Genomic DNA, 56,741 nt, shown 5'->3' on the forward strand with positions numbered 1-56,741 from the left:
CCCGGCGTCCGAGCAGGACGACCGGCACGAGGCCGACGAGGAGGACGAGGACGGAGCGTCCGGTGAGGTGCACGGCTCAGACCGGGACGCGGACCTGCTGCAGAATGCCGCCGAGGACGGCCTCCGTGCGCACGCCCTCGAGCTCCGCCTCGGGCTGGAGCTGCATCCGGTGCCGCAGCACGGGCAGGACCATCGCCTGGACGTGGTCCGGGGTGATCGAGCCGTAGCCGTTCAGCCAGGCCCAGGCGCGGCTCGCCGCGAGCAGCGCCGTCGATCCGCGGGGGCTGACGCCGAGCTTCACACTCGGGCTCTCGCGGGTCGCGCGGGCGAGGTCGACGATGTAGCCGAGCACGTCCGGGCCGGCGCCGACGCGGCGGACGGAGGCCTGGGCCGCCCGCAGCCGCCCCGCGTCCAGCACCGGGTGGACCCCCGCGGCGGCGAGGTCGCGCGGGTCGAAGCCGGCCGCATGCCGCGAGAGCACCTCGACCTCGACGTCCCGTGGCGGCACGTCGAGCACCAGCTTGAGCAGGAAGCGGTCGAGCTGCGCCTCGGGGAGCAGGTACGTCCCCTCGTACTCGACCGGGTTCTGCGTCGCCGCGACGAGGAACGGGTCGGGGAGGCGGAGCGTGCGGCCGTCGACGCTGACCTGGCGCTCCTCCATCGCCTCGAGCAGGGCGGCCTGCGTCTTCGGCGGCGTGCGGTTGATCTCGTCCGCGAGCAGCAGGTTCGTGAAGACCGGGCCCTCGCGGAAGGCGAAGCCCGAGGTGGAGGCGTCGTAGACGAGCGAGCCGGTGATGTCACCGGGCATCAGATCGGGGGTGAACTGCACGCGCCGGGTGTCCAGGCCCAGCGAGACCGAGAGCGCGCGCACGAGCAGCGTCTTCGCGACGCCCGGCACGCCCTCGAGCAGTACGTGCCCGCCGGCGAGCAGGGCGATCAGCAGCCCGGAGACGGCGCCGTCCTGGCCGACGACGGCGCGGCCAACCTCGGAGCGGACGCGGTCGAGCTCGCGGCGGAGCTCGTCGTCCGCGATCGGGGGGAGGGAGGAGTCGCTCATCGGAGGGGGCCTTCCGGTCGTTCGTGGTCGGGCTGATCGTGGTCGAGGCGGTCGCGCGCGGGGCGCCCGGTGCCGGCTCCTGCGGTGCCCGGTCCTGCGGTGCCGGCCGCGGCGGTGCCCGTGCGGGGTGCGCGGGCGGCGCGGAGCGCGCTCTCGAAGCGCAGGAGCTCGTCGGAGGCGGCCACGAGTGCGGTGTCGTCGGCCGGCTCGTCGTCGACGAGGAGCCGGCGCACGGCGCGCGGATCGTGCTCGAGCAGGGCCGCGGCCGCCGCGACGACCTCGTCCACTCCGCTCGACGGGGGCAGGCCGAGCAGGGCGGCGGAGCGGTGCAGCGTGCCGATCCGCAGGGCGTCCAGCGCGCGCACCCGGGTGGCGCCGTGGGCGTAGAGGCGGGCCCGGCCGCGGGCGGTCTCGCTCGCGTGCACGACGACGGGCAGCGGCTCGACGGCGAGCGGGCCGAAGCGCCGCCCGCGCCAGACGGCGGAGGCGACGAACACCCCGACGAGCAGCAGCAGCGCCGGCGTGACCCAGCCCGGCGCGAGATCGGCCGGGTCGACGGCGGCGGAGGTCGCGTCGGCCGCGCCGGCGCGGTACCAGACCAGGCGGTCCTCGCCGCCGAGGAGGCCCAGCGCGAGGGCGGCGCGTCCCTCCTCGGCGACGGTGCCGTTGCGCAGGAGGTCGGCGTCGCCGACGGCGATCACGTCGGGGCCGCCGGCCGGGGAGTCGGCGACGAGCGCGAAGGCGTCGTCACCGGACGGGAAGCAGCCCGCGGCGCCGCCCTCGAGGACGCGGAAGGTGCTGCCGCCCGCGGGGATCCCCGCGGCGCGCTCCGCGGCGGGCAGCGCGCAGGAGGCGGCGAGGACGCCGTCCTCCTGCGGCGCGCCGGCGAAGGCGACGCCGGGCAGCAGCGCGTCGAGGGCCGCACCGGACGGCTCGACGAGGACGACCGCGGCGGGGTCCTCGGCGAGCCGGGCGTACTGCTCCTCGTCCAGGGCCGAGCCCGGATCGTCGATCAGCAGCGTGCTGCCCGGGCCGACCGCGCGCAGGGCCTCGTCGAGCGAGTCGGCGCGGACGACGTCGACGCCCTGCTCGCGCAGGACCTGGGCGACCGCGCGGGCGCCGTCCGGTGCCGCGCTGTCGACGTCGAGGTCGGCGGCGGGCACCGGGGAGCCGGTCGCCACGGTCAGCAGGACCGTGCCGACGACGACGATCGCCGCCAGGAGCGCCCAGATGCGTCCCCGGCGCAGCAGCGCGCCGAGCGTGGGGGAGGAGACGGTGTCGACGGGAGCGTCCGACGCCGGCGGAGCAGCGGGCGCGGTCATCGCAGCGCCTCGAGCGGGACCGGCGCGGCCGCGAGCGCGCGGTCGAGCTCGGCGACCCGCTCGCAGTCCTCGCGCCCGCAGGGCAGGCCGAGGTAGCGGACCCGGTCGAAGGCGTCCGCCGAGCGCCGGAGCGCGTCGGCCGAGGCGGGGAAGACGGCGGCGGCCCGGCGGGAGAAGCCGTGAGCGGTGGTGCCGGGCGAGACGGTGAGGATCGTGCGCTCGTCCAGGGCGCGCACCAGGGCGCGGAACCGCTCCACCAGCGCCTCGTCCCAGTCGCCCCGGGCGGCCGCCGCCTCGGCGAGGGCGCGCAGCTCCGCGGCCGAGCGGCCGTCGTCGTCGGCGAGGACCGCCCCGGTCACGCGACTGCGCTGCCGCAGTCGCGGCCGTCCCGCGAGGACGAGGGCGACCACGACGAGCACCACCAGCACGAGCACGCCGATCAGCGCCGCGAGCGGCACGCCGACGCCGTCGCCCGGCAGGGTGAGCGAGGTGAACCAGTCGCGCACGGCCTGCACCAGGCGGTCGAACCAGTTCGGCTCGGCGGCGCGGTAGCGCGGGTCGGCGAGCTCCTCGAGGAGCAGGCGGCGGGCCTCCTGCGCATCGGGGTCGAGCGGCGCCGTGGCGAGCGCGAGGCGGATCACGGCGCGGTCCGCTCCGGAGCGGGGAAGGGATCGAGGGACTCGCGCCCGGCCGCGCGCTCCTCGACGTGCCGCATCAGCACGAGGTCGAAGCCCTCGCGCCGGATCCGGCGATCGAGGTAGACGAGCCCGGTGACCGCCGACTGCAGCACCGTGCCCACCGCGCCGACGACGAGGCCGACGGCGACCGAGAGCAGCGCGACGACGATCGACGCGACCACCTGCGCGTTCGGATCGGTCGGCGCGACCAGCGCCCCGCCGATCGGGATCAGCAGGCTGAACGGCGTCGAGACGACCTGCCCGGCCGCCTGGATGATCACCGCCATCAGCGCGAGCGCGCCGAACGTCCGCCAGAACCCGCCGGTGACGAGCCGCCAGGAGCGCGCGACCGCCCGGCGCAGCGGGAGCCGCTCGAGCACCAGAAGGCTCGGCACCAGCGCGAGCTTCGTCGCGAGCCAGACGCCCACCGCGGTCGCGGCGAGGCCGGCCAGCACGAGCACCAGGATCCCGCCGACGACCGCACTGGCCCCCGCGTCCTGGGCGCCGAGGAGGAAGAGCGGCACCGAGAGCGCCGCCGCGGCGAGGACCAGCACCAGGACGCCGACGCCCTGCAGCACGGTCCAGCCCACCAGCGCCCAGAAGCGGCCGCGGAGCCGCCGGAGCAGCGCGCGCAGCGTCGGCCGCTCGCCGAGGACGGCGCGCGACACCTCGAGCACGACGACGCCCTGCACGAGCGCGCCGGTGGCCAGGGTGACGGCGAGCGGGATCAGCGCCGCGAGCACGACGATCGCCAGCGACCCCGACGCGACGGCGTCCCGATCGGCGACCTCGGCCTGGGTGATCCGGCCGACCGCGAGAAGGGCGACGGCGCCGTAGAGCACGAGGGCGAGCAGCGAGCCGAGGCCCTGCACGAGCAGCGCGACGCCGAGGGTGGTGCGCGGGCTGCGGCGGAGGACCGCGAAGGGCGCGCCGAGCAGGGTGCCGAAGCCGAGCGGCCGCAGCGGGATCAGTCCGGGCTTGGGCGGGGGAGTCCAGCCCTGCGGCGGGAACGGGCCGGCGGGACCCGCGGTCGGAGACCAGGACACGGGCGCGACCGGTGCGACAGGGGCGACGCGCGGCCGCGCGTGGTCGCCCTCCGGAGCCCCGGCGGGCGGTGGCCACTGAGCTGCGTCGGTCATCCCTCCCATGCTGTCACAGCCGCGCTCGGCCCTCGCGGTCGGGCGCGGCCGTGCTCCCACTCGCGTCGGTTAGCCTGACCCCATGAGCGCGCGAATCCTGGTGGTCGACGACGATGCGGCCCTGGCCGAGATGATCGGCATCGTCCTGCGCGCGGAGGACTGGGACGTCTCCTTCTGCGCCGACGGCACGGGCGCCCTCGAGGCCTTCCGGCGGGCCCGGCCGGACCTCGTCCTGCTCGACCTGATGCTGCCCGGGATCGACGGCATCGAGGTCTGCCGCCGGATCCGCGCCGAGTCCGGCGTCCCGATCATCATGCTGACCGCCAAGTCCGACACCTCCGACGTCGTGCAGGGCCTCGAGTCCGGCGCGGACGACTACATGGTCAAGCCGTTCGACCCGAAGGAGCTGGTCGCGCGGATCAAGACGCGCCTGCGCCCCTCCCAGGTCGCCGCCAACGCCGTCCTGCAGGTCGGCGACCTCAGCCTCGACGTCGCCGGGCACGAGGTCCGCCGCGGTGAGACCCGCATCGGCCTGACACCGCTCGAGTTCGACCTCCTCCTCGCCCTCGCCTCGAAGCCGCAGCAGGTGTTCACCCGCGAGATGCTGCTGGAGCAGGTCTGGGGCTACCACTACAAGGCCGACACCCGGCTCGTGAACGTCCACGTGCAGCGCCTGCGCGCGAAGGTCGAGAAGGACCCGGACGATCCGCGCATCGTGATGACCGTGCGCGGCGTCGGCTACCGCGCCGGCTCCGTGCTGCCGAGCTGACGTGAGCCTCGCGCGCCGCTTCCGGGCGCCGGCGCTGCGGCGCTGGCCGCGGAGGGTGCTCCGGGCCTGGCGGAGCTCGCTGCAGTTCCGCGCCGTCGCCATCACCGTGCTGCTCAGCGGCATCGCGATCGGCTCGACGGGCGCCTACCTCTCCTACAGCATCAGCGACAACCTGTTCCAGTCGCGGCTCGACCAGGTCACCGGCGACACCTCGCGCGCCACCCGCGCCGCGCAGGGCTACCTCGACGCGGCGACGGTCTCGACCCGGCAGGACATGGAGGAGGTCATGAACTCGGTGCGCACCGCGGTGCGCGACGCCTCCTCCTCCGCCCTGATCGCGGTCGTGCGCGCGCCCGATCAGGAGGCGTCCTCGCTCGCCCCGCAGGACAGCTACAACCGCGAGCTGCAGAACGGCGTCATCAGCGACGACCTGCGCGCGCGGGTGCAGGCCGGCGCCGACGGCCAGTACTGGCAGTCGGTGAGCCTCGGCGCCTCGGGCCAGCAGCTCCCGGGCATCGTCGTCGGCTCGACGATCGAGCTGCCGAGCTCCGCGGGGCGCTACGAGCTCTACATCGGCTACTCGCTCGCGGACGCGGAGCGCACGCTGCAGTTCGTGCAGCAGGTCCTCAACATCGCCGGCATCCTGCTGATCCTCCTGATCGGCGCGGTCAGCTGGGTCGTCGTCCGGATCGTGGTCGCGCCCGTGCGGGTGGCGGCGGAGACCAGCCAGCGCCTCGCCGCGGGCGACTTCGACGTGCGCATCCCGGAGAGGGGACAGGACGTGATCGCCACCCTCGCCCGCTCGTTCAACGGGATGGCCGACAGCCTCCAGGAGCAGATCAGCGAGCTCGCCACGCTCAGCCGGGTGCAGCAGCGCTTCGTCTCCGACGTCTCGCACGAGCTGCGCACCCCGCTGACCACGATGAAGCTCGCCGGCGACGTGCTCTACGACCAGCGCGAGGGCTTCCCGCCGGTCGCCGAGCGCACCGTCGAGCTGCTGCACGGCCAGATCGGCCGCTTCGAGAGCCTCCTCGCCGATCTGCTGGAGATCTCCCGCCACGACGCCGGCTCGGCCGAGCTGGAGCTGGAGCCGGTGAACCTGGTGCGGCTGGCCGGCGAGGAGATCGAGGGGATGCGCGGGATCGCCGAGGCGAACGGCTCGCGGCTCACGCTCTCCGCCCCCGGCGGCTACTTCGACGCCGAGATGGACGCCCGCCGCATCCGCCGCATCGTGCGCAACCTGCTCGGCAACGCCGTCGAGCACGGCGACGGCCGCGAGATCGTGGTCACGGTCGACAGCAACGCCACCGCGGTGGCGCTCGCCGTCCGCGACTACGGTCACGGCATGAGCTCCGAGGAGGTGGTCCGCGTCTTCGACCGCTTCTGGCGCGCCGATCCGTCCCGCCGCCGCACCCTCGGCGGCACCGGCCTCGGCCTCTCCATCGCGCAGGAGGACACCGCGCTGCACCACGGCTGGCTGCAGGTCTGGTCGATGCCCGGCCGCGGCGCGTGCTTCCGGCTCACGGTCCCGCGTCGGCGCGGCGAGCGGATCGACGCCTCCCCGCTGCCGCTGCCGCCCGTGGACGCGGGCGAGCAGGCCTACTCCGGCCCCATCGTCCTGCCGCCGCTGCCGCTCGGCGGCGTGCCCGAGCACGGGGTCGTCCAGTGAGGCGCGTGCGCTCCGCGGTCGCCGCGGTGCTGCTGCTGGCCGCCCTCGCCGGCTGCGCGGGCATCCCGCGCGGCGGCGATGTCGGCGTCGGCCGCCCGGACACGGCGCCGCAGGACCTGCAGTACGACTTCCTCCCCTCCGGCCCCGCCGAGGGCGCCGACCAGTTCGAGATCCTCACCGGCTTCATCGACGCGGCGTCGAGCCCGCAGAACAACTACAAGATCGCCCGCGAGTTCCTCTCCACCGGAGCCGACTGGACGCCGGGCGAGCACGTCACCGTCGACGAGGGCCAGCGCTCCTCGACCCAGCCCGGCGCGTCGACGCTCTCGCTCACCATCACCCCCGTGGCCGAGGTCGACGCCACCGGCGTCTACTCCGAGGTCGCGACGACCACCGCGCTGGAGCTGGACTACGGCTTCGTCCAGGAGAACGGCGAATGGCGGATCAGCTCTCCGCCCAGCGGCGTCGTCATCGACCGGACCACCTTCGAGCAGGTCTTCTCCACCTACGCGCTCTACTTCTTCGACCCGAGCTACTCCTACCTGGTGCCGGATCTGCGCTGGTTCGCCTCGCGCGCGGACAGCTCGACCAGCACCACGATCGTCACCGAGCTGCTGCGCGGGCCGACGCCGTGGCTCCGCGACTCGTCCGCCGTCGTCTCGGCCTTCCCGACCGGGACGGCGCTCGCCGCCGAGACGGTGCCGGTCGAGGCGCAGCGGGCCGTCGTCGACCTGAACTCGGCGGCGCTCGAGGCCGACGAGCGGCAGTGGCGCCGGATGGCGCTGCAGCTCGGCAGGAGCCTGGCCAACGTCTCGAACGTCACCGGGGTCTCGCTCTCGGTGCAGCAGAACCCGATCGAGATCCCGACCGAGGTGACCGGGCTGCCGACCTCGCCGCGGGTGGACACCCGGCCGCTGGTGCTGACCGACGGCGACTTCGGCTTCCTCGGCTCCTCGGGACTCGCCGAGACGGCCGTCTCGGACCGGATCGCGGCGCTCTCGCCGCGGGCCGCGGTGCTGGGCGAGCAGCGGGGCGCCGACTCGAGCGCCTCGGCGGCCGTCCTCACCTCGGCCGGCGTCTCGCTGCTCACCCCCGGCGTCGACGACGTGCTGCTCGACGCCCGGAGCGGCCTCGCGGCCCCCGGCATGGACCCCTTCGGCTACGTCTGGTCGGTGCCCACGGCGGCGCCGGGCCAGCTGGTCGCCTACTCCTCCGACGGCTCCCGGTCGCTGCAGGTCGCGACCGCCTGGCCGGAGATCGAGTCGATCGCCTCGTTCGCGCTGTCTCGGGACGGCACGCGGATGCTCGCCTTCGCGCAGGACGGGCAGCAGGCGACCGTGCTCGTCGCCGGGGTCACCCGCTCGGTCAACGGCGATCCGATCGCGATCGGCGAGCCGGTCGTGCTGCGCTCGACCCTCGGCACGGCGGTCGCCGCCGCCTGGACGGACGAGCTCGACGTCGTCTCGGTCGTCCGCGGCTCCACCGGCGAGGACACGGTGACGATGAACCAGCTCGGCGGAGGGGACACCCCGCTGGGGACGACCACCGGGACCGTGCAGATCGCGGCCGGCAACGCCTCGACGCAGATCCGCATCCTCGCCGAGGGCGGCGAGCTGCGCCAGCAGCGCGGCTCGGCGTGGCAGACGGTCGCGACAGGCATCGAGCTCCTCGCGACGCAGACCGGCATGGGGTCCTGAACCCGGGCACACTCGCCCGATGCTGCGCGATCATCTCCTCGACGCCCTCGCCGTTCTGCTGCCGGTCGACTGCCCGGCCTGCGGGCGGCCGGCGACCCGGGTGCCCTGCCCGGACTGCGCAGCGGAGCTCGCCGCGCAGGCGCGACCGGACGTCCGCCGCCTGGGGTCCGACGACGACCCGCTCGAGGTGCGCGTCGGCGCGGAGTACGCCGGGACGGTGCGGCGGCTCGTCCTCGCGCTGAAGGCGGAGGGGCGGGTGGCCGCAGCGCGACCGCTCGGCGCGCTGCTGCGACCCGTGCTGCTCCAGGCGCTCGACGGCGCTCCGGCGCTGCTGGTCGCACCGCCCGGCTCGCGCCTGCGGCACCTGCGGCGCGGCTTCGACCCCGTCGACCTGCTGGTGCGCGCGGCGGGCGGGCGCCTCGCCCGGCCGCTCACGAGGACCCGGCTCGCGCTCGACCAGGTCGGCCTCGCCCGGGCGGAGCGGCGTGCGAACCTCGACGGCGCGTTCCGCGCCAGGCGTCCGCTCGACGGCGAACGGATCCTGCTGGTGGACGACGTGGTCACCTCGGGGGCGACCCTGCTCGAGCTGCGCCGGGCCGTCCGCGCGGGCGGGGGAGACGTGGCGGGGGCGGCCGCGCTCGCCGGGACCCCCGGCGGCCGCAGCGCGACTTCCTGATGAACTCCCGAGGACGATCCGGTGACCGCGGGTCTACGCTCGGGGGACGGCGTGAACGGTCCGCCCGGAGAAAGGCGGCACGCCGTACTCGACTGGGAGGTTGTCATGGACATCGACATCACAGGCCGCAACATGGGCATCACCGATCGCTTCCGCGCCTACGCGACGGAGAAGTCGGAGAAGATCGCCCATCTCGCCGACCGGGCGCTCGCGCTCGAGATCAAGGCGAGCCGTCACAGCGAGGGCAAGGGCGCCGCCGGCGGCGACCGGGTCGAGCTCACGCTCATCGGCAAGGGGCCCGTGGTGCGGGCCGAGGCGAGCGGAGCCGACAAGTACGCGGCCTTCGACGTCGCCCTCGGGCGCCTGCTCGAACGGGTGCGTCGAGCCAAGGACCGCAAGAAGGTGCATCGCGGTCAGCATCGGCCGACCTCGCTGCGCGACGCGGCGGCCGACGACTTCAGCGTCGTCGCGATCCAGCCGGCGGACGCCGAGGTGCTCGAGCGCCTGAGCACGGGCGTGATCCCCGTTCAGGAGGAGCCGGCCCCGGAGCCGGTCGCCGCGGACGAGGACGACGCGGAGGAGCCGTACTGCCCCGTCGTCATCCGCAAGAAGGTCTTCCCCTCCGTCTCGATGAGCGTCGACGACGCCGTCGACTACATGGAGCTGGTCGGCCACGACTTCTACCTCTTCATCGACGCGGACACCGACCGCCCGAGCGTCGTCTACCGACGCAAGGGCTGGGACTACGGCGTGATCGGCCTCGGCGACGAGGCGGACGCGCAGCCCGAGGCCGCCGCGGTCTGACCCGGGAGCCCCCCGGAGGTCCGCCTCCGGGGGGTTCTTCGCGCCCTGTCGGACCGCGCACAGCCCGCCCCGGCTAGTGTGGTTCCGTCCGCGCCGTGCCGTCGGGCACCTGTCTTCTACGTTTTGGAGTACCCCGTGGCCTCAGTTCTCGAAAAGGTCCTTCGCGTCGGGGAGGGCCGGGTCCTCCGCCGCCTCGAGAACTACGCGAAAGCCGTCAACGCCCTCGAAGAGGACTTCACGCACCTCAGCGACGAGGAGCTGAAGAACGAGACCGTCGAGCTGCGCGAGCGCTACTCGAACGGCGAATCGCTCGACGACCTGCTGCCGGAGGCCTTCGCGGCCGTCCGCGAGGCCTCGCGCCGCACGCTCGGCCTGCGCCACTTCGACGTCCAGCTGATGGGCGGCGCCGCACTGCACCTCGGCAACATCGCCGAGATGAAGACCGGAGAGGGCAAGACCCTCGTCGCGACCCTGCCGGCGTACCTCAACGCCATCGCGAGCCGCGGCGTGCACATCGTCACGGTGAACGACTTCCTCGCGAACTATCAGTCCGAGCTGATGGGGCGCGTGTTCCGCGCCCTCGGCATGACGACCGGCGTGATCCTCTCCGGCCAGACGCCCGAGCAGCGCCGCGAGCAGTACGCGGCCGACATCACCTACGGCACGAACAACGAGTTCGGCTTCGACTACCTCCGCGACAACATGGCCTGGCAGGCGCAGGACATGGTCCAGCGCGGCCACTTCTTCGCAGTGGTCGACGAGGTCGACTCGATCCTCATCGACGAGGCGCGCACCCCGCTGATCATCTCCGGCCCCGCCTCGGGCGAGGCGAACCGCTGGTTCGCCGAGTTCGCCGGCCTCGCCACGCGCCTGATCGAGGGCGAGGACTACGAGGTCGACGAGAAGAAGCGCACCGTCGGCGTGCTCGAGCCCGGCATCGAGAAGGTCGAGGACTACCTCGGCATCGACAACCTCTACGAGTCCGCGAACACCCCGCTGATCTCGTTCCTCAACAACTCGATCAAGGCCCGCGCCCTGTTCAAGAAGGACAAGGACTACGTCGTCCTCAACGGCGAGGTGATGATCGTCGACGAGCACACCGGCCGCATCCTGGCCGGCCGCCGCTACAACGAGGGCATCCACCAGGCGATCGAGGCGAAGGAGGGCGTGCAGGTCAAGGCCGAGAACCAGACCCTCGCCACCGTCACGCTGCAGAACTACTTCCGCCTCTACGGCAAGCTCTCCGGCATGACCGGAACGGCCGAGACCGAGGCCGCCGAGTTCATGTCGACCTACAAGCTCGGCGTGGTCTCCATCCCGACCAACCGCAAGATGCAGCGCATCGACAACGCCGACCTCGTCTACAAGAACGAGCAGGTCAAGTTCGAGCAGGTCGTCGAGGACATCGTCGAGCGCCACGCGGCGGGCCAGCCCGTGCTGGTCGGCACGACGAGCGTCGAGAAGAGCGAGTACCTCTCCCGCCTGCTCGCCAAGAAGGGCGTGCGGCACGAGGTGCTGAACGCCAAGAACCACGCGCGCGAGGCCGCGATCGTCGCCCAGGCCGGCCGCCTCGGCGCCGTCACCGTCGCGACCAACATGGCCGGCCGCGGCACCGACATCATGCTCGGCGGCAACGCCGAGTTCCTCGCGGTCACCGAGATGTCGACCAAGGGCCTCAGCCCCGTCGACACCCCAGAGGAGTACGAGTCCGCGTGGGACGACGTCTTCGCGGGCGTCAAGGCCAAGGTCGCCGAGGAGGCCGAGAAGGTCCAGGCCGCCGGCGGTCTCTACGTGCTCGGCACCGAGCGCCACGAGTCGCGCCGCATCGACAACCAGCTCCGCGGCCGCTCCGGCCGCCAGGGCGACCCGGGCGAGAGCCGCTTCTACCTCTCGCTCACCGACGACCTGATGCGCCTGTTCAACTCCGGCGCGGCCGAGGCCCTGATGGGCCGCGGCAACGTGCCGGACGACATGGCGATCGAGTCGAAGGTCGTCTCGCGCGCCATCCGCAGCGCGCAGTCGCAGGTCGAGGCGCGCAACGCCGAGATCCGCAAGAACGTCCTCAAGTACGACGACGTCCTCAACCGCCAGCGCGAGGCGATCTACTCCGACCGCCGCCACATCCTCGAGGGCGACGACCTGCACGAGCGCACCCAGAAGTTCCTCGTCGACGTGATCGACGAGATCCTCGAGGTGCACACCGGCGAGGGCAACGGCGACGACTGGGACTTCGACGCGCTCTGGACCGAGCTGAAGACCCTCTACCCGGTCAGCCTGTCGATCGACGAGGTCGTCCAGGAGGCCGGCAGCCGCGGCCGGATCAACAAGGAGTTCATGCGCCGCGAGATCCTCTCGGACGCGAAGCTCGCCTACCAGGGCCGCGAGGAGCAGCTCGGCGCCCCCGCCATGCGCGAGCTCGAGCGCCGCGTCGTGCTCTCGGTGATCGACCGCCGCTGGCGCGACCACCTCTACGAGATGGACTACCTCAAGGACGGCATCGGCCTGCGCGCGATGGCCCAGCGCGACCCGCTGGTCGAGTACCAGCGCGAGGGCTTCACCCTGTTCCAGCAGATGATGGGCCAGATCCGCGAGGAGACCGTCGGCTTCCTCTTCAACCTCGAGGTCGAGGTCACCCAGAAGCAGGGCGAGGTCGCCGGCGTCGCCGCGAAGGGCCTCTCCGAGCCGGTCGCCCCGGTCGAGAAGCTCAGCTACTCCGCGCCGAGCGACTCGGGCGGTGTCGAGGTCCGCGATCAGCGCGGCCGGGTGCAGCAGGCGGCGACGGCGAAGGCCAGCGCCGCGGCGGCTCGCGAGGCGCGCCCGGACGACGCGGAGGACGCCGCGACCACCGGCGCCTTCGGCCAGCAGACCGGCGGCTCCGACGAGACGCCGAACAACCGCCAGGAGCGCCGCGCGCAGACCAAGCGCCGCTGATCCCGGCTCTGCCGACCGGCACGACGAAGGTCCCGGTCCCGACTCCGCTCGAGCGGAGCGCGGGATGCGGGGCCTTCGTCGTCGACAGCGCGGGCGCGTGATCGGCGGCGTCAGACGCGGTGCCGCACCAGCGCCGAGACGAAGCCGCCGGCGAAGGTGTCGCCGAGGCCGATCGTGGTGGGGCGGTCGGTCTCGAGCACGAGGCCGGGCGTGCAGACGGCCTGCAGCCGAGCCGTGACCGCGGTGCAGACCGCGACTCCGCCGGGCTGCGCCGGCAGCTGTGCGACGCGGTCGTAGTCCGCGGCGGTGATGCCGTCGCCGAGCAGGTAGCGGGTGCTCGCCATCGTCACTCCGCCGAGGAGCGCCGCGCGGTAGCGCTCGGCCTCCGCTCCGACGGCCGCCGACCAGTGCCGGGTGTGCACGACGAGCACCGGGCCGGGGAGGAGCGCCGCGGCCGCGCCCAGCGCCTCGACCACTGCATCCGGGTCGAGCAGGTCGAGCCGGTGCCCGAGCAGCGCCTGCAGCTCGTCCTCGTTCATGCTGACGACGTCGACGCAGCCGAGCAGGGCGGAGCGGGCCCGGTCCTGCAGAGCGGGCAGGTGGAAGCCCGCGTCCTCGTAGATCACATCCGCGGAGGCGGGCAGCGCCGCGAGGTGGCGCTGCAGCGTCTCCAGCCGGTCCGTCAGCACCGCCCCGTCCTGGATGCTGTTGAAGCCGGAGACCAGGAAGACGCCCGCGTCGGCCAGCATGCCGCCGAGTCCCTCCGCCAGCAGCAGCTCGCGGTTGGGCGGGTCGTTCGCGAAGATCACCCGGTTCGGATGCGGCGCCACCAGCACGCGGTCGCCGAGGAGCACCCGGGCGCCGCGCGGGAACTGCACGATCAGGTGCGGGTCGGTGCTGTCGGCGGTCGCGCTCGAGACGTACTCGGTGCCGACGGGCAGGAGGCGGCGGACGTGGTCGTCGATGCTCACCAGGTGCTGCACCGCGGCGAGGCCGTGCACGGCGAGCGCGTAGCCCGCCCGCACGCCCGTGCCGCCGAGGGTGATGCGCCGGGGGAAGCGCTGCGCGAACTCCTCGACGATGCGGGAGGAGGAGGCGAATCTCTCCCCTCCCGCACCGTCGGCGAGGAACGCGAGGAGCGCCACGACGAGGTCGCGCTCGGTGGTGACCGGCGCCGTCCTCGTCAGCTCGTCCGCGCGGATCCCGTACTCGTCCGCGAGCGTCTGGACGACGTGGTCGTCCCAGTCGATCTCGTAGTCGACGGTCCCGCCCAGTCCGAGCACGATCCTCTCGTTCACCGCGCTGCTCTCCTGCGTCTCGCCGGGCCTAGTAGAGCTCGGCCTTGCCGGCGGAGCCGAACAGGTCGATCTTCTCGGCGGCCGTCTCCTTCATCGCGGCGATGGAGGGCGGCTGGATCGTGTTGGGCTCGCGGACGGAGGGGTCGGCCAGCACCTCGCGCATCTTCTTGTGGTACGCGGCCTTGATGTCGCTGGAGATGTTGATCTTGTTGACCCCGCGCTTCACCGACTCCGCGATCTCCGCGTCGGGGTTGTTCGAGCCGCCGTGCAGGACGAGCGGCACGGCGACGCGCTTCTTGATCTCGGCGAGCAGGTCGAGCTTGAGGGCGGGCTTCATCGACGCCGGGTAGAGGCCGTGGCTGGTGCCGATGGCGATCGCCAGGCTGTCGACCCCGGTGGAGGCGACGAAGTCGACCGCCTCGTCGGGCTCGGTGTAGATGATGTTCGCGGCGCCGTCCTCGGCCTCGTTGTCGGTCTTGCCGATCGTGCCCAGCTCGCCCTCGACCGAGACGCCGACGGCGTGCGCCGCGTCGACGACGCGCTTGGTGATCGCGACGTTCTCGTCGTAGGGGAGCATCGAGCCGTCGATCATCACCGAGGTGAAGCCGGACTTGATCGCGAGCAGGACCTGCTCGTAGGTGGCGCCGTGGTCGAGGTGGATGGTCACCGGGACGCTGGAGCGGTGGGCGCGGGCGATGATCGCGTGCAGGATGTCCACTCCGGTGTGGCTCAGCTCGTCGGGGTGGATCGCGATGAGCAGCGGGGAGTCCTTCTCCTCGCTGATCTCGAAGAGGCCGTTCATCATGGCGTAGTCGCTGACGTTGAACGCCGGGACGGCGAAGCCGTTCGCGTTGGCGACGTCCAGCAGGTCTTTTCCGGAAACAAGCATTCTCTGACTGTCCTTCTCGTGGTGGTGGTGGTGTTCCGGACGCGCGGACGCGCGCCTCAGCTCTTGACGGCCCCGGCGGTCATGCCGCCGATGAAGTACCGCTGGAAGAAGAGGAAGAGGAGGAGGACGGGAACGCATCCGAGGATGCTCATCGCCATCATCTCGTTCCACTCGTAGGAGTTCTGGCCCATGAGCAGCTGGATGCCGATCGGCACCGTGCGCATGTCGTCGGTGCGGGTCAGGGTGAGCGCGAAGAGGTACTCGTTCCACGCGATCATGAAGGTGTAGACGCCGACCGAGACGATCCCGGGGATCGCGATCGGCACCAGGATCCGCCAGAGCACCGTCATCGGGCCGGCCCCGTCCATCCGCGCCGCCTCGTCGAGATCGCGGGGGAGGGTGTTGAAGTAGCCGGTCAGCATGATGATCGCGTAGGGCAGCGTGAAGACCAGATAGGTGAGGATCAGGCCCTGATAGGTGTTGTAGAGCCGCAGCGTCACCATCAGCCCGAAGAACGGGATCAGCAGGGTGATCGGCGGCACCGCCTGCACGCTGACGATGATGATGTTGATCGGCCGCTTGAAGCGGAATTCGTAGCGGCTGAACGCATAGGACGCGAGGATCGCGACGACCAGCGTCAGCGCGACGACCGCGAGCGCGACGACGTAGCTGTTGATGAAGAAGCGGACCTTCGTCGGGTCGCCCAGGATGCCGGCGTAGGCCGAGAACGAGAACGTGTCGGTGATCAGCCGGGGCGGGTACTCGAAGATCTCGGTGTTCGACTTGAACGAGCTGGCGGCCATCCAGACGATCGGCAGGCCTGCGAAGGCGGCGCCGATCAGGAGGAGGACCCAGACCCCGGCCTTCGCGGCGAGGAGCCGCGGCGTGCGGACGGCCGGGCGGGTGGCGGTGGCGGTCACGTCAGTCCCTGGCTTTCTGGTTCCGCACGTAGAAGAACGCGAGGACCATGGTGAGGAGGAGGACCAGGACGGCGCTCGCCGAGGCCACCGAGAACTCGTAGCGGCTGAACGCGAGCTTGTAGGTGTAGGTGCTGAGCATCTCGGTCGCGTCGATCGGGCCGCCGCCGGTCGTCATCCAGATCAGCGCGAACTGCTGCGAGGTCCAGATGATGTCGAGCACCGACATGCTGATGATGATCGGCTTGAGCTGCGGGATCGTGACGTTCCAGAACCGCTGCCAGGCGCTCGCCCCGTCGACCTTCGCCGCCTCGTAGAGGTCGTGCGGGATGCCCTGCAGACCCGCCAGCAGCGTGATCATGTAGAACGAGTAGCCCGCCCAGATGTTGATGAAGGTCACCGAGAGCAGCGCGGTCGCGGGGGAGGCGAGCCACTCGATGCCCTTGTCGGTCAGCCCGAGCGAGATCAGCGCGTAGTTGATCACGCCGTTCGGGTTCAGCAGCAGCCGCCAGAGCACCGCGATGATCGCGACGGTGAACAGCCACGGCAGGACGTAGACCACGCGGAAGAGCGACTTGGCGACGGTCGGCACGAGCGGCGAGTTCAACAGCATCGCGAAGCCGAGGCCGAGCACCAGGTGCGCCGCGACGCTGACGCCGACGAAGACGATCGTGTTGCCGGTGGCCGTGCGGAACTTCGGGTGGCCGAGGACCTCGAGGTAGTTGGCGAGTCCGACGAAGGCGGGCTTCGGGTTCGTGATGACGTTGTCGAAGAACGAGTACCCGATCACCAGCAGCACCGGCACGAGCATCAGGACGAGCATCACGATCGCCGTGGGGGAGAGGTAGAGGTAGGGCGCGAGGTCGCGGCGCCTCCGGCGGCCCGCGGGGGCGGGGGCGGGCGTCCCGGAGGCGGGACGCTGGGGGGCGCTCAGCAGGGAGACCACGGCGCTCCTCCTTCGATCGGGGACGGGGTGAGGGGGGACCGCGCCGCGGGAGAGGACTCCCGCGGCGCGATCGGGGACGGACGGGTCACGGCTCAGAACTCGCCGAGCCAGGCTTCCTGGGACTTCTCCAGCGCCTCGTCGACGCTCTGGTCGCCGTTGAGGGCGGCCTGCAGCTGCTCGTCGAAGTCGCGCATCAGCTGCTCCGCGACGGGCAGGCCGACGAACTCGTTCGCCGGGTAGCCGGCCGAGTAGATGTCGAAGGCCTCCTGGTACAGCGGGTCGCTGTCCGAGAAGTCCGGCGTGGAGGCGGTGTTGCCGGGGAAGGCGTTCGCCAGCGTGGACAGCGTCGAGTTCGTGTCGGCGCTCATCAGGAACGACACGAGCTTCGCGGCCTCGGCCGGGTGCTCGCTGCTGGCCGAGACCCCGATGCCCCAGGAGGCGAAGGGGATGCCGCGCTCGCCGCTGAAGCCGTCCTCGGCCGGGATGGCCGAGATGCTGAACTTCAGGTCGGGGTTGGACTCGCGGATGGTGGCGATGTGCGAGAGGGAGTCGATCATCATGCCGACGCGGCCGTTGGTGAACTCCTCGACCTTGTCCTGCTCCTTCATCGTCGCGGCGCCGGGGGCGATCACGCCGTCGGCGTCGAGCTGCGCGATGTAGTCGACCGCGCTGGTGACGGCGTCGTTGGTGAGGTCGGGCTTGCCGTCGTCGAGCATGCTGCCGCCGGAGGCCCAGACCCAGGACATGACGTCGTTCTGGATCCCGTTGGGCGCGTCGCTCGAGAGCGGGAGCACCCAGCCGCTGGTGTTGTCGCCGAGCGCCGTGATCGCCTTGGCCGCGGACTCGAACTCGCTGCGGGTCGAGGGCGGAGCGCTGACGCCCGCCTCGGAGAGCAGGGCGTCGTTGGTGAAGAGCGGGTAGACGAAGTTGACGACGGGGACCATCGCGGTCTTGCCGTCGACGACGACGGTCGAGGAGAGCTGGCTCTCGTCGAAGCCCGCGTCCGAGAGCAGGGGACCGAGGTCGGCCAGCGCGCCCTGCTTGGCGAAGTCGCTGATCCAGGCGCCGTCGAGTCCGACGACGTCGGACATCGTGCCGGCCGCGGCGCCGGCGAAGAGCTGCTCCTTGGTCGAGGCGTACGGACCGCTGAGGAGGTCGACCGTGATGCCGGGGTTGGCGGCCTCGAAGTCGTCCATCAGGCCGCGGAGGGCGCCGTCCGAGAGCTCGGGCTCCCACCACTGCGCGAATTCGAGGGTGACGTCTCCGCCTGCCGCGGAGTCGCCGCCACCCTGGCTGCAGCCGGTCAGCATCGTCGCGGCGAACGCCGCGCTGACGGTGAAGACGACGGCTCTCTTGATGCGAGCACCTTTGCTCATGTCACTCCCTGCAACTCTGCAGTTATCTGCTGTTGTGTGCGCATTCTTGCGCTTGTGTTCTGCGAATGTACCTGGCGATGCGTGGTCATGCAAGAACCGGCAGGAAATTGCCGAGATGTGCGACAAACGAGGACCAGACCGCAGGATTCGCCGCGATCCGAGTGCGACAACTTGCAGGATCCGACACGGCGGTGTTAGACAACGCACATGCCCGACACCGACGACGCCCCCGCCGCGAACGACGTCCCGCTCCGTCTGCCGGCCGGCCGGAAGGCCGATCTGGCCGCCTACGTCGCCGAGGCGGGCGAGGTCACGGTCACCACGCTCGCCCGCCGCTTCGCCGTCTCGGCCGACACCGTGCGCCGCGATCTCGACCAGCTCGACGCGGACGGCTACCTCGTCCGCACGCACGGCGGCGCGGTGAGCCTCTCGGTGATGCCCGCGACGGAGAAGCGCCTGGACGTGCGCCTCGGCATCCAGCGCGGCGCGAAGGAGAAGATCGGCGCGCTCGCCGCCGGCCTCGTCGAGAACGGGGCGGTGGTGATGCTGAACGCGGGCACCACCTCGCTGGCGGTCGTCCGGCACCTCAACGACCACCGCGAGCTGACCATCGCGACGAACAACCTGCGCGTCCCTGCCGAGATCGGCTCGAAGACCTGCCGCGACCTCTTCGTCTTCGGCGGCGCCGTCCGCCTCGGCGGCCAGTCGACGGTCGGGCCGGTGGGCTTCGCCGCCGCGGAGCCGGGCGGCGCCGTCGACCTGCACTGCGACATCGGCCTGATCTCCGTCGGCGCCGTGTCCGCCGAGAACGGCTACTCGACCAGCAATCTGGCGGAGGGCGTGATGATGAGCGAGATGATCGCCCGCTGCGAGCGCGTGGCGATCCTGGCCGACCAGACCAAGTTCGGCCGCACCCTCTTCGCCCAGGTGGCGGAGCTCGGCCGGGCCGACTACCTCGTCACCGACGCGCCGCCGCCGCCGGAGCTCGAGGAGGCGCTGCGCGAGAAGGGCGTCCAGGTGGTGCTGCCGCCGGTGGCTCCCGTCCGCGAGCGCTGACCCGGGCGTGCCGGCGTGCGAGCGCCGAGCCGCGGGCGCTGACCGGTCTCAGAGCACGTTGATCGCGGTCGCGCGCCAGCGGGCGTCCGTGCCCTCCAGCCGGATGGCGACCGCTCGGGTGCGGACCCGGTTGTGCACGAGGACGACCGCCTCGACGATCCCGTCCCGCGGCTCCGTGACGACGACCCGGCCGACCGTGGACGGGAGGCGCTGCGTCGACCGGCCCTTGAGGCTGCGGGCACGGGCGGCCATCACCACCCGCTTCTGCAGATGCCGGTAGACGTCGTCGCTCAGCCAGCGGGCCAGCTGGTCGATCTCGCGGGAGCCGGCCAGGACCTCGACCACCTGCAGCGTCAGGCAGGCGAGGATCGGCTCGGGATCGGGCAGCTCCGCCCGCGTCGCCGGCTGCGGGGCGAAGAACGCGGCGGCCGACGTCGCGGAGGCCGCCGCGTCCGCGTCGAGCGGCAGGGTGCGGTAGTCGAACGCGTTGGTGGGGTGGATCATGCGGCGTGCTCCAAAGGCAGGACGAGCGACTCACGGTTCGGATCTCCTCTCGGCTCGGGCGGTGCGTGCCGCAGCAGGACGAGCGCGACGGGGTGACCTCATCGAAGCAGCCGAGCGATGCTCACGTCGGGCTCAGCGCCGGACTGTGGATAACCGGGCGCGGGGCACCGCAGGTGCGGTGCGCGCGATGACGGGACCTAGGCTTGTCGGGTGTCGACCCTCAGTGATCTCGTCCTCTCCCACGGCCGCTCCACGGACGCGGACGTCGAATGGCTGCACCTCCTCGTCGGCGACCTCCAGCTCCTCGCCGACCTCGCCTTCGCGGACATCGTGCTCTGGGTGCCGACCGCCGAGGGCGGCTTCGTCGCGGTCGCGCACGCCCGGCCCTCGAGTGCGGCGACGCTCTTCTACCGCGACTTCGTCGGGCAGAAGATCAAGGCGGAGTGGCGCGCCCAGGTCGCCGAGGCCTTCGAGAGCGCTCGCATCGTCGACACCTCGGCCCCGGACTGGTTCGAGGAGACGCCCACCCGGGTTCGCGCCGTGCCGGTCATCCGGCGCCTCGGCGGCTCCGACAGCGCGACCACCGATCAGCCGATCGCGGTCGTCACCCGCCACACCAACCTCAGCGAGACGCGCACGCCCAGCCGCCAGGAGCTGACCTTCAACGACTGCGCGAACGACCTCTTCTCGATGATCGCCTCGGGCGACTTCCCCGACCTCGGCGCGCCGACCGGGCCGCGTCGCGGCGCCCCGCGCGCCTCCGACGGCCTGATCCGCCTCGACGTGGACGGGATCACGACCTTCGCCAGCCCGAACGCGCTGTCGGCGTTCAACCGCATCGGCTTCGCGGACGAGCTCGAGGGCGAGTCGCTCGCCGAGGTCACCACGGGCCTGGTCGCCGGCAAGGTCGTCATCGACGAGTCGCTGCCGCTGGTCGTGACCGGCCGCGCGCCCTGGCGCACCGACATCGAGGCGCGCGGGGTCACCGTCTCGCTGCGCGCCATCCCGATCCGCGACCGCGGGGAGCGCGTCGGCGCCGTCGTGCTCTGCCGCGACGTGACCGAGCTGCGCCACCAGGAGCGGGAGCTGATCACCAAGGACGCGACGATCCGCGAGATCCACCACCGGGTGAAGAACAACCTGCAGACCGTCGCGTCGCTGCTGCGGATCCAGGCCCGGCGCACCCACTCCGATCTCGCCCGCGAGGCGCTGACGCAGGCCATGCGCCGCGTCGCGGCGATCGCGGTCGTGCACGACACCCTCTCCGAGGGGCTCGCGCAGAACGTCGACTTCGACGCGGTGTTCGACCGGGTTCTGCTGCTGATCGCCGAGGTCGCCTCGACGCACAACACCACCGTGCACCCCACCTTCACCGGCAGCTTCGGCGACCTGCCGAGCGAGTACGCCACTCCGCTCGCCCTCGCGCTGACCGAGCTGGTCACCAACGCGGTCGAGCACGGGCTCGCCGGCCGGGAGGGCGACGTCGAGATCGTCGCGACCCGCGGCGACGACGAGCTCACCGTCAAGGTGCGCGACACCGGAGTCGGACTGCCGGAGGGCAAGGTCGGCTCGGGTCTGGGCACGCAGATCGTGCGCACCCTGATCCAGGGCGAGCTCGGCGGGACGATCGACTGGCACACGCTGGTCGGCCGCGGCACCGAGGTGACCATCGAGGTGCCGCTGCGCTGGCTGAAGGGCCCGCGGGTCTGAGCCGCACCGGTCCGCGCCGCGCGGGCTCGGTCCCCGCCCGGAGTCCCCGGGAACGACGCGACCCCCGCTGCCGGAGGGCGAGCGGGGGTCGGGGTCGTGCGGTGCCGGGTGGTCCCGGTGCCGGCGCTACGAGGCGCGGCGGGCGCGGGCGGCGCGGCGCTTGAGGGCGCGGCGCTCGTCCTCGCTGAGGCCGCCCCAGACGCCCGAGTCCTGACCGGTCTCGAGGGCGTACTGCAGGCAGACCTCGGTGACGGTGCAGCGACCGCAGACGGTCTTCGCCTTCTCGATCTGGTCGACCGCGGGTCCGGTGTTGCCGACCGGGAAGAAAAGCTCGGGGTCAGCGGTGAGGCAAGCGGCCTTGTCGCGCCAGTCCATGCGGGTGCTCCTTGTGTGACAGCGTGCGTGGAGGAACCACGCAGTGTTCGGGTGGGATGATCGAGTCACACCGACGGCCTGGACCATCGGTATGCACCGGGCGCCCGAACCGGCGCACGCCACGAGACCCTGCGCAGCTGCGCAAGGCGGTTCGGGTGCGGGACCGGACGGTGCTCGGTTCTTCCCGATAGATCGCCCCGCTCGCACGCATGCCTCTCGGCACGGCAGGATCGGGGTGTTCACATCGGCGGTAACCCACGACCCTGTGAGCGGTGAAACGAACTGCACTAGCCTGTCACGGAGGCAGGCTCGAATCAAGAGTGCTGGATGGGATGCAGCTGTGATCATGGACGGGAACCGGCCTCCGACCAGGCCGGGAAGCGGCCGGCGGCCCCTCGGCCTGCTCCTCCTGGTCGCCGTTCTGGCGCTGGAGACCGCTGCCGTGGCGTGCATCACGGGGTGGCTCGTGATCGAGCTCCTCACCACCCGGGCCGGCTCGATCGGCGGCGGGATCGCGATCGTCGTGCTCTCCGTCATCGCCCTGGCCTGGGTCGCCGCGACGACAGTCGGAACCGCCCGGTGCCGCAGCTGGATCCGCGCCTCCGCCCTGACGATCCAGCTGGTGATGATGGCCGTCGCCCTCGGCGCGTTCCAGGGGCAGTACGCCGTGCCGGACATCGGCTGGGCGCTGCTGGCGCCGGCCCTGCTGGCCGTGGTGCTGCTCTTCCTGCCGAGCACGGTCGCCGCCACCCGCCGCGACCCCGGGCTGGGCTAGCGTCACCGAGCCGGCCGCCCCGCGCCGGCGCCACTGGGCTAGCGTCGGAGGATGGACTCCACCCGACTCGGCCTCAGCGGCCTCCAGGTCTCCCCGATCATCCTCGGCTGCATGAGCTTCGGCGCGCCCGACCGCGGTGCGCACGGCTGGAGCATGGGGGAGGAGGAGTCGCGGCCCTTCCTCCGCCGGGCGCTCGAGCTCGGCATCACCACGTTCGACACCGCCGACGTCTACTCCGACGGCACGAGCGAGGAGTTCGTCGGCCGCGCTCTCGCGGACTTCGCCGTGCGTGAGGAGGTCGTCATCGCGACCAAGGTGCACGGCACGATGCGCCCGGGCGCGAACGGTGGCGGGCTCTCGCGCCGGCACATCCTCAGCGCGATCGACGACAGCCTCCGCCGCCTCGGCACCGACTACGTCGACCTCTACCAGATCCACCGCTGGGACCCGCAGGTCCCGATCGAGGAGACGATGGAGACCCTGCACGACGTCGTCCGCTCCGGCAAGGCGCGCTACATCGGCGCGTCGAGCATGTGGGCGTGGCAGTTCGCGAAGGCGCAGTACACGGCCGACCTCGGCGGCTGGACCCGCTTCGTCTCGATGCAGGACCAGTACAACCTGATCCAGCGCGAGGACGAGCGCGAGCTGCACCCGTTCTGCCTCGACCAGGGCGTCGGCGTGATCCCGTGGTCGCCGCTGGCCCGCGGGCGCCTCACCCGCGACTGGGACGCGACCACGTCGCGCACCGAGACCGATCTCTACGGCAAGACGCTCTACCACCAGCAGGAGGAGGCCGACCGCCGCACGGCGGGCACCGTCGAGCGCATCGCTGCCGAGCGCGGCGTCCCGCGCGCGCAGGTCGCCCTCGCCTGGGTGCGCCAGCAGGAGGCGGTCACCGCGCCGATCGTCGGCGCGACGAAGATGCAGCACCTCGAGGACGCGGTCGCCTCCGTCGACGTCGAGCTGACGGCCGACGAGCTCGACGCCCTCGGCGCCGACTACGCCCCTCGCTTCAACGAGGGCTTCTAGCCCTCGGCGGATCTCGAGACGCCCGCTGCGCGGGCTCCTCGATCAGCATGGGCGATCCGCGGCCCCGGCCGATTGGTCGAAGCGCGGCGTAGAGAGGCGCGGCGGGTCAGGCCAGCTTGAGCTTCTTGCGCAGCGCCTGCACGTGGCCGGTGGCGCGCACGTTGTACTGGGCGAACTCGAGGGCGCCCTCGGGGCCGACGACGAAGGTCGACCGGAGCACGCCGACGACCGTCTTGCCGTAGCTGTTCTTCTCGCCCCAGACGCCGTAGGCGCGGTGCACGCTCATGTCCGGGTCGCTCAGCAGCGGGTACGCGAGGCCGTGCTCGTCGGCCCAGCGGCGCAGCGCCTCAGGGGTGTCGCGCGAGACGCCGAGCACCTCGTAGCCGGCCGCCTGCAGGGCCGCGGTGCTGTCGCGGAAGTCGCACGCCTCGGTGGTGCAGCCGGGGGTGTCGGCCTGCGGGTAGAAGAAGAGGATGACGCGGCGGCCGCGCAGGCCCTCGAGGGCGACCGGGGAGCCGTCCTGGTCCGGCAGCGTGAAGTCGGGGGCGGTGTCGCCCGCGGCGAGGCGCTCGTCGGCGGGGATCGGGGGGAGAGCGGTGTCGGTCATCGTCTGCTTCCGTCGGTGGTGGCGAAGGTGGTCAGGAGGCGCTGGAGCGAGTCGAGGCGCTCCGGCCCGCTCGCGCCGAGCAGCCCGCCCTCGACGGCCTCGATGATCGCGCAGTCGGGGGAGTCGGGGAGGTGCGTGCAGCCGCGCGGGCAGTCCTCGGCGAGCACGGCGAGCGTCGTGAAGGCGCCGAGGATGTTGTCGGTGTTCACGTGGCCGAGGCCGAAGGAGCGCACGCCCGGGGTGTCGATCACCCAGCCGTGCCGGTCGCCGCGCTCGACGCGCAGCGAGACGGTGGAGGAGGAGGTGTGCCGGCCGCGCCCGGTCACCGTGTTCACCCGGCCGATCGCCCGGTGCGCGTCGGGGACGAGCTTGTTCACGAGCGTCGACTTGCCGACTCCGGAGTGGCCCACCACGACGGTCTCGTGGCCGAGCAGCGCCTCGGCGATCTCGTCGACGGGCGGCTCGTCCTGGCTGGAGAGGAAGACGCGGAGGTCGAGGCCCTCGAAGTTGCGCAGGAACGGCGCCGGGTCCGCCAGGTCGGTCTTGGTGATGCAGAGCATCGGGGTGATCCCGGCGTCGAAGGCGGCGACCAGGTAGCGGTCGACCAGCCGGGTTCGCGGCTCCGGATCGGCGGCGGCCACCACGCACACCATCTGGTCGGCGTTGGCGACGATCACCCGCTCGATCGCGTCGGTGTCGTCGGCGCTGCGGCGCAGCAGCGTCGATCGCTCGCGGATCCGGACGATGCGGGCGAGGGTGCCCTCGTCGCCGCTGGAGTCGCCGACCACGTCGACGCGGTCACCGGGGACGATCGCCTGCTTGCGCAGCTCGCGGGCCCGCGCCGCCGTGAACTCGTGCTCCTCCGGGGTGCCGTCGCCGATCATCACGGTGTAGCGGCCGCGGTCGACACCGAGGACCATCGCGATCTCGGCGTCCTCGTAGGCCGGCCGGTTCTTCGTCCGCGGCTTGGTGCCCTTGGGGTTCGGCCGCACTCGCGCGTCCGACTCGTCGTAGCCGTCGAAGTCGTCGAGCACTCCGTCGGCGTCGAGGCCGCTGTCCGTCCACCACGACACGGGTCAGACCCCGCCCGCGAGTGTGGTCCAGAGCTCGGGGAACTGCGGCAGGGTCTTCGAGGTCGTCGCGATGTCCTCGATCGCGACGCCGGGGACGACCAGGCCGATCAGCGCACCGGCGTGGGCCATGCGGTGATCGGAGTAGGTGCGCCAGCGGCCGCCGTGCAGCGGCGCGGGCTCGATCCGCAGTCCGTCCTCCAGCTCGGTGACGGAGCCGCCGAGGCCGTTGATCTCGGCGGCGAGGGCGGCGAGGCGGTCGGTCTCGTGGTGGCGGATGTGACCGATGCCGGTCAGCGTGCTCGGGCCGCTCGCAAGCGCGGCGAGGGCCGCGAGCGCGGGGGCGAGCTCGCCGCCCTCCGAGAGGTCGAGCTCGACGCCGAGGATCTCGTTCCCGCCGCGGACGACGAGGTCCTCGCCGTCGCGCTCGACGCTCGCGCCGAACATCGGCAGGATCCGCTCGAGGTGCGCGCCGACCTGGGTGGTCTCGGCCGGCCAGTGCCGGAGGCGGACGGTGCCGCCGGTGACGAGTGCGGCGGCCAGGAACGGCGCGGCGTTGGAGAGGTCGGGCTCGATCAGGACCTCGGCACCGGCGATCCGCTGCGGCGCGATCGTCCAGGTGCCGGGTGTCGAGGCGTCGACGCTCACGCCGCGGGCCGCGAGGGCGGCGATCGTCATGTCGATGTGCGGCTGGCTCGGCAGCGCGCCGCCCTCGTGCGTCAGGCGCAGGCCCTCGTCGAACCGGGCCCCGGCGAGGAGCAGGGCCGAGACGAACTGGCTCGAGCGGGTTGCGTCGACCACGGCGTCGCCGCCGCGGATCGAGCCGGAGCCGTGCACGGTGAAGGGGAGCGAGCCGCGCCCGTCGTCCGCCACGTCGACGCCGAGCGAGCGGAGGGAGGCGATGGTCGCGCCCATCGGCCGCTTGTAGGCGTAGGCGTCGCCGTCGAAGGTGGTGGGCCCGAGCGCCAGCCCGGCCAGGGGCGGCAGGAAGCGCATCACGGTGCCGGCCAGGCCGCAGTCGATCGTCGTGGAGCCGAAGAGCTCCTCGGCCGGCCCGACGACGAGATCGGCGCCGAAGGAGCCGGTTCCCCCCTCCTCGCGGATCGTCGTGCCGAGCGAGCGCAGGCCCTCGATCATCAGGGCGCTGTCACGCGAGTGCAGCGGCGCCCGCAGCACGGACGGAGCGTCGGCCAGAGCGGCGAGGACGAGCTCGCGGTTCGTCAGCGACTTGGAGCCGGGCAGCTCGACCACGGCGTCGAGGGCGCCGACGGCGGACGGCGCGGACCAGTCCTCCTCGCCGGGGAGCGCGCGGGCGTCGCCGTACGGATCGAACTCGGGAGCGGAATAACGCGAGAAGACCATCGGTTGTCAGAGTAGTCGGCGAACGGACCGACGGCAGGATCAGGCGGGAGGCGAGGCATGACGGCGACGATCGACCTCGTGCGACCCCGGCCGGCCCGGCAGGCCGCCTCCCGGCGCCGCGGCCTAGAATCGCGTGTGATGACTCGCGACGACAGCACACGCCCCAGCACCGCCGACGAGGCGCAGGCGACCGAGGAGACCGAGACGATCGAGGAGACCGTCGAGGAGGCTCTCGACGACGCCGCTCCCGACGCTCCGGTCGACCTCCGCGCGCTGTTCGAGCAGCAGGCGCTGCCCTTCATCGACCAGCTCTACGCGGCCGGCCTGCGGATGACCAAGAACCCCTCCGACGCCCAGGACCTCGTCCAGGAGACGTTCGCGAAGGCGTTCGGCGCGTTCAAGCAGTTCGAGCAGGGCACGAACCTCAAAGCGTGGCTCTACCGCATCCTCACCAACACGTTCATCAACTCGTACCGCAAGAAGCAGCGCGAGCCGTACCAGAGCGCGATCGACGAGCTCGAGGACTGGCAGCTGGGCGGCGCCGAGTCGACCACCGCCACCTCGAGCCGCTCGGCCGAGGCCGAGGCGATCGACCACCTCCCCGACACCGCCGTCAAGGAGGCCCTGCAGGCGATCCCGGAGGACTTCCGGCTCGCCGTCTACTTCGCCGATGTCGAAGGGTTCTCGTACCAGGAGATCGCCGACATCATGAAGACCCCCGTCGGGACCGTGATGAGCCGGCTGCACCGCGGCCGGCGCATGCTGCGCGAACGACTCACCGACTACGCACGCGAGCGCGGGATCCGCGCCGCTTTCACCACCGGGAGCACGAAATGACCGACTGCGGCTGCACGAAGGCGAAGGCCGAGCTCGAGGAGTACCTCCACAACGAGCTGTGCAAGGAGGACGCCGCCGACATCCGCGAGCACATGGCGAACTGCCCCGACTGCTCCGGTGAGGCGAAGGTCGGCGTCGTGCTGACCGTCGCCGTGCAGCGCGCGTGCAAGGAGACGGCGCCGGAGGACCTCCGCGCCCAGGTGCTCGGCATGCTGCGCGATGCGCAGGCGAGCCACGCGGCGGCTCCGGCGCGGGTCTAGCGCTCCGCACTCCCTGCTCGACGACCTCCGGCTCGTCGGAACGCGCGCGGCTCGCAGGAGCCATCCGTTCCGGCGAGCCGGAGGTCTTTCCGCGAGCCGGACTCTCGTCAGGCGAGAGGTCGCCGAAATCCGGCTCGCAGAACGACGTCCGGCGCGCCGGATCCGAGGATTCCGACGAGCCGGACTCGATGCGGCGAGCCGGAGCCGCCGCCGAGGGGGCGGCTCCGGTCGGGCGGTCAGCGCTGCAGCGCCCGGCCCAGCAGGTCGGCCTGCTCGGAGGCGTGCCGCTTCGCCGAGCCCGCGGCGGGGGAGGCCGCGGCCGGGCGCGAGACGACGCGGATCGGCCGGTCCAGCTGCGGAGCGACGTTCAGCGCGATGAACGGCCAGGCGCCCTGGTTCTCGGGCTCGTCCTGCACCCAGACGAACTCCGCGTCCGGGTAGCGCGCGGCGATCGCGCGCAGCTCCTCGATCGGCGCCGGGTAGTACTGCTCGACGCGCACCAGCGCGATGCCGTCGTCCGGCTTCTTCTCCAGCTCGGCCTTGAGGTCGTAGTGCACCTTGCCGGCGTGCAGGAGCACCCGGGTCACGGCCGACGCGTCCTGGACGCGAGCGTCGTCGATCACGGGCTCGAAGCGGCCCGAGGTGAAGTCCTCGACCGGGCTCGACGCCCCGCGCAGGCGCAGCATGGCCTTCGGCGTGAAGACCACCAGCGGGCGGCGCGGCCGCGAGTACGCCTGGCGGCGCAGCAGGTGGAAGTACGACGCCGGGGTCGACGGACGCGCGACGGTCATGTTCCGCTCCGCGCACATCTGCAGGTAGCGCTCGATGCGGGCGGAGGAGTGGTCCGGGCCCTGGCCCTCGTAGCCGTGCGGGAGCAGGAGCACGAGCGACGAGCGCTGGCCCCACTTCTGCTCGGCGGAGGAGATGAACTCGTCGATGACGATCTGGGCGCCGTTCGCGAAGTCGCCGAACTGCGCCTCCCAGAGCACGAGCGAGTCGGGGCGCTCGACCGAGTAGCCGTACTCGAACGCCATCGCGGCGTACTCCGAGAGCAGCGAGTCGTAGATCCACAGACGGGCCTGCGAGTCCGACAGGTTCATCAGCGGCAGCCACTCCTGGCCGTTCTCGCGGTCGTGCAGCACCGCGTGGCGCTGGACGAACGTCCCGCGGCGGGTGTCCTGGCCGACGAGGCGCACCGGGGTGTCCTCGAGCAGCAGCGAGCCCAGCGCGAGCAGCTCGCCGAAGGCCCAGTCGATCGAGCCGGAGCGGCTCATCTCCTGGCGCTTGGTGAGGAGCTGCTGCAGCTTCGGGTGCACGGTGAAGCCCTCGGGCGGCGAGGTGAACGCGTCGCCGATGCGGGTGACCACCTCGGCCTTGACGCCGGTCACCTCGGGCTCGCCCGGGTAGTCCTCGCCCTGCTGGGCGTCCGGCAGCTCGAGGTCGGCCACGGAGTCGCCGTCGGCGCTGATCACCGGGATCGCACCGGTCTGCGCGGCGTGCGTCTCGGCGAAGGCGCGCTCGAGGCGGTCCTGGAAGTCCTGGTGCGCCCGGTCGTACTCCTCCTCGGTGATGTCGCCGCGACCGACGAGCGCCTCGGTGTACAGCTTGCGCACCGAGCGCTTGGCCTCGATCAGGCTGTACATCAGCGGCTGGGTCATCGAGGGGTCGTCGCCCTCGTTGTGGCCGCGGCGGCGGTAGCAGATCAGGTCGATGACCACGTCGCGGTTGAACCGCTGGCGGTACTCGAACGCGAGCTGGCCGACGTGCACGACGGCCTCGGGGTCGTCGCCGTTCACGTGGAAGATCGGCGCCTGGATCGTCTTCGCCATGTCGGTCGAGTAGATCGAGGTGCGCGCCTCGTGCGGCGGGGTCGTGAAGCCGACCTGGTTGTTGATGTTGATGTGGATCGTGCCGCCGGTGCGGTACGCCCGCAGCTGGGACATCTGGAGCCCCTCGACGACCACGCCCTGGCCCGCCATCGCGGCGTCGCCGTGGACGAGGATCGGCAGGGTGGTGAAGGTGCCGATCGGCTTGCGGTCCTGCTTGGCGCGGACGATGCCCTCGAGCACGCCGTTGACGGCCTCGAGGTGCGAGGGGTTCGCCGCCAGGTAGACGGGGATCTCCTCGCCGCCGGCGCCGCGGAAGGTGCCCTCGGTGCCGAGGTGGTACTTCACGTCGCCCGAGCCCTGGACCGTCTTCGGGTCCTGGGTGCCCTCGAACTCGCGGAAGATCTGGCCGTAGGTCTTGCCGGCGATGTTGGTCAGCACGTTGAGGCGGCCGCGGTGGGCCATGCCGATGGCGACCTCGTCGAGGTCCGCGTCCGCCGCGCCCTGCAGGACGGCGTCCAGCAGCGCGATCAGCGACTCGCCGCCCTCGAGCGAGAAGCGCTTCTGGCCGACGTACTTGGTCTGCAGGAAGGTCTCGAACGCCTCGGCCTCGTTGAGGCGGCCGAGGATCCGCAGCTGCTCGTCGTGGCCCGGCTTCTCGTAGCCGCGCTCGAGCTTCTGCTGCATCCAGGCGCGCTGCTCCGGGTCCTGGATGTGCATGTACTCGACGCCGACGGTGCGGCAGTAGGAGTCGCGCAGGATGCCGAGGATGTCGCGGAGCTTCAGCTGGCGGGAGCCGCCGAAGCCGTCGGTGACGAACTCGCGGTCGAGGTCCCAGAAGGTGAGGCCGTGGCTCTCGATGGCGAGGTCCGGGTGCGAGCGCTGGACGTACTCCAGCGGGTCGACGTCGGCCATCAGGTGGCCGCGGACGCGGAAGGAGTTGATGAGCTCCTGCACCCGCGAGGTCTTCGAGACCCGCTCGGCGAGGTCGACGGCGATGTCGGTCGACCAGTGGATCGGGTCGTAGGGGATGCGCAGCGCGGAGAAGATGTCCTCGTAGAAGCCGCGCTTGCCGAGCAGCAGCTCGTGCACGATCTTGAGGAACTCGCCCGAGCCGGCGCCCTGGATGACGCGGTGGTCGTAGGTCGAGGTCAGCGTGATCGTCTTGCCGATGCCGAGCTCGACGAGCGTCTTCTCGGACGCGCCCTGGAACTCCGCCGGGTACTCGAGGGCGCCGGCGCCGATGATGCAGCCCTGGCCCTTCATCAGGCGGGGCACGGAGTGCACGGTGCCGATGCCGCCCGGGTTGGTCAGCGAGAGGGTGGTCCCGGCGAAGTCGCCGGCCGCGAGCTTGTTGCCGCGGGCGCGCTTGACGAGGTCCTCGTAGGCGGCGAGGTAGGCGGTGAAGCTCAGCGTGTCGGCGCGCTTGATGCTCGGGACGAGCAGGGCGCGGGTGCCGTCGGGCTTGGGCATGTCGATCGCGATGCCGAGGTTGATGTGCGCGGGGGCGACCACCGAGGGCTTGCCGTCCGGCTCGTCGTAGTAGACGTTCTGGCTCGGGAAGTCCTTGAGCGCGCGGATCAGCGCCCAGCCGATCAGGTGGGTGAACGACACCTTGCCGCCGCGGGTGCGGCGCAGGTGGTTGTTGATGACGATGCGGTTGTCGATCATCAGCTTCGCCGGGATGGTGCGCACGCTGGTGGCCGTCGGGATCGACAGGCTCGCGTCCATGTTCGTGGCGAGGCTCTTGGCCATGCCGCGCAGGGGGGAGACGACGTCCTCCTCCACGGCGGCGGCGGGCTCGGCCGGCTTGCTCACGGGCGCGTCGGCCGGGATGGGCTGCGCCTTCGGCTGCTTCGAGGTGGTCTTCGCCGTGCTGGTCGCCGAGGTGGCCGGATGGCTCACCGCTCCGCCCGCGCTCGTCGACACGCGCTCGGCGACGGGCGCCTTCGCCGGGGCGGCGGGGGCGGCGGCCGCGGGGGCCTCCGCGCCGGCGGGTGCGGCACCGCCGAGCTGCTTGCCGTAGCGCTCGAGGATCGGCCACCAGGACTCGTCCACCGAGGCCTTGTCGGCGCTGTACTGCTCGTACAGCTCCTCCACCAGCCACTCGTTGGCCCCGAAGTCCTCCGAGCCCTGATCTGTTCCCGCTCCGGTCAACTGGCTCGACACAGCCGATCGCCCACTCTCTCCGTTGATTCGTTCTCGATCATCCGGACGGCACCGTCGCATCCGACACGCATCTGGGCGTCGTCGCCCGGTCCCGTCCCGGTCGTCAAGCCTAGCCCGGATCCTCCGGCGAAGGTCCCCAGCCGGGCCGGAGTAGCGTCGTCTCCATGCGCTTCTACGGTGGAACACCCTCCGGCGACCTCACCTACTCGGACGTCTTCCTCGTTCCCGGCCGGTCCTCCGTGACCAGCCGGCTCGACGTGTCGCTCGCCCCCGGTGACGGCACCGGAGCCAGCATCCCGATCGTCTCCTCGAACATGAACTCGGTCACCGGGCCCCGGCTCGCGGCGACGCTCGCCCGGCGCGGCGGGCTCGGCGTCCTCCCGCAGGACATGCCGCTGCAGCAGCTCGACGCGGCGATCCGCTGGGTGAAGGACCAGCCGGTCGCCTTCTCGGGCGCGCTCACCGCCTCGCCGTCGACGACCGTCGAGGAGGCGCTCGCGATCCTCCCGGCCGTCGCGGGCCACGGCTTCGTGGTGCAGGAGGAGGACGGCACGATCCTCGGCTGCGTCCCCGCCGCGCGGCTCGCCACGGCCCTGGAGGACGCCCGGCTCGGCGACCTCGTGCACGGCGCCTCCGCCTCGATCGACGCCGACGACGTCACCACCGCGCGCGCCGCCTTCGACCTGATGGTCGCGGCCGACCTCGACTTCGCCCCGGTGCTGCACCACGGCGCGCTCGTCGGCACGCTCTCGCGCACCGGCGCGCTGCGCTCGACCATCTACGACCCCGCGCTGGACGCCGACGGGCGGCTCCGCATCGCCGCGGCGGTCGGCATCAACGGCGACGTCGCCGCCAAGGCGCGCGCCCTCGTCGCCGCGGGCGTCGACGTGCTCGTGCTCGACACGGCGCACGGCCACCAGGAGGGGATGCTGCGCGCGCTGCGCACCGTCTCCGCGCTGAAGCTCGGCGTGCCGATCGCGGCCGGCAACATCGTCACCGCCGACGCGGTGCACGACCTCGTCGACGCGGGCGCGGACATCCTCAAGGTCGGCGTCGGCCCGGGCGCGATGTGCACCACGCGGATGATGACCGCTGTCGGGCGGCCGCAGTTCTCCGCGGTGCTGGAGACGGCGGAGCGGGCCCGCGAGCTCGGCGCGCACGTCTGGGCCGACGGCGGCGTGCGCTACCCGCGCGACGTGGCACTCGCGCTCGCGGCCGGTGCGGCCTCGGTGATGATCGGCTCCTGGTTCGCCGGCACGATCGAGGCGCCGGGCGAGCTGCGCAGCGACGCGGCCGGCCGGATCTACAAGGAGAGCTGGGGCATGGCCTCGGCCAAGGCCGTGCAGGAGCGCTTCGACCGCCTCGACGCCTACGAGCTCGCCCGCAAGCGGCTCTTCGCGGAGGGCATCTCCTCGTCGATGATCTACCTCGACCCGCTGCGCCCGTCGCTCGAGGACCTGCTCGACATGATCACCTCGGGCGTGCGCTCCTCCTTCACCTACGCCGGGGCGCGCAGCGTCGCCGAGTTCCACGAGCGCGCGCTGGTCGGCCTGCAGTCGGCGGCGGGCTACGAGGAGGGCAAGGCGCTGCCGGTCAGCTGGTGACCGCTCGCCGGTGACCGTCAGCCGGTGCCCGGCGCGCGCGTGCTAGAACCGAGCCCATGACGATCGTCGACAACGCCGTGTACGTCGGCGGTCACCGCATCCGGAACCCCGACTCGCTCGAGGACACCTTCGAGCTGATGCGCGACGAGCACGGCATGGCCTGGATCGGGCTGTACCGCCCGAGCCGTGAGGAGGTCGAGGCGGTCGCCCAGGAGTTCGGGCTGCACCCGCTCGCCGTCGAGGACGCGCTGAGCGGCCACCAGCGGGCGAAGCTCGAGCGCTACGACGACGGGCTCTTCGTGGTGCTCCGTCCGGCGCGCTACGTGGACTCCGCCGAGACGGTCGTCTTCGGCGAGCTGCACGTGTTCGTGGGCCCCGACTTCGTGGTCACCATCCGGCACGCGGACTCGCCGGACCTGGCGGCGGTGCGCAAGCGGCTCGAGGGGGACCCGTCGCTGCTCTCCCGCGGACCGGAGGCGGTGCTCTACGCGATCCTCGACCAGGTCGTCGACGAGTACGCGCCGGTGGTGCACGGCGTCCAGGGCGACGTCGACGAGATCGAGGACCAGCTCTTCGGCGACGGCTCGGACGACGGGCTCTCGGAGCGCATCTACCGGCTCTCCCGCGAGGTCATCCACTTCCAGCGCTCGGTGCAGCCGCTGACGGCGCTGCTGCGCGAGCTCGCCGAGGCGCCGGACGCGGCCCCGGGCGCCGACGCGACGCTCGACCACGTCGAGCTGCACCGCTCGCTCCGCGACGTGCTCGACCACACCATCCGGGTGACGGAGGCCGTCGACGCGCTGCGGGCGATCCTGGACAAGGCGCTGACCGTGCACTCGACGCTGGTCTCGCGGCGGCAGACCGAGACCGGGCTGGCCCAGAACGACGTGGTGCGGAAGATCTCGTCCTGGGCCGCGATCCTGTTCGCACCGACGCTCGTCGCGGGCATCTACGGCATGAACTTCGACGACATGCCGGAGCTGCACTGGCGGCTCGGCTACCCGTGGGCGATCGGGCTGATGCTGGTCTTCGGCTTCGTGCTCTACGCCGTGTTCAAGCGCAAGAAGTGGCTCTGAGCGCGGCCCTGCCGGAGCCGGGCTGCCGCTAGACTCGACGCCACAATGGACGACCCCCCTTCTGCGCATCCGCCCTCGCACCGGCTCGTTCGGATCTCCCCGGTCCCCTCGGGCTCGATCCTGCAGCCGCTCCCGCTTCCGCTGACCGGGGGTGATCCCCGTGGGCACTGAGTGGCTCCTGCTCGGCGTCGGCCTGCTGCTGACGCTCGGCACCGGCGTGTTCGTCGCGAGCGAGTTCGCGCTGGTCAACCTCGACCGCGCCGATCTCGAGGCCCGCCGCGACCGCGGCGAGACCCGCCTCGGCATGACGATCGCCGCCCTCCGCGTCACCTCGACGCACCTCTCCAGCGCGCAGCTCGGCATCACGCTGACGACGCTGCTCACCGGCTACACGATGGAGCCGGCGCTCTCGACGCTGCTGCGCGTGCCGTTCGGCGGGCTCGGGATCCCGGACGAGGTGCTGACGCCGATCATGACGGTGCTCGCCATCGTCATCGCGACCCTGCTGTCGATGATCCTCGGCGAGCTGGTGCCGAAGAACTTCGCGCTGGCGCTGCCGCGGGCGACGGCGAAGCTGGTCGTACCGATTCAGACCGCGTTCACGACCGTCTTCCGGCCGGCCGTCGCGCTGCTGAACGGCAGCGCGAACGCCCTGCTCCGCCTGGCCGGCATCGAGCCGAAGGAGGAGCTCTCGGGTGCCCGCAGCGCCGAGGAGCTCTCGAGCCTGGTGCGCCACTCCGCGAGCGCCGGACTGCTCGAGGAGGACACGGCCGACCTGCTCGGGCGCACCCTCCGCTTCTCCGCGCTCTCCGCGGGCGACGTGATGACGCCGCGGCTGCGGCTGTCCACGCTCGAGCGCTCCAGCACCGCCCAGGACGTCCTCGACCTCGCCCGGACCACCGGCCTCTCGCGCTTCCCGATCACGGACGACGACATCGACGACATCGTCGGCGTCGTGCACGTCAAGCAGGCGGTCGCGGTACCGCGCGGCAAGCGCTCCGAGGTGCCCGTCACCGCCCTGCGCTCGGAGCCGCTCCGCGTGCCCGAGACGATGAAGCTCGACGTGCTGCTCACCGAGCTGCGCGGTCGCGGCTTCCAGCTCGCGGTCGTCGTCGACGAGTACGGCGGAACGGCGGGCGTCGCGACGCTCGAGGACCTCGTGGAGGAGCTCGTCGGCGAGGTGGCGGACGAGCACGACCGCTCGCGCCCCGACGTCGTGAAGCTGCCCGGCTCGACCACCTTCCCCGGCATGCTGCGGCCCGACGAGGTGCGCGACCGCGCCGGAGTCGTCATCCCCGAGGAGGGGCCGTACGAGACGGTCGCCGGGTTCGTGATGAGCGAGCTCGGCCGCCTGCCCGCCGTCGGCGACGAGGTGCCCGTCGAGGGCGGGTCGCTCCGCGTCGAGCGGCTCGACGGCCGGCGCATCGACCGCCTCCGCTTCACCCCGGACCCCGACGCGGCGGGCGAGGGCATCCCCGACCCGCTCGCCGACGTGGGCCGGCCGCACCGAGGACGCCAGGAGGCCGACCATGAGTGACTGGGCAGGAATCGCCTGGCTCGTGGTGCTGCTCGCCGCGAACGCCTTCTTCGTCGGAGCAGAGTTCGCGGTCATCTCCGCGCGCCGCTCCCAGATCGAGCCCCTCGCCGAGAGCGGACGCCGCAGCGCGATCACGGCGCTCGCCGCGATGGAGCACGCCACCCTGATGCTGGCGACGACGCAGCTGGGCATCACCGTCTGCTCGCTGCTGATCCTCAACGTCAGCGAGCCGGCGATCCACCACCTGCTCGAGGTACCGCTGCACGCGGTCGGCATCCCGGACGAGTTCTCGGGCACGGTCGCCTTCGTGATCACCCTGGTGATCGTCTCGTTCCTGCACGTCGTGCTCGGCGAGATGGTGCCGAAGAACATCTCGTTCTCGATGCCGGACCGCGCCGTGCTGCTGCTCGCGCCGCCGCTCGTCGCGATCGCCCGCGTGATCAGCCCGATCATCGTCGCGCTCAACGCGATCTCGAACGGGGTGCTGCGGCTCTTCCGGGTCGAGCCGAAGGACGAGGCGAACAGCACCTTCACGCTCGAGGAGGTGCAGACGATCGTCGACCAGTCGACCCGCGAGGGCACCCTGCGCAGCAACGGCACCCTCCTCGCCGCGTTCGAGTTCACCGAGAAGAAGGTGCACGACGTGGCGCTGCCGCTCGACGGCATCGTCAGCCTCCCCGCCGGAGCCTCGCCCGCCGACGTCGAGCGCGCCGTCGCGAAGCACGGCTTCTCGCGCTACGTCGTGCTCGGCGAGGACGGGCAGCCCGAGGGCTACATCCACCTCAAGGACGTGCTCGACCTCGACGGCGACACCGAGGGTCCCAAGTTCCGCCTGCCCATCCCGGCCAAGCGGATCCGCCAGCTCGCCTCGATCTTCGAGGCCACCGACCTCGAGGACGCCCTCGCGATCATGCGCCGCACCGGCGCCCACCTCGCGCGCGCCTTCGACGAGCAGGGCCGCGCCACCGGCGTCCTCTTCCTCGAGGACATCATCGAGGAGTTGGTCGGCGAAGTCGACGACGCCACCCGCCGCTGAGGCGCGGGCCGGGGAGGCGGCGCTCGCGGCGTTGTCGTCGGTCGCGATACCGCCGGTATCGCTCCCTCCTCCGCCTTGCGATCGCCACCTCCCCGGCCCGCGCCTCGACTCGAGGCGGGGTGGCAGCGGCTTCGCCGGCTGCGGTGGGTGACAGCGGCTTCGCCGGCTGCGGTGGGCAGCGGCTTCGCCGACTGGCCTTCGCGGCGGTAGCGTCGCCGGCTGCGGGTGCGGCAGCGGCGGCCCTTCATGCTGGTCGAGTAGCCCGGCAGGGGCGTATCGAGACCCACCGTCTCCAGCAGGGCGGGACTGCAGACCCAGGTGCTGACGGTGGTGGATCTCGATACGCCCGCTTCGCGAGCTACTCGATCAACATGGTGCCCGGTCCCGCTGCACATGTGAGGTGGTGATGATCATGCTGGTCGAGTAGCCCGCAGGGGCGTATCGAGACCCGCGTCATCAGGCGTGCGGCTGCCGGAGTTCTGCTGCGGGCGGATCTCGCAGAGGGCGGCGTCAGGGGTGCGACCTAGGCTGGCGGGATGACGGATGGGCAGAAGGAGTTCGGGCTCGCGGAGGCGGCGTCGGCCGTACGGGTGCCGCGTGCCGAGGACGACAAGTACAGCCGCGGGGTGCTGGGGATCGCGACCGGGTCGGAGCACTACCCGGGGGCGGCGGTGCTCGGGGTCGAGGCGGCGGTGCGCACCGGGCTCGGCATGGTGCGCTACCTCGGGCCGGAGCGGCCGTCCGCCCTCGTGCTGGCGCGTCGCCCCGAGGTCGTCACCTCGGCCGGGCGGGTGCAGGCCTGGCTCCTCGGCTCCGGGACGAGCGCGGACGACCGCTCGGAGGACGAGCGCGCCGCCCTGCTCGAGCAGCTGCACTCGGGGATCCCCGTGGTGCTCGACGCGGGCGCGCTCGACCTGATCGGCGAGGCCCGCGGTCCGGTGGTCATCACTCCGCACTACCGCGAGCTCGCCGGCCTGCTCGCGCGCGCCGGGGTGGACGTCGACGCGGCCGCGATCGCCGCCGACGCGAGCGGCTGGGCGCGGCGCACCGCCGAGCGCTTCGGGGTCTGCGTGCTGCTCAAGGGCAGCACCACGCACGTGGTCTCCGGGAGCACCGCCCACGAGGTCAGCGGCTCGACGCCCTGGCTCGCCACGGCGGGCAGCGGGGACGTCCTCGGCGGAGTGCTCGGCGCGCTGCTGGCCGGCCGAGCCGCGGATGCGGAGAGCCGGGGGACGACGCTCGGGGACGAGGATCTCGCGGCGGTCGCCGCCGCCGCGGCCGTCCTGCACGCGCAGGCCGGCGCGGCGGCGTCCGGAGGCGGGCCGATCGCGGCCCTCGACATCGCCGAGCAGCTCCCCGGCGTCGTCGCACGGCTGCTGAACTGAAACGCCGCCATCGCCTGCCGCACTGAACCGATCGCGTCCCCGGCCCGTTGACACAGGAGAGACGGCCTCCCCCCGCGACCCGCACATCGGAGCCGCACAGCCGCCTCATCGGAACCCCCGAGCTCCCGGCCCTAGCGTCGGGGACGACAGCCGCGTCCGCCCCCCACCCAGGAGAACAGACATGACCGCGAAGACCACGACTCCCGTCCGCTACGCCCTCACCCTCCTCGCCGGAGCCGGCACCCTCGCGGCCCTCGCCGCCTGCTCGAGCACCGCCACCGCCGGGACCGAGGACGCCGGCTCGAGCGCCGCCGCGACCAGCGCGCCCGCCGCGACCTCCAGCGCCGCCCCCGAGTCGACCGGTTCCGCGTCGACCGGCTCCACCGCGACCGGCGCCTACGCCGACGGCACCTACGAGGCCGACGGCTCCTACACCTCGCCCGGCGGCAACGAGTCGGTCGGCGTCGAGCTGACCCTCGAGTCGGGCGTCGTCACCGCCGTCACGGTGACCCCCGAGTCCGAGAACCCGACCGGCCAGGAGTACCAGACCCGCTTCGCCAGCGGCATCTCGGGCGAGGTCGTCGGCAAGAGCCTCGACGAGCTCGACGTGACCAAGGTCTCCGGCTCCTCGCTCACCTCCGGCGGCTTCAACGACGCCGTCGAGACGATCAAGGCCGATGCCGCGGCCTGAACCTCTGCACCCTGACGCCGCGCCGACCGCGACCCGGCGCGTCCTCGAGAGCGCGTGGCGCTTCGAAGCGATCGGCACCACCTGGCAGATCGACACGGACGCGCCGCTGGACGCGCTCGTGCGCGAGCGGGTCCGCGCGCGCATCGAGGCCTACGACCGCACCTGGTCGCGGTTCCGCGACGACTCCGCCGCTTCGCGCCTTCGGACCGAGCCCGGCGAGCACGTCTTCCCGGCGGAGGCGGTCGAGCTGTTCGCCCTCTACGACGAGCTCTTCGCGCTGACCGGGGGCGGCGTCACGCCGTTCGTCGGCGACGCCCTCGAGCAGCTCGGCTACGACCCGGCCTACTCCCTGGTTCCGCGCGGCCCCGTCGCGCCGGCTCCGTCCTGGGCCGCGGCCCGCGTCGGCGGGGGAGCGACGCTCCGCACAGCGGCCGGAGTCGTGCTCGACGTCGGCGCGGCCGGCAAGGGTCAGCTCGTCGACCTCGTCCTGGACGAGCTCGCGAGCGCGGGCGTCGAGCGCGCCGTCGTCGACGCGAGCGGCGACCTGCGCGCCCGCGGGGTCGGCGCCTACCGCGTCGGCCTCGAGCACCCCTTCGACGCGAGTCGCGCGATCGGCGTCGCCGAGCCGGGCGAGCGCGCGCTCTGCGCCTCGGCCGGCAACCGCCGGGCCTGGGGCGACGGGCTGCACCACGTCCTCGACGGCCGCACCGGCCGCCCGGTCGACACCGTCATCGCCACCTGGGTCGTCGCCGACAGCACCCTCGTCGCCGACGGTCTCGCGACCGCCCTCTTCGTCTGCCCGCCCGAGGTGCTCGCCGAGCACTTCGACTTCGAGTTCGTCCGCGTGCTCAGCGCCGGCGGCCTGCACTACTCGCCCCGCTTCCCCGGAGAGGTCTTCTGATGATCGGCACCCTCGATCGCGCCCTCGGTCGCATCACCATGTACCGGCTGGTCTGGCTGACGCTCGCCGCGCTCCTCGTGGTCGCGCTCGGCTACTCCGCCGCCGGGCTGATCTTCTTCACACCGATCGAGATCGCGGCGACCGCGGTCGTGGCGATCGTCTCGACGACCGGGGCGACCTGGCTGATCGCCCGGCTGGTCGGGTCGCCCGCCCACCTCGAGTCCTCGCTGGTGACCGGACTGCTGATCGCGTTCCTCCTCTTCCCGACCTCGGAGCCGCGCGCGCTGCTCGTCGTGGCGCTGATCGGCCTGATCGCCGCCGCCTCGAAGTACGTGCTGGTCTGGCGCGGGCGCCACCTCTTCAACCCGGCCGCCGTCGCGGTGCTGATCGTCGGCATCGCGCAGGGCCTGCTGCAGGACACCCCGTTCGCGGGCTCGCTGACCGCCGCGGCCTGGGCGCTGCCCACCGGCGCGCTCTGGCCGTGGGTGCTGCTCGGCGCGCTCGTCGTCGTCGCACGGGTGCGCCGCTGGGCGATCGTCGTCGTCTTCATCGCGGTCGCCGGAACCGTCTCCGTGCTCAACTCGGTGATGAACGGACAGGAGCCCGGAGCCGCGCTGTCGCTGGTCCTGACCGCGTACCCGTTCGTCTTCGCCGGCGCCTTCATGCTGACCGAGCCGCTGACCCTCGCCCCGCGCCGCTCCCAGCAGCTGATCGTGGCCGTCGTCGCGGCTCTGCTCACGACGGTCCCGTTCTCGCTCGGACCGCTGCACGCCAGCCCGGAGCTCGGCCTCGTCGCGGGCAACGCGATCGCGTTCTTCTTCGGCCAGCGCCGGCGGCTGTCGCTGGAGCTGCGCTCCTCGAGCGTCATCGCTCCGGGCATCACGGAGTACCGCTTCGCCTCGCGGACGCCGGTGCGCTTCGAGGCGGGCCAGTGGCTCGAGCTCGACGTGCCGCACCGCTCCGACGGCCGGGGGAGCCGTCGCACCTTCTCCATCGCCTCCGCTCCCGCCGACGGCGAGATCGCCGTGGCCATGCGGCTGCCCGAGAAGGCGAGCAGCTTCAAGCGGGCGCTCGCCGGTCTCGAGCCCGGTGCCGTGGTCCGCGCCACGAGCGTCGGCGGCGACTTCGTGCTGCCGGCCGACCCGGCGACACCGCTGCTCCTGGTCGCGGGCGGCATCGGCTTCACGCCGTTCGCGAGCCAGCTGAGGGCGATCGCGGCCGGACCGGAGCGCGACGTGGTCGTCGTCTACGCGGCCGCCCGGCTGGAGGACGTGGCGTACCGCGAACTCCTCCGCGCCTCCGGGGCCCGCGTCGTGCTGGTCTCGCCCGAAGCGCCGGATCGGCTGCCCGAGGGCTGGTCGCACGTCGTCGGACGGATCACGGCGGAGCGCCTCGCGGACGCCGTGCCCGACGCGCCGCGCCGGGTCGGGTTCGTCTCCGGCTCGCCCGCGTTCGTCGACTCCGTCCGCGGCGCCCTCCGCTCGGCCGGTGCGAAGAAGGTCCGCACCGACGCCTTCGCCGGGTACTGATGCGGCCGGTGGCCGCTCAGGAAGGAGTTCCCAGGGCCGTTCAGGGGTCCGATGAGGGCGCCGTCTACACTGACGCGGTGCCGACCCCTGCCGCCCCAGAGACCGCCGCCACCCGCGCCTCCCTCCGCCCGTCCGCCCGCCCGATCGCGTGGCTGCGCGAGAACCGCGACTCCGCCGCCGTGCTGTGGGGCGGCTTCGCCCTCGTGCACGTCCTGCTCTCCCTGCTCGCGCTCTACGCCCCAGGACTGCCGATGGGGGACGTCAGCATCGTCTACAAGGGCTGGATGCGGACCGCCGTCGAGGGCGGCGGGCTCGTCGGCTTCGACACCGGCTGGGTCTACCCGATCCTCGCCCTGGTGCCGATCAGCGCCGCCTGGCTCTTCGGCGAGGCGGGCTACGACCTGACCTGGCTCGTCGGCGTGATCGCCGTCGATGCGGCGGCCTTCGCCCTGCTCCTGCACCGCGGGATCCCCGCCCGGCTCGCTGCGGCGCGCTGGTGGCTGCTCTTCCTGGTGCTCCTCGGTCCGATCGCCGTCGGCCGGATCGACGCCTTCACCGTTCCGCTCGCCATCGCCGGGCTGCTCTGGGCCTCCAGCCGACCGGTCGTCGCCGCGCTCGCGCTGACCGTCGCGACGTGGATCAAGGTCTGGCCCGCCGCCCTGCTCGGTGCCGCCGTCCTGGTGCTGCGCGGCCGCTGGCGGCTCGTCGCCGTCGGCGCCGGGCTCTCGGTCGTGATCATCGCCGGCGTGTATGCGCTCGGCGGCGGCGAGTACGTCTTCAGCTTCGTCACCGACCAGACCACGCGCGGTCTGCAGATCGAGGCGCCCGTCAGCACGCTCTGGATGTGGCTCTCCATCGGCGGCTGGGCCGGCAGCTACGTCTGGTACGCCGCCGACATCAACACCTTCGAGATGCACGGCCCGTTCACCGATGTCGCCGCCGAGCTGATGAACCCGGCGCTCGCGCTCGCGGTGGTCGGCACGGTGCTGCTCGGTCTCCGGGCGCTGCGCGCGAAGGCGTCGCCGGTGCGGCTGCTGCCGCTGCTGAGCCTCGGACTCGTCCTGGTGCTGATCGACATCAACAAGGTGCTCTCGCCGCAGTACATCGTCTGGCTGGCGCCGCCGGTGATCGTCGGGCTCGTCGTGGCCGGTCGCGACTTCGCGACGCCGGCGAAGCTGACCCTCGCGATCGCGGTGTTCACGCAGATCGTCTACCCGTACCTCTATCTCTTCCTGCTGTACTCGAACGCGGGCATGGTGCTGGCGCTGACCGTGCGCAACGTCCTGCTGCTCGTGCTGCTCGGCTGGGTGCTCCGCGAGCTGTGGCGGACGGGGAGCCGCGCGCCCGCTGCCGAGGGCGTGCGCGCCTAGGCTGGACGGCGGGTCCGGTGGTCGGGTCCGCTGGGAGGTCCCTCGTGCTGGTCGCATTCTCCGTCGCTCCGTCCGGCGGTGAGGGCCCCGACGCCTCCGTCCACGACGCCGTCGCCGCCGCCGTCCGCATCGTCCGCGACTCCGGCCTGCCGAATCGCACGACCTCGATGTTCACCGAGATCGAGGGCGAGTGGGACGAGGTCTTCGACGTGATCAAGCGCGCCACCGAAGCGGTCGGTGCCTACGGGTCGCGGGTCTCGCTGGTGCTGAAGGCCGACATCCGGCCCGGCTACTCGGGCGAGATCGACGCCAAGATCGAGCGGCTCGGCCGCGCGCTCGAGGAGTGAGGCGCGCGGGAGCGCTCTCCGACTCGAATCGTTTCGATCCGCTTCCGATCCTCGCTATCGTGGTCCGGTGACCCTCTCCCCGGCCCGGACCCGCCTCGCCCTGCTCGCCCTCGCGATGGGGGGCTTCGCCATCGGCTCGACCGAGTTCGTCGCGATGGGGCTGCTGCCGCAGCTCGCCGCCGACCTGCTCCCGGACGTCTACGCCGCGAGCTCCGAGCAGGCGAACTCGCAGGCCGGACTGCTGATCTCCGCCTACGCGCTCGGCGTCGTCGTCGGTGCTCCGACGATCGCCGCGGCCGCCGCGCGCTGGCCGCGCAAGCGCCTGCTGCTGATCCTGCTGGCCGCGTTCACGATCGGGACCGTCGCCTCGGCCCTGCTGCCGACCTTCCCGCTCGTGCTGGCCGCCCGCTTCGTCGCGGCGCTGCCGCACGGCGCGTACTTCGGCATCGCCTCGCTCGTCGCCGCGGACCTGATGGGGCCGGGCAAGCGCGGCAAGGGCGTCGCCTTCGTGCTGTCGGGACTGACCATCGCGAACGTCGTCGGGGTGCCCGCCATCACCTGGGTGGGGCAGAACGCGGGCTGGCGCAGCGCGTACCTCGTCGTCGCGGCGATCTTCGCGGCGACCGTGGTGGCCGTGTGGCTGCTCGTGCCGTTCCAGCGGGGGAACCCGGGCGCGACCATGCGCAACGAGCTGAAGGCCTTCGCCCGGCTGCAGGTCTGGATGACCCTGCTGATCGGCGCGATCGGCTTCGGCGGGCTCTTCGCGATGTACAGCTACATCACGCCGCTGTCGACCGAGGTGACCGGGCTGCCGCTGGGCGCCGTGCCGTGGATCCTGGTGGTGATCGGCCTGGGCATGACGGTCGGCAATCTGGCGGGCGGCTGGGCGGCCGACCGGAACGTGCGGCTCGCACTCGTGGTGCTGTTCCTCGGGGTGCTCGTGTCGCTGATCGGCCTGGCGCTGACCGCGACCTCGGTGGTGGGCCTGGTCGTGTTCACGTTCCTTGCGGCGGGCTTCTCCGCGGGAGCGTCGCCGGCCATCCAGACCCGGCTGATGGACGTCGCCCGCGACAGCCAGACCATCGCCGCGGCGCTCAACCACTCCGCGCTCAACATCGGCAACTCCGTCGGCGCCGCTCTCGGCGGGGTGACCATCGCCGCCGGCCTCGGCTACCTGTCGCCGATCTGGGTCGGCGTGGTCCTCACCGCGGCCGGCATCCTGCTCGCCTTCGCCAGCATCGCCATCGACCGCGCCCGCGGCACCGTCGACGCGCCGCGCGACCCGTCCCGCCCCGCCACAGGCAGCGTCCCGGTCAACGCCCTGTAGGGGCGCCGCGGCGCATGCTGATCGAGTAGCCCGCGCGAGCGGGCGTATCGAGATCCACCGGCACCGGACGGGGGTCTGCAGGCCGCCCTGCTGACGCCGGTGGGTCTCGATACGCCCCTGCGGGGCTACTCGACCAGCATGGAATGGGCACCACACGGTACGCCTCGCCTGCAGACCAGCCGACCACGGAGCGGCGCAGACGGAAATCCGCGTGTCAGCGGATTCTCCGCAGCCGCCGTGAGACGCTCTGCGAAATGCGCCCACTTCGCGAAGCCGACTGCGGCGCGGCGGGCGGGGACCGCCGCGCACGAGAGCACCGCCGCGGCGCAGACGGAAATCCGCGTGTCAGCGGATTCTCCGCAGCCGCCGTGAGACGCTCTGCGAAATGCGCCCACCTCGTGCAGCCGACTGCGGCGCGGCGGGCGGGGACCGCCGCGCAGCACGAGCACGGGTTCCGCGCCGGACGGCGCGGAACCCTCAATCCGTTTCGATGAGGATCCCGTCGTGGATGGCGCGCTTGCGCAGTGCGACCTTGGTGCCGACGTCGATGCCGACCACGCGGTACTTCTCGCGGATGCGCTTGAGGTAGGACTTCGCGGTCTCCTCGGAGATGCCGAGCTCGAAGGCCACGGACTTGACAGGCTCGCCGCCGCCGTAGAGCGCCATCACGCGGCGCTCCTGCGCGCTGAGCTTGGGGGCGCCGTCGGAGTCGCCGGTGGAGAGCGCCATGTCGAGCTCGTGCGAGATGTAGGAGTGGCCGTCCTTGGCCGCGCGGATCGCCTCGACGATCATGTCGGCGTCCTCCGTCTTGACGAGGTAGCCGAGCGCGCCCGAGGCGAGCGCCTCGCGGACCACGGCCGGCTCGGAGTAGGTGCTCATCAGCACCGTCTTCACGCCGGTGGTCTTCAGGGTGGAGAGCTTGACCGAGATCGGGATGTTGTCCTTGAGGTCCAGGTCGAGCAGCACGACGTCGACGGGGAACTCGGGGTGGGTGAGCAGCTCCGGCCAGGAGGCGACCGCGGCGACCAGCTGGATGTCCGACGCGGCGCCGCGGATCCACTCCGTGAGGGCACCGAGGAGCATCTTGTGATCGTCGACCACGGCGAGCGTGATCTTCGGTTCTGCGGTGGAGGTCATCGGTGTCCTTCGGCTCGGCGGGAGGGCGGGGCGGTCGTCTCTGCTCAGCGATCGGCCGGATTCTCGACGTAGCAGTCGATCTCGATCCGGAGCGCGTCGTCGTGCGACGTGTCGCGGAACGCACCGACCTGTGCGATAGCCTCCCACGTCGCGGGATCGACTCCGCGCACGGGCACGCCCTCGGACTGCAGAGTGAGCGGCACCAGCAGGGAGCGCGGCGGGGCGTCGGCCTCCGGTTCGCGCGGTGCTCCGGCTTCGACGTGCAGCACGACGGTGAGCCCGGAGGCGCCGTCGAGGATGAGCCAGATGGCGGAGAGCAGGCCGTCGCGCTGCTGGTGGCCGAGGAGGCCGGCGGTGCCGTCGGGGTCGTGCAGATCGACGAGCGGGGCCAGCAGCTCGGACTCCTGGATCGCGTGGTGCAGCCAGGTCTCGCGACGCCCCTCGATGAGGTGGAGGCGGAGGCTGGTCGCGAGCGCGGCGGCGTGCGCGGCGCGGTGCGGATCGAGCGGCAGGACGGTCGTGCCGTCGCCGACCTCGGCGAGCAGGCGCTCGGCCGCGAGGTCGAGGCGGGCGAGCTCCTCCGAGGCGAGCATGCCGACCGCGTAGCGCGGTCCGAGGGTGGTGCTCTGCACGAGGGCGCGGTCGATCTCGAGCTGGACCATTCGGCGGAAGCCGCGCATCATCACGACCGCCACGACGGCGGGAGCGAGGGTCACGGCCATCGCGCTGATCCGCACCGAGAACGAGGTCTCGTCGCCCGAGCCCATGGCGCTGTAGGCGACGAGCTCGGCGACCGCGATGGCGAAGGCGACGGCGAGGACCTCGATGCTGCGGCGGTGCACGATCATCGCGGCGTGGGCGACCGCGGCGGCCACCGCGGCGGTCGGGACGGCGGCGGAAGGACCGTGACCGGCGACGGCGATCAGGTCCAGTGCCACGGCCCCGGTGATCCCGACGAGCAGGCCGACGTAGGCGGCGGTGGGCAGCCGCTGCCCGCAGACGTGGATGGCGACGACGGTCGCCGTGAAGGAGGCGACGAGGAGGAGCCAGGCGACGACGACCAGCCCCGGCCGCGCGTAGTCGTCGACGGTGGCGAGGAAGACCAGGAGCTCGTAGGCAATCAGCGCCGCCGCGATGCCGGTGAGGCCGCTGCCGAGGTAGCTGGTGCCCAGGGTCTCCTGCTGTCCCTTCCGCGCGCGGGCGGAGCGGGGCGAGCCGTCGGGCCGGCGAGGAGCGGCACCGGGTCCGCCGAGGAGGGGGGAGGCCCGCTCGGTGCCGGCGCTCACTTGGGCACCTCCAGCACCACAGTGGTGCCGGAGCCGGGCGAGCTGAAGAGCCGGGTGCGGCCGCCGACGTCCGCGAGCCTCGCGACGACCGACTCCTTGAAGCCGAGCTTCGTCGCGGGCACCGTGGCGATGTCGAAGCCGGCACCGGCGTCCGTCACCATCGCGCGGACGGTCTGCTCGTCCTCGGTGATGGTGACGTCGGCGGACTCGACACCGGAGTGCCGCCGCACGTTCTCGAGGCACTCGGCGAGGGCGAGCAGGAAGGAGTCGAGCGCGGCGCCCTCGAGGACGACCTCGCCCGAGCCGTGCAGGACGACCTCGAGGCCCAGCCGGCCGAACCGGTCCCGGACGTCCTCGAGCGAGGTCGCGGCGGGCGACGCCGTGACGCTGGTCAGCTGGTACGAGCCGGACGCGCTCGGCGTCGGCGTCCCGCCGAGGCGCAGCTGGCGCAGGAGCTGCGCGTCCTGCGCGGCCTGGCGGCGGAGCGCGTCCTCGGAGACGCCGCGGCCGGAGTGGGCGAGCAGGGTGAGCGTCGCGAGCACCGTGTCGTGCAGGAGCCGCGCTCCCTGGCGGCGCTGCGCCTCCGTCTCGCTCGCCTGCCGCTCGACGCGGTGCGCGTTGCCGATGCTGTCGATCCGCCGGACGACCCGGGGGACGGCCGTGCTGATCCAGAGCGCGAAGCCGGCGAGCGTGCCCCACGGCAGCAGGCTCTGCACGAGCGCGTTCGACAGCATCGCCTCCTCGGCGACCAGCACGGAGACGATCACGCTCGGCACCAGGACGGGCAGGAGCAGCAGCAGCCGGCGGACGGAGGTGGTGACGACGACGGCGACGGTGCTGGTGACGGCGTTGGCGGTGCCGACGAGCACGTATCCCTCGAAGCCGCTGCTCACGCCGATGGCGCTCGCGAGCCCGATGCTCAGCGCGAGGCCGCCGACGGCGAGCAGGAGCACCCAGAGCGTGCGTCCGCTGCGGCCGAGCTGCAGGTGGAGGACGGCGAGTCCGAGGAGCAGCGCCACCGCGAACGGCACGGCGTCGGCCGCCAGCGCCCCGGGGCCGAGGACCAGGGCGATGGCCGTGGCGTCGATCAGGAGGCCGATGCCGCACGCGGACTGGCGGAGGAGGCGGTCGCGCTCGCGAGCGCTGCGGACCAACGGCACGGGCACGCTCCTTCCGGTGGGCGGCGCGGGGCGGACCCCCGTCTCACGATAGTCACAGACCGGCGGTCGGCCCGCGGGACGGCCGGGATCGGGTCAGACCGCGAGGAGCCTCGCGAGGTGGCCGCCGACCGCGTCGTCCTCGATGAGGAAGGCGTCGTGCCCGAACGTCGAGCTGATCACCGCGACCTCGTCGCCGTCGATGTTGCCGCGGGCGTGGGCGGCGATGATCCGCTGCCCGTCCACCGGGAACAGCCGGTCGCTGTCGATCCCGAGCACGAGCGTCGGGCTGGTGATCCGCTCGAGCGCCTCGGCCTCGCCGCCCCGGCCGCGCCCCACGTCGTGGGAGTTCATCGCCTCGACGAGGGTGATGTAGCTGTTCGCGTCGAAGCGGCGGGTGAACTTGTTGCCGTGGAAGTCGAGGTACGACTCGACCGCGAACCGGCCGCCGCCGCCCAGCGGGCTGAGCCCGGACTGCCAGCTCCGCTCGAAGCGGTCGTTCAGCTCGGAGGGGCTGCGGTAGTTGAGCAGGGCCATCCGGCGGGCCAGCGCCAGGCCGTGGTACGGGCCCTTGCCGTCGCCGGCGTCGTAGTAGGCGCCGCCCGCGAACGCGGCGTCGTTGCGGATCGCCTCGAGCTGGACGAAGTTGAGCGCGATCTGGTCGGAGGTGGCGCGCGGGGGAGCGGCCAGCACCGCGAGCCGGGCGACCCGCTCCGGGTGGTCGATGCCCCACTCCAGCGCCTGCATCCCGCCCATTGAGCCGCCGATGACGGTGTGCCAGCGGTCGATGCCGAGCCGGTCGGCGAAGAGGGTCTGCGCGCCGACCTGGTCGCGGATGGTCGTGTAGGGGAAGCGCGCGCCCCACTCGTGCCCGTCGGGAGCGAGCGAGGCGGGGCCGGTCGAGCCCTGGCAGCCGCCCAGCATGTTGGGGGCGACGACGAAGTAGCGGTCGGTGTCGATGACGAGGCCGGGGCCGACGAGCCCGGACCACCAGCCGTCGGTCGCGTGACCGGGGTCGCCGCGGCCGATCAGGTGCGAGTCGCCGGTCAGCGCGTGCAGGACGAGGATCGCGTTGTCGCGTGCGGGGGAGAGCTCGCCCCAGCTCTCGTAGGCCACCCGGACGTGGGGGAGGCGACCGCCCGCCTCGAAGGCGAACGGGCCGATCTCGACGAAGCGCCGGCCGCCGGGATGGTCGCCCTCGCGCCAGGCCCCGGTGGCGGGCGGCTTGCCGATCACCGAGCGGAGCTGGCGCTCGGTGACGAACGCCGAAGGGACGGTGTCCTCGAGTGTCTGCTGCCAGTCCATAGCGGTGTCCATCGTGGCAGAGCGCGGCGGGCGCACGGCCTTTGTTACGCGGGGGTGACGCCCGCCTTGCTGATCGAGTAGGCCGCGGAGCCGGCCGCCCACCCATGCTGATCGAGTAGGCCGCGCAGCGGACCCCTGCTGATCGAGTAGGCCGCGGAGCGGCCGTATCGAGATCCGCCGTTCTCAGCACGGTGGGTCTCGATACGCCGCTGCGCGGCTACTCGACCAGCATGAGGGGGCCGCTGCGCGGCTACTCGACCAGCACGGAGCGCGGTCGCTGGATCGGGTCGGCGTCAGGCGTTGGCGCGGGAGGCCTCGACGACGCTGCGGGCGGCCTGCAGGGCCTGGGCGAGGTCGGCGCGGAGGTCGTCGATGTTCTCGAGGCCGACCGAGAGGCGGACGAGCCCGGGGGTGACGCCGGCGGTGAGCTGCTGCTCCGGGGTGAGCTGCGAGTGCGTGGTCGACGCCGGGTGGATCACCAGCGAGCGGACGTCGCCGATGTTCGCCAGGTGCGAGAACAGCACGAGCGAGTCGACGAACGCGCGTCCCGCGTCCACCCCGCCCTTGAGCTCGAACGAGAGCACCGCGCCCACGCCCTTCGGCGCGTAGTGGTTCGCCGCCGCGTACCAGGGCGAGGTGGGCAGCCCCGAGTAGTTGACCGTCGCGATGTCGGAGTGGTTCTCCAGGTACTCCGCGATCTCCTGCGCGTTCTGCACGTGGCGCTCGATCCGCAGCGACAGCGTCTCGATGCCCTGGATCAGCTGCCAGGCGCTCGCCGGGGCGATCGAGGCGCCGAGGTCGCGGAGCAGCTGCACGCGGGCCTTGATGATGTAGGCGAGGGAGTCGCCGACCGCGTCCGTGTACACGGCGCCGTGGTACGAGTGGTCGGGCGTGGTCAGCCCGGGGAACTTCGCCGCGTTCGCGGTCCAGGAGAAGGTGCCGCCGTCGACGATCGCGCCGCCGATCACCGTGCCGTGACCACCGAGGAACTTCGTCGCCGAGTGCACGATGATGTCCGCGCCGTGCTCGAACGGGCGGATCAGGTACGGCGTCGCGATGGTGTTGTCGACGATCAGCGGGACGCCCGCCGCGTGCGCGACATCGGCCACGGCGCGGATGTCGAGGATGTTGATCTTCGGGTTGCCGATGGTCTCGGCGAAGAAGAGCTTGGTGTTCGGGCGGACCGCGCGGCGCCACTCCTCCTGGTCGTCCTGGTTCTCGACGAAGGTCGTCTCGATGCCGAGCTTGGCCAGCGTGTACTTGAAGAGGTTGTAGGTGCCGCCGTAGATCGACGACGACGAGACGAGGTGGTCGCCCGCCTGCGCGATGTTGAGCACCGCCGCGGTCTCGGCCGCCTGGCCGGACGCGAGCAGCAGCGCCCCGGAGCCGCCCTCGAGCGCGGTGAGGCGCTCCTCGACGACGGCCTGCGTCGGGTTCTGGATGCGGGTGTAGATGTTGCCGAACTCCGCGAGCGAGAAGAGGTTCTTCGCGTGCTCGGCGTTGTCGAAGACGTAGGAGGTGGTCTGGTAGATCGGGGTCGCGCGCGCCTTGGTGACGGGATCGGGCGCGGCTCCGGAGTGGATCTGCTTGGTCTCGAACTGCCACTTCTCGGAGTCGGTCATGGTGCATCCCATCGCATCGTCGGTTCGGAACGGAAGGCCGTTCCCCGTCGCGACGAGCCTAGGTGCGGGTCCCCGGCGCGGCCAGGGCGCCCGACACACGGGGTAACCGCGACGGATCAGCGGCCGGTGCGGATCCCGGACGTCGGATGCGGGTCGCGCTTGGACCCGGTCGGGTCGGCCCGGTTCGCTCGCTCGGGCCGCTCGTCGACGACCGGCGCGAAGAGCCAGGTCGCCCTCGGCTCGACGATCTTGTGGAAGACGGTGCGCGTCCAGCCCAGCGAGAGCGCGATGGCGACCGCGATGCAGAAGACGATCATCAGGATCAGCGCGACCGTGCTCTCGGTGGCGGACAGCAGCCCGGACTCGCGCAGCGGGTAGAGGACGAAGCTGTGCAGCAGGTAGACGTACATCGTCGACTGCCCCCAGGCCGTCATCGCGGTGCGTCGGCGCGGGATCAGGCTGAACAGCGCGAGCGAGAGCACGACCGCGGTCGCCATCAGCGCCAGGCGGACGAGCCCCGCCCACCAGGCGGTCTCGCCGAGCGCGTCGTACGGCCGGTCGTAGAAGAACCAGTAGCGCAGATCCGCCGCGCGGAAGGCGTCGATGTTGACGGTCATCACGATGACCGTCGCCGCGAAGAGCACGACGGCGATGACCCGGGAGAGCAGGATCTGCCGCGGCGTCAGGTCGAGCCAGCGGTCCACCAGCAGCCGCGAGCCGGCCTTCCAGCCGCGCAGCCGCCAGCCGAAGACGAAGAACGGCAGGATCCCGATCGCCCGCGCCAGCGAGAAGGTCGAGTCGATGTTGTCGTAGTAGCTGACGCCGACGGCGAGGACCACGCTGATCAGCAGCGGCCAGCGCAGCAGCGCGAGGTAGGGGAGGACCAGCCGGAAGATCCCGAGCGCGAGCAGGAACCACAGCGTCCAGCTCGGCTTGGTCGGGTTGAACTCCTGCTTGCCCTCGACCGCGAACTGCACCAGCGTCCAGATCGTCTCCATGATCAGGTAGGGCAGCAGGATGTCGGTGAGCACCCGGCGCATCGCGCGGGCGTTCGGCGCGCCGCCCTTGGAGAAGTAGCCGGAGATGATCGCGAAGGCCGGCATGTGGAAGGCGTAGATCGTCAGGTAGACGACGAGCGACGTGTCCGAGTTGGCGGTCAGCCGCTGGATGCCGTGGCCGATCACCACGAGCGCGACGCAGACGAAGCGGGCGTTGTCCCAGAGGGGCACGCGGCGCTTGGGGGCGGTGGGCGACCCGGCGGTGGCGGGAGCCGGGTCGGCGGGCTGCATGCGGCCAGGCTAGCGTTGGCTCCGACGACGGAGTCGATGGTGTCCGAGGCTTGACGGAAAGAGGACGAGCGTGGTTCGACGCGTCGTGGTGACAGGAGCGAGTTCGGGGATCGGTGCGGCGACGGTCCGCCTGTTCCGCGAGCACGGCTGGGACGTGGTGGCGGTCGCCCGCCGCCGGGAGCGGCTGGAGGCGCTCGCCGCGGAGACCGGGGCGAGCCTGTTCGTCGCCGATCTCACCGACGCGGCGCAGGTCGACGCGCTGCGCGATCACCTCGCGGAGACCGGCCCCGTGCACGCCCTCGTCAACAACGCCGGCGGCGCGCTCGGCCTCGACTCGGTCGAGGCGTCCGACCCCGCCGACTGGATCCGGATGTTCGAGATCAACGTGCTCTCGGTCAAGCTCGTCACGAGCGCGCTGCTCCCGCTGCTGCGTTCGGGCATCGCCGACGAGGGCTCCGAGGGCTCGGCCGACATCGTCACCGTCACCTCGATCGCCGGCCACGTCGCCTACGAGGGCGGCGGCGGCTACAACGCCGCGAAGTTCGCCGCGCACGCGCTCGTCGCGGTCCTCCGCCTCGAGCTCGCCGGTGAGCCGATCCGCGTGATCGAGATCGCGCCCGGCATGGTGCACACCGAGGAGTTCTCCCTGGTCCGCTTCGGCGGCGACAAGGAGCGCGCCGACAAGGTCTACGCCGAGGTCCCCGCCCCGCTGGTGGCCGAGGACGTCGCCGCGGCGATCGTCTCCTCCGTCGAGCTGCCGCCTCACGTCAACCTCGATCTGGTGACGATCAAGCCGGTGGCGCAGGCCGCCCCGCACAAGGTGATCAAGGGCGCGCTCACCCCGAAGGCGTGACAGGCGCCGTTCGCGAGGCCCCGTGATGTGACGCGGGGCCTCGCGACGCTCTAGCCTGTCCCTCATGGTTTCCGACGCCGACGACTCCGCCGCCCTCCTCGCCGCCACGGAGAAGGAGGTCCTCGGCTGGCTCGAGTTCGGTGACGCCGCTCGCCATCTCGCCGACGACGTCGTCGCCTCCGGCTACCGCCCGGAGCTGGTCGTGGCCATCGCGCGCGGCGGTCTGCTGCTCGCGGGCGCCGTCGCCTACGCGCTGGGCATCAAGAGCTGCGGTGCGTTGAACGTCGAGTTCTACACCGGCGTCGAGGCGCGGCTCGCGGCCCCGGTCGTGCTGCCGCCGCTGCTGGACGAGGCGTCGGTGCGCGGGAAGCGCATCCTCCTGGTCGACGACGTCTCCGACTCCGGCCACACCCTCGCCCTCTCGGTCGACCTGATCCGCGCGATGGGCGCCGAGGTGCAGACCGTCACGCTCTACACGAAGCCCCGCACGGTGCTCGAGCCCGACTTCTTCTGGCGGCGCACGCCGCGCTGGATCGTCTTCCCCTGGTCGGCGCTGCCCCCGGTGGCGGGCGCCCTCGCGGAGGACGACGAGTGAGCGTCCACCTGATCGGCGGCGGCGGCGGAGCCGAGCACGACCCGCAGCTCTACGGAGCATTCCTGGCGGAGGCGCACGACCGCGCCGTCGACGCCGGCCGCATCGAGGGCCCGCGGATCGCGATCGTCGTCGTGCACGACGGCCTCGGCCCCGAGGTCTACGCGGGCTGGGCCGCGACGCTCGCCACGGTCGGCAAGCTCCTCCCGTTCGCGGTGATGAAGCCCGAGGGCGGCCGGATCGACCCCGCGGTCTTCGACGACGTCGACGGGATCTTCGTCGGCGGCGGCCTCACCCCCGCTTACCGCGACGCGCTCGAGGCGTCCTTCCCGCGCCTGCGCGACCTCGTCTCCTCCGGAGTGCCGTACGCCGGCTACTCGGCGGGCGCCGCGGTCGCGGCCGACCGCGCGATCGTCGGCGGCGATCGCATCGGCGGAGTCGCCGTGGCGCCGGAGCACGCGGCCGAGGAGCTGGACGAGGTGACGGTGCTCGAGGGCATCGGCCTGGTCGACGTCTCGATCGACGTGCACGCCGCGCAGTGGGGCACGCTCGGCCGCCTGGTCGCGGCCGTCGAGGCCGGACTGGTCGACGGCGGCGTCGCGATCGACGAGTCGACGGTCCTCACCGTCGGCACGGGGGCCCTGCGCGTCCGCGGCGCCGGCTCGGTCTGGCGCGCGAGCGCGGGCGAGGCCGGAGTGTCGGTCGCCACCCTCGCCGCGAGCTGAGCGTGGACCTGCAGGAGCTGGCGGGTGCCGGCCTGATCGACCGCGGCTGGGCCGAGGCGCTCGCCCCGGTCGCCGGCGACATCGCGGCGATGGGCGACTTCCTCCGCGCGGAGACCGCGGCCGGGCGCCCCTACCTCCCGGCCGGCGCGCAGGTGCTTCGCGCGTTCGCCGCGCCGCTGGAGGACGTCCGCGTCCTGATCGTCGGGCAGGACCCGTATCCGACGCCCGGGCATCCGATCGGGCTGTCCTTCGCCGTGGACCGGCACGTCCGGCCGCTGCCGCGCAGTCTGCAGAACATCTATCGCGAGCTCCGCGACGACCTCGGTGTCTCCCCGCCCGAGCACGGCGACCTCAGCGGCTGGACGCGCAGCGGCGTGCTGCTGCTCAACCGCGTCCTCACCGTCGCGCCGGGCGCACCCGCCTCGCACCGCGGCAAGGGCTGGGAGCGGGTCACCGAGCACGCGATCCGCACACTCGTCGCCCGCGAGCAGCCGCTCGTCGCGATCCTCTGGGGACGCGACGCGGCGAACCTCCGGCCGCTGCTGGGCGACTCCGGGATCGTCGAGAGCGTCCACCCCAGCCCGCTGTCCGCCTCCCGCGGCTTCTTCGGCTCGCGCCCGTTCAGCCGCGCGAACGAGCTGCTCGCCGAGCGCGGGGCCGAGCCCGTCGACTGGGCGCTCCTGCCCTGAGCCCCGGGGCCCGACACCGCGGCCCGCCGCGCGTGCGGTGCTCCGCCACCCCGGCTACGCTGGCCCGGATCGCGGCCGCCGCCCGGGATCAGCGACGCCGACCACCACCGCCGAGAAGGAGCGAGATGCTCGAGGAAGAGTACGAGCAGCGCCGGGTCCTCCCGCCGCACCTGCGCCGGGCGCCCGCCCCCGAGCCGGAGTTCTCCTTCGAGATCCGCGAGGCGCGCAGCGCGGACCTGCCGGACATCCAGGAGATCTACAACCACTACGTCCGGAACACCGTGGTGACCTTCGACGAGGACGACTCGACGCTGAAGGAGTGGCGCTCGAAGTTCGCGCGCAACCAGAAGCTCGGGCTGCCGTTCATCGTGGCCGTCTCGCCGTCGGGGCAGATCCTGGGCTACGCGATGGTGTCGCCGTGGTCGTCCAAGCGCGCCTACCGCTTCACCGTCGAGAACTCGATCTACCTGCGCGCCGCCTCGACCGGCAAGGGCCTCGGCAAGGCGCTGATGACCGAGCTGCTCGAGCGCGCGAAGGCCGTCGGCATCCGCCAGGTCATGGCCGTCATCGCGGACAAGGGGGCGGAGGCGTCGCTGACGATGCACGCGAAGTACGGCTTCGTCGAGGTCGGCCGGATGGGCCGTGTCGGCTTCAAGTTCGAGCGCTGGCTGAGCACCGTGCTGATGCAGAAGACGCTCAAGTAGCGCCATCGGCGTCTCTGCGAATGCGCCGGACTGCGGAGAACCGAGCGGGGTCCTTCCCTACACTTGTCGGCATGGAATGGCTCGTCCCGCTCATCGTCGTCGTCGTGCTCGTCGTGATCCTCGGGATCTACCTCTGGGCCACCTACAACTCCCTCGTCACGCTGAACGTCCGCGTCGACGAGGCCTGGAGCGACATCACCGTCCAGCTGAAGCGGCGGGCGGATCTGATCCCGAACGTCATCGACTCGGTGAAGGGCTACGCCTCGCACGAGCGGCAGGTGTTCGACTCGGTGACCCGCGCCCGCGCCGAGACGCTCTCCGCGCAGGGGCCGGCCGAGGCGTCGGCCGCCGAGGACCACATGCAGAAGGCGCTGAAGTCGATCTTCGCCGTCGCCGAGGCGTACCCGCAGCTGCAGGCCAGCCAGAACTTCCTGCAGCTGCAGGGCGAGCTGGTCGACTCGGAGGACAGGATCCAGTCGGCCCGCCGCTTCTACAACGGCGGTGTCCGCGAGATGAACACCAAGGTCACCGTCTTCCCCAACACGCTCTTCTCCCGCCGCCTCGGCTTCTCCGAGCGCGAGTTCTTCGAGGTCGGCGACCTCGCCGCCATCTCGGAGCCGCCCCGCGTCCAGTTCTGACGCCACGGAGGAAGCGGCCCTGGCGGCGCCCCCCCTGCTGCCGGTCGAGTAGCCCCGCAGGGGCGTATCGAGACCCACCGTCATCGACACGCCTGGTCTGCAGACTCGACTTCCGACGGTGGTGGATCTCGATACGCCCGCTGCGCGGGCTACTCGATCAGCAAGTGTTTCTCGACCCACCGTCAGCGCGCTGC

52 protein-coding genes (2 of these 52 cut by a window edge) are annotated in these 56,741 nt (G+C 72.3%); 29 read left to right on the forward strand and 23 right to left on the reverse strand.

Going from position 1 to position 56,741, the window contains the following annotated elements; translation table 11 throughout:
* The 5 genes in view from MT355_RS05840 to MT355_RS05860 are tightly spaced (at most 3 nt apart) and all read right to left on the reverse strand, a layout consistent with a single transcriptional unit that may run on beyond the window.
* On the reverse strand, positions 1-73 hold the 5' end (the start) of the coding sequence (locus MT355_RS05840) for a DUF58 domain-containing protein (protein WP_123735247.1). It extends 1,235 nt beyond the left edge of the window; only the first 73 of its 1,308 coding nucleotides appear in the window; it begins with the start codon at positions 71-73; the stop codon falls past the left edge of the window.
* A gap of 3 nt (positions 74-76) precedes the next feature.
* Positions 77-1,057, reverse strand: a complete 981-nt coding sequence (locus MT355_RS05845; protein WP_123735248.1) for a MoxR family ATPase — start codon at positions 1,055-1,057, stop codon at positions 77-79.
* On the reverse strand, positions 1,054-2,379 hold the full coding sequence (locus MT355_RS05850) for a DUF4350 domain-containing protein (protein WP_243598863.1): 1,326 nt from the start codon (positions 2,377-2,379) through the stop codon (positions 1,054-1,056). Before MT355_RS05850 ends, MT355_RS05845 begins: the two co-directional genes overlap by 4 nt.
* Complete coding sequence (locus tag MT355_RS05855; protein ID WP_243598864.1) at positions 2,376-3,020, reverse strand: DUF4129 domain-containing protein; 645 nt, start codon at positions 3,018-3,020, stop codon at positions 2,376-2,378. The genes MT355_RS05850 and MT355_RS05855 overlap by 4 nt, the downstream gene beginning before the upstream one ends.
* A complete protein-coding gene (locus MT355_RS05860) occupies positions 3,017-4,195 on the reverse strand; it encodes a hypothetical protein (protein WP_243598865.1) in 1,179 nt (392 codons plus the stop codon). Before MT355_RS05860 ends, MT355_RS05855 begins: the two co-directional genes overlap by 4 nt.
* 82 nt (positions 4,196-4,277) lie before the next feature.
* Here MT355_RS05860 and mtrA point away from each other — a divergent pair, with 82 nt between their 5' ends.
* From mtrA to secA, 6 genes are all read left to right on the forward strand, one after another.
* Entirely contained in the window at positions 4,278-4,964 is a 687-nt protein-coding gene (mtrA, locus tag MT355_RS05865) for an MtrAB system response regulator MtrA (protein WP_123444394.1), read from the forward strand.
* A gap of 1 nt (position 4,965) precedes the next feature.
* A complete protein-coding gene (gene mtrB, locus MT355_RS05870; protein ID WP_132435837.1) occupies positions 4,966-6,633 on the forward strand; it encodes an MtrAB system histidine kinase MtrB in 1,668 nt (555 codons plus the stop codon).
* A 5-nt stretch (positions 6,634-6,638) separates the two neighbouring features.
* On the forward strand, positions 6,639-8,330 hold the full coding sequence (locus MT355_RS05875; RefSeq protein ID WP_243598866.1) for a GerMN domain-containing protein: 1,692 nt from the start codon (positions 6,639-6,641) through the stop codon (positions 8,328-8,330).
* Between the two features lie 19 nt (positions 8,331-8,349).
* Entirely contained in the window at positions 8,350-9,006 is a 657-nt protein-coding gene (locus tag MT355_RS05880) for a ComF family protein (protein WP_243598867.1), read from the forward strand.
* 105 nt (positions 9,007-9,111) lie between these two features.
* Positions 9,112-9,810 carry a ribosome hibernation-promoting factor, HPF/YfiA family gene (gene hpf / locus MT355_RS05885; protein ID WP_123444397.1) on the forward strand — a complete coding sequence of 233 codons (699 nt, stop codon included), beginning with the start codon at positions 9,112-9,114 and terminating at the stop codon, positions 9,808-9,810.
* Between the two features lie 135 nt (positions 9,811-9,945).
* Entirely contained in the window at positions 9,946-12,741 is a 2,796-nt protein-coding gene (gene secA / locus MT355_RS05890; protein ID WP_127886111.1) for a preprotein translocase subunit SecA, read from the forward strand.
* 110 nt (positions 12,742-12,851) lie between these two features.
* Here secA and MT355_RS05895 read toward each other — a convergent pair whose 3' ends face one another.
* From MT355_RS05895 to MT355_RS05915, 5 genes are all read right to left on the reverse strand, one after another.
* Positions 12,852-14,039: an ADP-dependent glucokinase/phosphofructokinase gene (locus MT355_RS05895; RefSeq protein ID WP_243598868.1), complete on the reverse strand. Its 1,188-nt coding sequence runs from the start codon at positions 14,037-14,039 to the stop codon at positions 12,852-12,854.
* A 28-nt stretch (positions 14,040-14,067) separates the two neighbouring features.
* Positions 14,068-14,928, reverse strand: coding sequence for a ketose-bisphosphate aldolase (locus tag MT355_RS05900; protein WP_159423237.1), 861 nt, complete (start codon positions 14,926-14,928; stop codon positions 14,068-14,070).
* Between the two features lie 56 nt (positions 14,929-14,984).
* Positions 14,985-15,848, reverse strand: coding sequence for a carbohydrate ABC transporter permease (locus tag MT355_RS05905; RefSeq protein ID WP_207901631.1), 864 nt, complete (start codon positions 15,846-15,848; stop codon positions 14,985-14,987).
* Position 15,849: 1 nt separating this feature from the next.
* Entirely contained in the window at positions 15,850-16,791 is a 942-nt protein-coding gene (locus tag MT355_RS05910; RefSeq protein WP_243598869.1) for a carbohydrate ABC transporter permease, read from the reverse strand.
* 92 nt (positions 16,792-16,883) lie between these two features.
* Positions 16,884-18,167: a sugar ABC transporter substrate-binding protein gene (locus tag MT355_RS05915; RefSeq protein WP_123735256.1), complete on the reverse strand. Its 1,284-nt coding sequence runs from the start codon at positions 18,165-18,167 to the stop codon at positions 16,884-16,886.
* A 207-nt stretch (positions 18,168-18,374) separates the two neighbouring features.
* Here MT355_RS05915 and MT355_RS05920 point away from each other — a divergent pair, with 207 nt between their 5' ends.
* Positions 18,375-19,223, forward strand: coding sequence for a DeoR/GlpR family DNA-binding transcription regulator (locus MT355_RS05920; protein WP_123444402.1), 849 nt, complete (start codon positions 18,375-18,377; stop codon positions 19,221-19,223).
* Between the two features lie 48 nt (positions 19,224-19,271).
* Here the strand turns inward: MT355_RS05920 and MT355_RS05925 are convergent, their stop codons facing one another.
* Complete coding sequence (locus tag MT355_RS05925) at positions 19,272-19,727, reverse strand: Rv3235 family protein (protein WP_221181084.1); 456 nt, start codon at positions 19,725-19,727, stop codon at positions 19,272-19,274.
* A 210-nt stretch (positions 19,728-19,937) separates the two neighbouring features.
* Between MT355_RS05925 and MT355_RS05930 the strand changes: the two genes are divergently transcribed.
* A complete protein-coding gene (locus MT355_RS05930; RefSeq protein WP_123702681.1) occupies positions 19,938-21,437 on the forward strand; it encodes a sensor histidine kinase in 1,500 nt (499 codons plus the stop codon).
* 126 nt (positions 21,438-21,563) lie between these two features.
* Here MT355_RS05930 and MT355_RS05935 read toward each other — a convergent pair whose 3' ends face one another.
* Positions 21,564-21,812 (reverse strand): WhiB family transcriptional regulator, encoded by a 249-nt coding sequence (locus MT355_RS05935; RefSeq protein ID WP_056045195.1) that lies wholly within the window; start codon positions 21,810-21,812, stop codon positions 21,564-21,566.
* 466 nt (positions 21,813-22,278) lie between these two features.
* Between MT355_RS05935 and MT355_RS05940 the strand changes: the two genes are divergently transcribed.
* Positions 22,279-22,587, forward strand: a complete 309-nt coding sequence (locus MT355_RS05940; protein WP_243598870.1) for a hypothetical protein — start codon at positions 22,279-22,281, stop codon at positions 22,585-22,587.
* A 51-nt stretch (positions 22,588-22,638) separates the two neighbouring features.
* Positions 22,639-23,616, forward strand: a complete 978-nt coding sequence (locus MT355_RS05945) for an aldo/keto reductase (RefSeq protein WP_132435829.1) — start codon at positions 22,639-22,641, stop codon at positions 23,614-23,616.
* Between the two features lie 106 nt (positions 23,617-23,722).
* On the opposite strand, the gene bcp is transcribed toward MT355_RS05945, so the two are convergent.
* The 3 genes from bcp to aroA are packed head-to-tail and all read right to left on the reverse strand — an operon-like array spanning position 23,723 to position 26,655.
* Positions 23,723-24,223, reverse strand: a complete 501-nt coding sequence (bcp, locus tag MT355_RS05950; RefSeq protein ID WP_243598871.1) for a thioredoxin-dependent thiol peroxidase — start codon at positions 24,221-24,223, stop codon at positions 23,723-23,725.
* Positions 24,220-25,296: a ribosome small subunit-dependent GTPase A gene (gene rsgA / locus MT355_RS05955; RefSeq protein ID WP_173250401.1), complete on the reverse strand. Its 1,077-nt coding sequence runs from the start codon at positions 25,294-25,296 to the stop codon at positions 24,220-24,222. Before rsgA ends, bcp begins: the two co-directional genes overlap by 4 nt.
* Positions 25,297-25,299: 3 nt before the next feature.
* Complete coding sequence (gene aroA / locus MT355_RS05960; RefSeq protein ID WP_243598872.1) at positions 25,300-26,655, reverse strand: 3-phosphoshikimate 1-carboxyvinyltransferase; 1,356 nt, start codon at positions 26,653-26,655, stop codon at positions 25,300-25,302.
* Positions 26,656-26,793: 138 nt separating this feature from the next.
* Here aroA and MT355_RS05965 point away from each other — a divergent pair, with 138 nt between their 5' ends.
* Positions 26,794-27,492 carry a sigma-70 family RNA polymerase sigma factor gene (locus tag MT355_RS05965; RefSeq protein ID WP_123444430.1) on the forward strand — a complete coding sequence of 233 codons (699 nt, stop codon included), beginning with the start codon at positions 26,794-26,796 and terminating at the stop codon, positions 27,490-27,492.
* Positions 27,489-27,752: a zf-HC2 domain-containing protein gene (locus tag MT355_RS05970; RefSeq protein WP_123444408.1), complete on the forward strand. Its 264-nt coding sequence runs from the start codon at positions 27,489-27,491 to the stop codon at positions 27,750-27,752. The genes MT355_RS05965 and MT355_RS05970 overlap by 4 nt, the downstream gene beginning before the upstream one ends.
* A gap of 236 nt (positions 27,753-27,988) precedes the next feature.
* On the opposite strand, the gene MT355_RS05975 is transcribed toward MT355_RS05970, so the two are convergent.
* A complete protein-coding gene (locus tag MT355_RS05975) occupies positions 27,989-31,747 on the reverse strand; it encodes a multifunctional oxoglutarate decarboxylase/oxoglutarate dehydrogenase thiamine pyrophosphate-binding subunit/dihydrolipoyllysine-residue succinyltransferase subunit (RefSeq protein WP_185019933.1) in 3,759 nt (1,252 codons plus the stop codon).
* Between the two features lie 164 nt (positions 31,748-31,911).
* Here MT355_RS05975 and MT355_RS05980 point away from each other — a divergent pair, with 164 nt between their 5' ends.
* The 11 genes from MT355_RS05980 (at position 31,912) to MT355_RS06030 (ending at position 44,550) form a co-directional block, all read left to right on the forward strand.
* On the forward strand, positions 31,912-33,351 hold the full coding sequence (locus MT355_RS05980; RefSeq protein ID WP_243598873.1) for a GuaB1 family IMP dehydrogenase-related protein: 1,440 nt from the start codon (positions 31,912-31,914) through the stop codon (positions 33,349-33,351).
* A 56-nt stretch (positions 33,352-33,407) separates the two neighbouring features.
* Entirely contained in the window at positions 33,408-34,427 is a 1,020-nt protein-coding gene (gene corA, locus MT355_RS05985; RefSeq protein WP_243598874.1) for a magnesium/cobalt transporter CorA, read from the forward strand.
* A gap of 160 nt (positions 34,428-34,587) precedes the next feature.
* The gene (locus MT355_RS05990) at positions 34,588-35,964 is read left to right on the forward strand and encodes a hemolysin family protein (RefSeq protein WP_243582421.1); all 1,377 of its coding nucleotides are present in this window, start codon (positions 34,588-34,590) and stop codon (positions 35,962-35,964) included.
* The gene (locus MT355_RS05995) at positions 35,957-37,000 is read left to right on the forward strand and encodes a hemolysin family protein (protein WP_123444413.1); all 1,044 of its coding nucleotides are present in this window, start codon (positions 35,957-35,959) and stop codon (positions 36,998-37,000) included. The genes MT355_RS05990 and MT355_RS05995 overlap by 8 nt, the downstream gene beginning before the upstream one ends.
* A gap of 536 nt (positions 37,001-37,536) precedes the next feature.
* Entirely contained in the window at positions 37,537-38,385 is an 849-nt protein-coding gene (locus tag MT355_RS06000) for an ADP/ATP-dependent (S)-NAD(P)H-hydrate dehydratase (protein ID WP_243598875.1), read from the forward strand.
* 181 nt (positions 38,386-38,566) lie between these two features.
* Positions 38,567-39,076 carry an FMN-binding protein gene (locus MT355_RS06005; protein WP_132435822.1) on the forward strand — a complete coding sequence of 170 codons (510 nt, stop codon included), beginning with the start codon at positions 38,567-38,569 and terminating at the stop codon, positions 39,074-39,076.
* The gene (locus tag MT355_RS06010) at positions 39,063-39,977 is read left to right on the forward strand and encodes an FAD:protein FMN transferase (protein WP_243598876.1); all 915 of its coding nucleotides are present in this window, start codon (positions 39,063-39,065) and stop codon (positions 39,975-39,977) included. Before MT355_RS06005 ends, MT355_RS06010 begins: the two co-directional genes overlap by 14 nt.
* Entirely contained in the window at positions 39,977-41,506 is a 1,530-nt protein-coding gene (locus MT355_RS06015; protein ID WP_243598877.1) for an oxidoreductase, read from the forward strand. The genes MT355_RS06010 and MT355_RS06015 overlap by 1 nt, the downstream gene beginning before the upstream one ends.
* A 77-nt stretch (positions 41,507-41,583) precedes the next feature.
* Positions 41,584-42,876 carry a glycosyltransferase family 87 protein gene (locus tag MT355_RS06020; RefSeq protein ID WP_243598878.1) on the forward strand — a complete coding sequence of 431 codons (1,293 nt, stop codon included), beginning with the start codon at positions 41,584-41,586 and terminating at the stop codon, positions 42,874-42,876.
* A 44-nt stretch (positions 42,877-42,920) separates the two neighbouring features.
* Complete coding sequence (locus MT355_RS06025; RefSeq protein WP_123702710.1) at positions 42,921-43,223, forward strand: thiamine-binding protein; 303 nt, start codon at positions 42,921-42,923, stop codon at positions 43,221-43,223.
* 115 nt (positions 43,224-43,338) lie between these two features.
* Positions 43,339-44,550: an MFS transporter gene (locus MT355_RS06030; RefSeq protein WP_243599277.1), complete on the forward strand. Its 1,212-nt coding sequence runs from the start codon at positions 43,339-43,341 to the stop codon at positions 44,548-44,550.
* A 477-nt stretch (positions 44,551-45,027) separates the two neighbouring features.
* On the opposite strand, the gene MT355_RS06035 is transcribed toward MT355_RS06030, so the two are convergent.
* From MT355_RS06035 to MT355_RS06060, 6 genes are all read right to left on the reverse strand, one after another.
* Entirely contained in the window at positions 45,028-45,687 is a 660-nt protein-coding gene (locus MT355_RS06035; RefSeq protein ID WP_123445394.1) for a response regulator, read from the reverse strand.
* 44 nt (positions 45,688-45,731) lie between these two features.
* Positions 45,732-46,973 (reverse strand): hypothetical protein, encoded by a 1,242-nt coding sequence (locus MT355_RS06040; protein WP_243598879.1) that lies wholly within the window; start codon positions 46,971-46,973, stop codon positions 45,732-45,734.
* Positions 46,970-48,133 carry a sensor histidine kinase gene (locus MT355_RS06045; RefSeq protein WP_243598880.1) on the reverse strand — a complete coding sequence of 388 codons (1,164 nt, stop codon included), beginning with the start codon at positions 48,131-48,133 and terminating at the stop codon, positions 46,970-46,972. The genes MT355_RS06040 and MT355_RS06045 overlap by 4 nt, the downstream gene beginning before the upstream one ends.
* Positions 48,134-48,226: 93 nt before the next feature.
* Positions 48,227-49,435, reverse strand: coding sequence for a homoserine O-acetyltransferase (locus MT355_RS06050; protein ID WP_243598881.1), 1,209 nt, complete (start codon positions 49,433-49,435; stop codon positions 48,227-48,229).
* 293 nt (positions 49,436-49,728) lie between these two features.
* Entirely contained in the window at positions 49,729-51,057 is a 1,329-nt protein-coding gene (locus MT355_RS06055) for a bifunctional o-acetylhomoserine/o-acetylserine sulfhydrylase (protein WP_123445398.1), read from the reverse strand.
* 116 nt (positions 51,058-51,173) lie between these two features.
* A complete protein-coding gene (locus MT355_RS06060) occupies positions 51,174-52,346 on the reverse strand; it encodes an acyltransferase family protein (RefSeq protein WP_243598882.1) in 1,173 nt (390 codons plus the stop codon).
* 70 nt (positions 52,347-52,416) lie between these two features.
* On the opposite strand from MT355_RS06060, the gene MT355_RS06065 reads away from it, so the two are divergent.
* From MT355_RS06065 to MT355_RS06090, 6 genes are all read left to right on the forward strand, one after another.
* Positions 52,417-53,199, forward strand: a complete 783-nt coding sequence (locus MT355_RS06065) for an SDR family NAD(P)-dependent oxidoreductase (RefSeq protein ID WP_243598883.1) — start codon at positions 52,417-52,419, stop codon at positions 53,197-53,199.
* A 64-nt stretch (positions 53,200-53,263) separates the two neighbouring features.
* Positions 53,264-53,794, forward strand: a complete 531-nt coding sequence (locus MT355_RS06070; RefSeq protein WP_123445400.1) for a phosphoribosyltransferase — start codon at positions 53,264-53,266, stop codon at positions 53,792-53,794.
* On the forward strand, positions 53,791-54,516 hold the full coding sequence (locus MT355_RS06075; protein ID WP_123445401.1) for a Type 1 glutamine amidotransferase-like domain-containing protein: 726 nt from the start codon (positions 53,791-53,793) through the stop codon (positions 54,514-54,516). Before MT355_RS06070 ends, MT355_RS06075 begins: the two co-directional genes overlap by 4 nt.
* Positions 54,517-54,518: 2 nt before the next feature.
* Positions 54,519-55,205: a uracil-DNA glycosylase gene (locus tag MT355_RS06080; protein ID WP_374204641.1), complete on the forward strand. Its 687-nt coding sequence runs from the start codon at positions 54,519-54,521 to the stop codon at positions 55,203-55,205.
* A 125-nt stretch (positions 55,206-55,330) separates the two neighbouring features.
* Positions 55,331-55,909 carry a GNAT family N-acetyltransferase gene (locus MT355_RS06085; RefSeq protein ID WP_123702722.1) on the forward strand — a complete coding sequence of 193 codons (579 nt, stop codon included), beginning with the start codon at positions 55,331-55,333 and terminating at the stop codon, positions 55,907-55,909.
* 71 nt (positions 55,910-55,980) lie between these two features.
* Positions 55,981-56,547: a LemA family protein gene (locus MT355_RS06090; RefSeq protein WP_123445403.1), complete on the forward strand. Its 567-nt coding sequence runs from the start codon at positions 55,981-55,983 to the stop codon at positions 56,545-56,547.
* 182 nt (positions 56,548-56,729) lie between these two features.
* Here the strand turns inward: MT355_RS06090 and MT355_RS06095 are convergent, their stop codons facing one another.
* Positions 56,730-56,741, reverse strand: the 3' end of a protein-coding gene (locus tag MT355_RS06095) for a TetR/AcrR family transcriptional regulator (RefSeq protein ID WP_243598884.1). 585 nt of this gene lie beyond the right edge of the window; 12 of the gene's 597 nt are visible here — the last part of the coding sequence; its start codon lies beyond the right edge, outside the window; it ends in the stop codon at positions 56,730-56,732.

This window comes from Rathayibacter sp. VKM Ac-2929 (assembly GCF_022815495.1).
Classification (GTDB): Bacteria; Actinomycetota; Actinomycetes; order Actinomycetales; family Microbacteriaceae; genus Rathayibacter; species Rathayibacter festucae.

What these genes read in the sequence shown, in the direction of transcription:
- hpf (WP_123444397.1), top strand. Translation starts at nt 9,112, where the DNA reads ATGGACATCGACATCACAGGCCGCAACATGGGCATCACCGATCGCTTC.
- MT355_RS05945 (WP_132435829.1), top strand. Translation starts at nt 22,639, where the DNA reads ATGGACTCCACCCGACTCGGCCTCAGCGGCCTCCAGGTCTCCCCGATC.
- MT355_RS06055 (WP_123445398.1), bottom strand. Translation starts at nt 51,057, where the DNA reads ATGACCGACTCCGAGAAGTGGCAGTTCGAGACCAAGCAGATCCACTCC.
- MT355_RS05925 (WP_221181084.1), bottom strand. Translation starts at nt 19,727, where the DNA reads ATGATCCACCCCACCAACGCGTTCGACTACCGCACCCTGCCGCTCGAC.
- MT355_RS06090 (WP_123445403.1), top strand. Translation starts at nt 55,981, where the DNA reads ATGGAATGGCTCGTCCCGCTCATCGTCGTCGTCGTGCTCGTCGTGATC.
- MT355_RS06070 (WP_123445400.1), top strand. Translation starts at nt 53,264, where the DNA reads ATGGTTTCCGACGCCGACGACTCCGCCGCCCTCCTCGCCGCCACGGAG.
- aroA (WP_243598872.1), bottom strand. Translation starts at nt 26,655, where the DNA reads ATGGTCTTCTCGCGTTATTCCGCTCCCGAGTTCGATCCGTACGGCGAC.
- MT355_RS05980 (WP_243598873.1), top strand. Translation starts at nt 31,912, where the DNA reads ATGCGCTTCTACGGTGGAACACCCTCCGGCGACCTCACCTACTCGGAC.
- MT355_RS05920 (WP_123444402.1), top strand. Translation starts at nt 18,375, where the DNA reads ATGCCCGACACCGACGACGCCCCCGCCGCGAACGACGTCCCGCTCCGT.
- MT355_RS05850 (WP_243598863.1), bottom strand. Translation starts at nt 2,379, where the DNA reads ATGACCGCGCCCGCTGCTCCGCCGGCGTCGGACGCTCCCGTCGACACC.
- MT355_RS06000 (WP_243598875.1), top strand. Translation starts at nt 37,537, where the DNA reads ATGACGGATGGGCAGAAGGAGTTCGGGCTCGCGGAGGCGGCGTCGGCC.
- MT355_RS05935 (WP_056045195.1), bottom strand. Translation starts at nt 21,812, where the DNA reads ATGGACTGGCGCGACAAGGCCGCTTGCCTCACCGCTGACCCCGAGCTT.
- MT355_RS06085 (WP_123702722.1), top strand. Translation starts at nt 55,331, where the DNA reads ATGCTCGAGGAAGAGTACGAGCAGCGCCGGGTCCTCCCGCCGCACCTG.
- MT355_RS06050 (WP_243598881.1), bottom strand. Translation starts at nt 49,435, where the DNA reads ATGGACTGGCAGCAGACACTCGAGGACACCGTCCCTTCGGCGTTCGTC.
- MT355_RS06015 (WP_243598877.1), top strand. Translation starts at nt 39,977, where the DNA reads ATGATCGGCACCCTCGATCGCGCCCTCGGTCGCATCACCATGTACCGG.
- corA (WP_243598874.1), top strand. Translation starts at nt 33,408, where the DNA reads ATGACGATCGTCGACAACGCCGTGTACGTCGGCGGTCACCGCATCCGG.
- MT355_RS06060 (WP_243598882.1), bottom strand. Translation starts at nt 52,346, where the DNA reads ATGCAGCCCGCCGACCCGGCTCCCGCCACCGCCGGGTCGCCCACCGCC.
- mtrA (WP_123444394.1), top strand. Translation starts at nt 4,278, where the DNA reads ATGAGCGCGCGAATCCTGGTGGTCGACGACGATGCGGCCCTGGCCGAG.
- bcp (WP_243598871.1), bottom strand. Translation starts at nt 24,223, where the DNA reads ATGACCGACACCGCTCTCCCCCCGATCCCCGCCGACGAGCGCCTCGCC.
- MT355_RS06030 (WP_243599277.1), top strand. Translation starts at nt 43,339, where the DNA reads ATGGGGGGCTTCGCCATCGGCTCGACCGAGTTCGTCGCGATGGGGCTG.
- MT355_RS05970 (WP_123444408.1), top strand. Translation starts at nt 27,489, where the DNA reads ATGACCGACTGCGGCTGCACGAAGGCGAAGGCCGAGCTCGAGGAGTAC.
- MT355_RS05860 (WP_243598865.1), bottom strand. Translation starts at nt 4,195, where the DNA reads ATGACCGACGCAGCTCAGTGGCCACCGCCCGCCGGGGCTCCGGAGGGC.
- MT355_RS06035 (WP_123445394.1), bottom strand. Translation starts at nt 45,687, where the DNA reads ATGACCTCCACCGCAGAACCGAAGATCACGCTCGCCGTGGTCGACGAT.
- MT355_RS05995 (WP_123444413.1), top strand. Translation starts at nt 35,957, where the DNA reads ATGAGTGACTGGGCAGGAATCGCCTGGCTCGTGGTGCTGCTCGCCGCG.
- MT355_RS05965 (WP_123444430.1), top strand. Translation starts at nt 26,794, where the DNA reads ATGACTCGCGACGACAGCACACGCCCCAGCACCGCCGACGAGGCGCAG.
- MT355_RS06010 (WP_243598876.1), top strand. Translation starts at nt 39,063, where the DNA reads ATGCCGCGGCCTGAACCTCTGCACCCTGACGCCGCGCCGACCGCGACC.
- MT355_RS05845 (WP_123735248.1), bottom strand. Translation starts at nt 1,057, where the DNA reads ATGAGCGACTCCTCCCTCCCCCCGATCGCGGACGACGAGCTCCGCCGC.
- MT355_RS05900 (WP_159423237.1), bottom strand. Translation starts at nt 14,928, where the DNA reads ATGCTTGTTTCCGGAAAAGACCTGCTGGACGTCGCCAACGCGAACGGC.
- MT355_RS06005 (WP_132435822.1), top strand. Translation starts at nt 38,567, where the DNA reads ATGACCGCGAAGACCACGACTCCCGTCCGCTACGCCCTCACCCTCCTC.
- MT355_RS05915 (WP_123735256.1), bottom strand. Translation starts at nt 18,167, where the DNA reads ATGAGCAAAGGTGCTCGCATCAAGAGAGCCGTCGTCTTCACCGTCAGC.
- MT355_RS05880 (WP_243598867.1), top strand. Translation starts at nt 8,350, where the DNA reads ATGCTGCGCGATCATCTCCTCGACGCCCTCGCCGTTCTGCTGCCGGTC.